The following is a 56,653-nucleotide window of genomic DNA, read 5'->3' as shown; positions in this document are numbered from 1 at the left end:
CGACCCACCACCCGATGCTGAGGTTGAGCAGCGTCAAGTGCAGCCCGCCGAGTAACGTCAGCCAGGCGGGTACGAGACACAGGTTCAGCAGCAGGGCGAGGGCGGGTGACAGCAGCAGAACGCTGAGCACCGTTGGTAGCCCGACCCAGATCATTCCCTGATCCGAACGGGGTGCCTCGATGGCGAAAAGAACCAGCGCGCCAATCAGCAGCAGATAGTCTGCCAGCGCGGGACGCAGGCGTCCGACCCACTGCAGCGGAATCGAGATGGCCAGCGCGATCGCCAGCAGCGACGGCGGAAGAATCAGGTCGTACTGACGCATCAGATAGTGCCAGGTCGCCAGCGTGGCGAAGAGGAGCAGCGTTAGAAGCTGGGCGGCGATCTTGTAGCGACTCAATGCCAAGACTGCGTCTCCTTGCCTTTCGCCGCGCTGCTGATACGGTCACCCCTGCCCCTGTCGGCGGTCGCCTGCAGCGGTGTCGACGACGTCAGGCGGTGGGGCGCGATGGCGTGCTGAAGCTGTTCACGGCGCTGCTGTGCGGCCTGGGCATCGGTAGTTACCAGCAAAACGGCAACGCCGAAGTCATTGAGCCGATAAGCGCGCTCGTAGAGCGCCAGATTGTCGTGCAGCAAGCGGCAGAGCTGCTCCATGTCCGCTGCCGTCGAGTGCGCACAGCCGAAAATCACCACTTCGCCATGCAGTGCCTCGCGCTCGCTGCGTTTGATCTCCTGCTGAATGTCCGTCTCCAGAAGCGTGGGCGGTAGCAGCCAGCGGGCCTCCTGCGGGGTCGGTCTGGTGGCGAGCAGGCTCTGACGATGCAGACTCAGTAGCCAGACGACACCCAGTGAGGCGCTGGCGATCAGCGCCGTCGGGGGCGAGTAGAACCCGAACAACGCGGCCACGCAGGCAGCGCCGAACAGGGCGCCGAGGCATCGCCCAAGGCGCTGGCGAGAGAGAACCTTGTCAAGGCCGAGTACGCACAGTGGTGCGACCCAGATCCAGAGTGATCCTGGCATACCGCCGTAGAAGAACATGACAGCTGTCAGCAGCACTGCGGCGGCCGGTACCCAGACGAGCCCTCGGCTGGGTCGCGCGAGCACCAGGACCAGCGCTGCGGCACCCGCCCACGACACCAGGCGCAGGCTATCGTCGGCCAGGATTCCGGCACTGATGGCCAGCACAATGCTTGCCGTGAGCAACGTCCGCTGGCCTGGGCTTTTGTACTTGCTTTGCATGGTGGCTTATATTGGACCCGTTACGATTCTTGTGCAGGTTCCCGGCATCACTATGGCATGCCTCTCACGGGGCCGTATAGCGCGAATCATGATCGGGGACAAGGTGTTATCGGCCGTCATGCGGTCTTCTCCCGCTCGACGATCGAGCTCGCCGACGCCATGACCTGTGCGGGTAGCGTCGCCGTAGACCAGCTCATGCCTCGGTCAAGTTCGGCTGGGCGGTGTTCGGTTGGACAATACTCGGCTGGACAACATTCGACTGAAGAGTGTTTGGCTGGAGAGTATTCGGCTGAATAACGACCGGCTGGCTGACGACGGAACGCCTTTACGGACGACCCCGCGTCCTCATGCAAAACGAAGAGACAGTACGCCATGCAGCAGACCGCGACCGACTCAGTCGGTGACATCACGCGCTACATGCGCGCGCTGGGCGAGAGCGCCCGTCAGGCGAGCGCCGCGCTGCGCCGTATCGATAGCGGGCGCAAGAACGCCGCCCTCGACGCCATCGTCGAGCGTATCGAGGCCGCTCGGCCGGCACTGGCAAAGGCCAATCAGCGCGATCTGGAAAACGGTCGCGCGCGAGGGCTGAGCGAGGCACTGCTGGATCGGCTGGCGCTGACGCCGGCCAGAATCGACGCCATGATCGCCGGCGTCCGGCAGGTGGCGAGTCTGCCGGATCCGGTCGGTGAAATCGACGGACTGCGCTATCAGCCCAGCGGTATCCAGGTCGGGCAGATGCGCGTGCCGCTCGGGGTGATCGGCATCATCTACGAGTCACGGCCCAACGTCACCATCGAGGCGGCGAGCCTGTGCCTGAAATCGGGCAATGCCTGCATCCTGCGTGGCGGGTCGGAAGCGGCAGCCACCAATGCTGCCATCGCCGAGTGTATCCGCGCCGGCCTCGAGGATGCGGCCGTCCCCGAGGCTGCCGTGCAGATCGTGGCGACGACCGATCGCGCCGCCGTCGGCGAGCTGATCACCATGCCGGAGTTCGTCGACGTCATCGTGCCACGCGGCGGAAAGTCGCTCATTGCCCGCATCGCGTCCGAAGCGACAGTGCCGGTGATCAAGCACCTGGACGGCGTATGCCACGTCTATCTCGACGCGCAGGCGGACCTCGACAAGGCGGTCGCCATTGCCGATAACGCCAAGACGCAGCGCTACTCGCCCTGCAATACCATGGAAACACTGCTGGTCCACGTCGACATCGCGGCCGTGGCACTGCCGCGCATCGCGTCGATCTATCGCGACAAGGGTGTCGAGATCCGCGGCTGCGACCGCACGCGAGGCATCATTGCCGATGCTCTGCCGGCCACCGAGGCGGACTGGGCGGCCGAGTATCTGGCGCCGATCATTGCCATTCGCGTCGTCGACGACTTCGATCAGGCGGTCGAGCATATCGGCCGTTACGGCTCGCAGCATACCGATGCCATCGTCACCGAGAACGTGACGATGGCGCGGCGATTCTTGACCGAGGTGGACTCCAGCTCGGTGATCGTCAACGCCTCGACCCGATTTGCCGACGGGTTCGAATTCGGCCTGGGCGCCGAGATCGGCATCTCGACCAACAAGCTTCACGCGCGCGGGCCTGTGGGGCTCGAAGGGCTGACGACGCGCAAGTATGTCGTGTTTGGCGACGGTCATGTCAGGCGCTGAGCGGGCGGCGGACGCGAGCGGGGCGGGGAGCTCGGCGCGGTCGCCGGACGGGCCGGCATGCGTGGCCATGCTCGGGGGCACGTTCGATCCTGTCCATCTCGGCCACCTGCGCAGCGCAGTGGAGCTCCGCGAAGTGCTGGGGCTCGACCGCGTTCACATGATTCCCGTCCATGTGCCGCCGCACCGGGAGGTGCCAGGCATCTCCGCCGAGCACCGTCTGGCCATGCTCGCGGCAGGGATCGGCGATACGCCGGGGCTGCTCGCCGACGATCGCGAGATTCGCCGCAGCGGGCACTCCTACTCGGTCGACACGCTGGCCTCGCTGCGAGAGGAGCTTGGCGAGCAGGCACGCCTGGTCATGGCGGTGGGCCATGACGCCTTTCTCGGCCTGCCCAGCTGGCACCGCAAGGAGGCGCTGCTCTCGCTGGCCCATATTGTCGTCATCGACAGGCCTGATCACGAAGCGCCGCTCGAGCCGGCGCTGGCCAGCCTGATCGAGGGGCGGGAGGTGGCCTCGGTGAGCGCGATGATGGCGGCTCCGTGCGGCAATCTGCTGAGGCTTCGTCTGCCCAGTCGCATGGCGATCGCCGCCACCGAAGTGCGTAACCGGCTGCAGGGCGGGCGCAGCGTTCGCTATCTGTTGCCGGAGGCCGTCGAGGCCTATATCGAGCGGCGCGGGCTGTATCGCCGTCACGGCGCCGTTGCAGCGGGCGCCGGTGCTGGCGTTCGCGATGGATCGGAGTAGAATGCGCGATTCCCGGATTCCGGGGGTGGCAATTTCCTCATGAGGAGCTATGCAGACAGATACTCTCAAATCGCTGGTCGTCGAAGCGCTCGACGAGCTCAAGGCGCAGGACGTGGTGGAACTCGACGTGGCCGAACTGACCAGCGTGACCGATGTCATGGTCGTGGCGAGCGGTACGTCCTCGCGCCACGTGACCGCCCTGGCCAACAACGTCATCGACAAGGCTAAAGAAGCGGGTTCCCGTCCTCTCGGCATTGAAGGGCAGCAGAGCGGCGAGTGGGTGCTGGTCGACCTGGGCGATGTGGTCGTCCACGTCATGATGCCGGAAACTCGCAAGCTCTATGATCTGGAGCGGCTGTGGGCTGATCTGCCGGTCGACGCGCAGCGCGCGGCCACGAGCGGAGAGCGTCAAGAGCTGCGCGGGTGAAAATCCGGCTGCTGGCGGTCGGTACCCGAATGCCGGCCTGGGTCGAGACGGGCGTGGACGAGTACCGCAAGCGAATGCCGCGCGAGATGCCGTTCGAAGTCGTCGAGATCCCGGCCGGCGCGCGTGGCAAGAACGCCGATATCGCCCGTGCCATCCAGGCGGAAGGCGATCGGATGCTCGAAAAGATTCGCGATCAGGAACTTGTGATTGCGCTGGAGGTCAGAGGCGCTGTCTGGTCGACCGAAACGCTCGCTGATCGGCTGGGTGATTGGCGTCAGAGCGGTCAGGACGTCGTCCTGGCGGTCGGTGGCCCGGACGGTCTCGATTCGCGAATCGTAAAGCGGGCGCAGGCACGCTGGTCACTCTCCGCGCTGACGCTGCCGCACCCGCTGGTGCGGGTGTTACTGGCGGAGCAGGTCTATCGCGCCTGGACGCTGCTGGTGGGCCACCCGTACCACCGCTGACCGCTGCACGTGCCGGCCGACAGCGTCGACGTCCGTGAGTCCGAGCCCCGGCGCGGTCGTTCCCTGTTTATCCAACGTCCCGCCGTCGGGGCGAGTCGTTCTCCAGTCAGAGAGTCAGTCGCTTGTTGCTACCCGACGCCCCAGCTCGACGCCACTCGGTCCTGCCGTACATTGCTTCCCGTAGCCCGGCGTCGCCTCGCCCGTTGTTTCTCGCTTGCCTGAGGCAGTGTCGCTCTCATGCGTAAGCGTCGCCCCACTGACAAGGATCACCTCCGGGAAAGCCGAGTCTTCCGCAATCGCTCGCTGCTCGCCGCCGCGCTGATCCTGCTGATGGCCGGCGGTCTCGTGGGGCGGCTGTTCTATCTCCAGGTCGTCAAGCACGATGTTTTCACCACCCGGTCCGACAATAACCGGATGCGGGTGGAGCCGCTACCGCCGCGGCGCGGGCTCATCTACGATCGCAATGGCAAACTGCTGGCCGAGAACCGGCCCACCTACAATCTCACCATCGTGCGTGAACGGGTCGATGATCTGGACGAGACGCTCGAACGCCTGGTGCAGATTCTCGGGTTGCCAGAGGACGAGGTCGCGACATTCAAGGAGCGGTCGAGGCAGCGTCAGCGCCCTTACCAGCCGGCGCTACTGATGAGCGACCTGACCCAGGACCAGATTGCACGGCTGGCCGTCAATCGGTATCTCCTGAGTGGCGTGGAGGTCGAGGCGCAGCTGGTGCGTTACTATCCCGACCCGATCGTGATGTCTCACGTGCTGGGGTATGTGGGTCGCATCAACGCCGACGAGCTGGCCGATCTCGATCCTGGCAACTACGCCGGCACGCACTTCATCGGCAAGACGGGTGTCGAGTACACCTACGAAGGCCAGCTACACGGCAAGGCAGGGTTGCGCAAGGTCGAGACCAATGCGCGAGGGCGCGTTCTGCGTGAGCTCGACCGTCAGCCGCCGGTCCCGGGCAAGGACGTGACGCTGACCATCGATAGCCGGCTCCAGCACATGGCCTACAATCTGCTCGACGGTCGCCGCGGCGCGATCGTGGCGATTCAACCCAAGACCGGAGACATCCTGGCGATGGTCTCGGCGCCCGGTTTCGACATCAACAAGTTCGTGACCGGTATCTCTTACGACGACTACCAGGGGCTGCAGCAGGACCCCGATTTGCCGCTCTACAATCGCGCCGCTCGCGGCCAGTATCCGCCGGGGTCCACGGTGAAGCCGTTCGAGGCGCTGGCGTCTCTGCAGAACGGTGTGGTCAAGCCGAACGACATCATCTACGACCCTGGCTACTTCAAACTGCCCAACGACGACCGCCGCTATCATAACTGGCTGCGCTGGGGGCATGGTCGCGTGGATCTCGAGCGCGCGCTCGAGGTCTCCAATAACACCTACTTCTATACCATGGCCTATCGGCTGGGCATCGACCGTCTCTCCTCGTTCATGCACGAGTTCGGTTTCGGCGAAGTGACTTCCCTGGACGTACAGGGCGCGTCAGCCGGTCTGATGCCGTCACGCGAGTGGAAGCGCGAGAAATACAACCAGGCCTGGTTTCCTGGCGAGACCCTTTCGGCGGGGATCGGTCAAGGTTACTTCATGGCCACGCCGTTGCAGCTCGCGGCCGCGACCGCAACGCTTGCCAATCACGGTCACTGGGTGCGGCCGCATCTCGCCGAGGATATCGGTGAAGAGGCGGTCAAGCCGCCGTTTGCCGACACCAAGCCGGACGTCAAGGTGGATCAGGATCGCTGGTGGCAGGATGTCTTCAAAGGCATGGAGGCGGTCATCAGCGGCCCCGAGGGAACGGCTCGCAAGGCGGGAGTCGGGCTTCAATACGACATGGCCGCGAAGACCGGCACGGCTCAGGTCTTCTCGCTGGGGCAGAACCAGAAGTACGACGCCGACGAGCTGGAGGAGCGGCTGCGCGATCATGCGCTCTTTATCGGCTTCGCGCCGGTGGAGGACCCGCAGATCGCCATCGCGATGATCGTGGAGAACGCCGGCGGCGGTATCTCCGAGCTGGGGCGTGAATTGACCGACGCCTGGGTCCTGCACGATGGCAAGCTCGACGACACCTTGCCGACGACCATCAACGAAGAGGTCGAGAGTCTCGATGGCGATTGATTTTCAACGCACCGCGCCGCGTCCGGCAGGTGCTCGCGTCGGTCGCAAGCGATCGATCTGGCTGCGCCTGCATCTCGATCCCTGGCTGCTGTCGATCCTGCTGCTGCTGGTTTCCTTCGGGCTGGTGGTGCTCTACAGCGCGAGTGGCATGTCGGAGTCGACTACGGTCGCCCAGGCTATTCGCATGGTGCTGGCCTTCGCCGGCGCGATCGTCATTGCCCAGCTGACGCCATCGACGCTGCGACGGCTGACGCCGCTTGCCTATGGCGTCGGCCTGCTGATGCTGATCGCCGTGGAGATCATGGGCGATATCGGCATGGGCGCGCAGCGCTGGCTCGAGATCGGCCCGTTACGGTTTCAGCCTTCGGAGCTGATGAAGATCGCGATGCCGATGATGCTGGCGGCGTATCTGCATCGGCGACCGTTGCCCCCCTCCTGGAGGGATCTGGTCGTCTGCGCGGTGATCATCGCGCTTCCCGTACTGCTGATCGCGCGGCAGCCAGACCTCGGCACATCCATGCTGGTTACCTGTGCGGCGGTCTTCGTCATTCTGCTGGCGGGGCTGTCATGGCGCTTCATTCTCGCGCTGGCGGTGATGGCCGGCGGTGCGGCGCCGCTTCTGTGGTTCAACATGCACGACTATCAGCGCCAGCGGGTGTTGACCTTTCTCAACCCCGAGAGTGATCCGCTGGGGGCGGGCTGGAACATCATTCAATCCGAAACCGCCATCGGCAGTGGTGGCCTCGAAGGTAAAGGCTGGGGGCTGGGCACCCAGTCGCAGCTCGAGTTTCTACCCGAGCGTCACACGGATTTCATCGTGGCGGTGCTGGGTGAGGAGTTCGGCCTCATCGGCATGGCGACCATTCTGGTGCTGTATCTACTGTTGATCTCTCGTGGTCTGGTCATGGCCAACAACGCTCAGGATACCTACGGTCGGCTGCTCGCTGGCAGCATCGTGCTCACCTTTTTCATCTATGTGTTCGTCAACATCGGCATGGTCACCGGGATTCTGCCGGTGGTCGGCGTGCCGCTGCCGTTGGTCAGCTATGGAGGGACCTCCAGCGTGACCTTGATGGCCGGCTTCGGTATTCTCATGTCGATTCATACGCACCGGCGGCTGCTCAAGCATTGAGATAGCGCGGGTCGCAGGCCACGGCGAACAGGTTGCAGCAGGGAGTCAGTCGCGCATGCCAAGGAAGTGGGCATTCAGAGCAGCATGTCGTTCGCGGTCGCCATCATCGGGGAAGCATGGACGTCCGGGCCTCATCGGGGTGAGCCTGCTGGCTTTGGCGATCTCCGCCGGGGCGGGCCAGTCTGTCGCCGCTGCGGACAGCGGTTTCGATCCCGATACACATCCTGACGTGCGCGAGATGCTCGACTCGCTGGCCCAGCAGGGGCTTCCGGCCGACAAGCTCGTGGCGACGATGCGCCAGGCGCAGCTCCGGCCTCAGGTGCTCGATGCCATGAGTCATGCCGCCGAGCGCCGCCTTCGATGGGACGAGTATCGCGATATCTTCATCCAACCGGCGCGTATTCGTCAGGGCGTCGCTTTCCTGCGTGCCCATCGTGAGGCGCTGGCTCGCGCACAGCGTGAATACGGTGTCGCACCCGAGGTGATCGTGGCGATCCTGGGTGTCGAGACGCAGTATGGTCGACACAAGGGAACGCACCGAGTCCTGGATTCGCTGTCGACGCTGGCGTTTCACCACCCGTCGCGTGGTGCCTTCTTTCGCGGCGAGCTGGAAGCGTTTCTCCAGATCACGCTGGGGCAGGGCGTCGATCCGACCACCGAAGTCGGCTCCTACGCCGGCGCCATGGGCTACCCGCAGTTCATTCCCACCAGCTACCAGGCCTATGCGGTCGACTTCGACGGCGATGGCATCAAGGATCTGTGGAACGATCCCGTCGATGCGATCGGCAGCGTCGCGAACTACTTTGCCAAGCATGGCTGGCAGCCCGATCGCGCGGTACTCGTCGAGGCCAGGGGGCCACATGAGCCGCCGTCGTCGATCGCCTTCAACCGTACCGAGCCGCCGGATACGTCGGTCCAGGCGTTGGCGGATGTCGGTATCGTGCCGACCGCAGGCGATCTCGAGCCGACAGATGACGTCACGCCGCTGGCGCTCGATTTTGCCGATGGCCACGTGCGCTACGTGCTGGGGCTTAAAAACTTCTACGTCATCACGCGGTATAACCACAGCCACCTGTACGCCATGGCGGTAGCGACGCTGGCTCAGCGTATCCAGACGGCGATGGAAGGAACGTCTTGATGCGTTTTCTCCATCATCGGCTGCTGATAGTGGCACTGCTTGCCGCGGTGCTAGCGGGTTGTGCGGGCGGCGGCGGGCCGGCGAGCAGCGGCCGCTATTCGATGGGGCAGGACGCCTATCCGGATTCGCCGGAAGACGTGTCGAACGTGCCGGATGCGGTGCCCAAGGTCGAGCCTCGCGCCAAGAGCGGCAATCGCTCCACCTACCAGGTCTGGGGCAAGACCTATCATGTGCTTTCGGACCCGACCGGCTACGTGGCGGAAGGCCGTGCTTCCTGGTATGGCGTTAAGTTTCAGGGTTACGACACCGCCAGTGGCGACACCTACGACATGTACAAGATGACCGCGGCGCACCGCTCGCTGCCGTTACCGACCTATGCCAGAGTGACCAATCTCGACAACGGGCGTCAGGTCATCGTCAAGGTCAACGACCGCGGCCCGTTTCATAGTGATCGCCTGATCGATCTCTCCTATGCCGCCGCGGCACGGTTGAACATCCTCAAGGGCGGTACGGGGCGGGTAAAGGTCGAGGCCATCGACCCGATCGTCTGGGCGCGGACCCACGGTCAGTCGATCGGTGGCCAGAGGTCGGGTGTCGCGGCGACGCGCTCTGCCGGCAGCGGCCGGGCCTCGGCGAGTAACACGAGTGGCGCCAACGGGGATTATGCCGCTCGCATCGATCCCGTTCTGGCTGCCGCTGATGACTCGCCGGCGGTGCAGCCCGGGCCAGTCACCACGGCGGAGGCTTCTCGCTCCTCTCCCGCAGCAGCGGGTTCCCGTTATCTGCAGGTTGCCGCGCTGGGCTCTGCCGCCAACGCTCAGGCCCTGAAAAATCGCCTGCAAGGGTTGCTGTCACAACCCGTCCGCATCGACAATGCAGCCTCTCTTTATCGTGTTCAGGTCGGTCCCATCGATGATCTGGCGTCGCTGGAGCGCGTTCGTACGACCTTGAATGACGCCGGCTATCACCAGACGTTTGTCGTATCGCCCACCCAGTAACCTCTGTTTTGTGAGAAATCGATTGCCATGAAAGCGTTGTTCACTTCGTCTTTTTCGCGCCTGGTCATCTCCGCGTCGCTATGCCTGGGGCTGCTTTCATCGCCGGTCAGCGCGCAGCAGCCGACGCCCGACAGCCAGATGCCGGCGGCAAATCCGCAGCCACAGCAGCTCATTCCGTCTCCGCCGGAACTGGCGGCTTCTTCCTGGGCGCTGATGGATGCCTCCACGGGCAAACTACTGGTCGCCCATGACGCGGACAAGCGCTTGCCGCCGGCCAGCCTGACCAAGATGATGACGGCCTATATCGTTGAACAGGAGATCGAGCGCGGCAGCATCTCCGATAGCGACAAGGTGACGATCAGCGAGAACGCCTGGCGTACCGGCGGGTCGCGCATGTTCGTGCGCGAAGGCACCCAGGTCACGGTCGAAAATCTGCTTCGCGGGCTGGTGGTGCAGTCCGGCAACGATGCCAGCGTGGCGCTCTCCGAGTACGTGGCAGGGAGCGAGTCGGCGTTCGCGGACCTGATGAACCAGCAGGCGCAGCGGCTGGGCATGAAGAACACCCACTACATGAACCCGACCGGGCTGCCGCACGATGATCATTACTCGACGGCGCACGATCTGGCGATTCTGGCGCGGCACATCATTCAGGACTATCCGGACCACTATAAGGTCTATTCCGAGAAGTACTTCACCTACAACGGCATTCGCCAACCTAACCGTAACCGCCTGCTGTGGCGTGATCCGGATGTCGACGGCCTCAAGACCGGCCATACCGATGCTGCCGGCTTCTGCCTGGTCGCTTCCGCCAAGAAGCAGGACACGCGATTGATCGCCGTGGTCATGGGCACCGAATCCGACGAAGCGCGCGCGGCCGAAACCCAGCGTCTGCTCAATTACGGCTTCCGCTTCTATCAGACGCGCAAGCTGTATGATGCCGGTTCCGTGCTCAATCAGGCGCGCGTCTGGGGTGGTGCCAGCGACACGGTGCGTCTCGGCGTGCAGAACGACGTCACCATGACCGTGCCGCGCGGTAGCGCCGATAATCTGACGGCGCGACTCAATCTGCCGGAAACCCTGCATGCGCCGATCCAGGCGGGCCAGCAGGTCGGCTCTCTCGAGATCAAGTCTGGTGACGAGGTTCTTGGTCAGGAGCCGCTGGTCGCGCTGGAAGGTGTCGAAGAGGGCAGTATTTTCAAACGCGTATGGGACAGCATCGTGCTCTTCGTGCAGGGGCTGTTCGACTGAGCGATGCTCGCATGACTCGCGGTAACACCAGACCGGCGCCTTGTGCGCCGGTTTTTTGATTTAGCGGATCGGTCAGCGAGCGTTGGCCGGCGAACCGGCTGATCGACAGTCGATCTGACGGCTTCGAGTTGGTGGCGCCGCTCATGTTGCGTAGAATGGTGGCAAATTGCCGCAATGTATCTTGCCATGACCCAGACACCCAATGACGTCGATCTGCCACGCCCCAAGATCGAGTTTCCCTGCGATTATTCGATTCGCATCGTCGGCGACGCAGCCGATGACTTCGTCGAGGCCGTCAGTGATGTCGTCGAACGACATGCGCCGGGCTTCGACCGCGCGTCGGTCAAGCTCTCCGATAGCCGTAATGGCCGCTTCCAGTCGCTTCGCGTCATGGTGCATGCCACGGGTGAAGCTCAGCTCGATGCGCTCTTTCAGGACTTGAAAGCCACCGGCCGCGTGCACATGGTGCTTTGAGCGACATGCTGCTCGAGTGCTATCGGCTGGGGCGCCGGGACTACCTGCCCATCTGGCAAGCCATGCGGGATTTCACCGACACGCGTGACAGCCAGACGCCGGATCAGCTCTGGTGGGTCGAGCACGAGCCGGTGTTCACACAAGGACGCGCGGGCAAGGCCGAACACGTGCTGATGCCGGGCGATATTCCGGTGGTGGCGAGTGATCGGGGAGGGCAGGTGACCTATCACGGCCCGGGGCAGATCGTCGTCTATCCCCTGCTCGACGTCCGCCGTGCCGGGCTCGGCGTGCGCGAGCTGGTGTCGCTGCTGGAGGAGAGCGTGATCGATGCGCTGTCGCAGCACGGCATCGAGGCACGGGCGCGGGCCGATGCGCCCGGGGTTTACGTCGGCGATGACAAGATCGCCTCGTTGGGATTGCGCATTCGCCGTGGCTGCAGTTTCCACGGTGTCGCGCTCAACGTGGATATGGACCTGGCGCCCTTCGCGAGAATCAATCCCTGCGGTTACGCGGGACTGAAGATGACGCAGCTGCGCGATTGGGTCGATGCTCCGCTGGCGCTCTCCCGGGAAGCCGACCGGCTGACGGCCTGCATTGCGCGACGTCTGGGCGCCGAGGCGCACATGCAATCCGAGCTACCTGCGGCGCTGATGCCGGTGGTGCCTGTCTGACAGTGCCTGCTGTCGGCACCAAACTTCAACGAAATATCAGGATGGTATCCATGACCGAGACGACCGTCGTGCAATCGCCCGAAATCAAGAAGCCGGGACGCGCCGAGCGCGGAGTGAAGCTGCGTGGCGCGGACAAGGTCTCGCGCATTCCGGTGAAGGTGATACCGACCGAAACGCTGCCGAAGAAGCCGGATTGGCTGCGGGTCAGAATGCCGGTGTCTCCTCAGGTAACACATATCAAGCAGACGCTCCGCAAGCATGGTCTACACACTGTCTGTGAGGAGGCGTCCTGTCCGAATCTTGGCGAGTGCTTCAGCGGCGGGACCGCAACCTTCATGATCATGGGGGATATCTGCACGCGGCGCTGCCCGTTCTGCGATGTCGCCCACGGGCGGCCCAATGCGCTGAACGAGAACGAACCGCGCGAGCTGGCCGAGGCGATCGCCGAGATGGGCTTGAACTACGTCGTGGTCACGTCGGTCGATCGTGACGATCTCCGTGACGGCGGGGCCGGACACTTCGCCAACTGCATTCGCGAGATCCGGCGAGACAGCCCCGATATCGAGATCGAGGTGCTGGTGCCCGATTTTCGCGGTCGAATGCAGGTCGCACTGGACATCCTGGAGGGCGAAGCGCCCGACGTGTTCAACCACAATCTCGAAACGGTGCCCTCGCTGTATCGCAAGGTGCGGCCCGGCGCCGATTACCAGTGGTCGCTCGATCTGTTGAAAGGGTACAAGGCTCGCCGCCCCGAAGTCATGACGAAATCGGGTCTGATGCTTGGCGTGGGCGAGACGGATGAGCAGGTGATCGAGGTGATGCGGGACCTCCGCGCGCATGACGTCGACATGCTGACGCTGGGTCAGTACATGCAGCCCTCGCGCAACCACCTGCCAGTCGATCGCTGGGTCCATCCGAGCACGTTCGACTGGTTCGCCGAGCAGGGCAGGGCAATGGGATTCAAGCACGTCGCTTCGGGGCCGCTGGTTCGTTCTTCCTATCACGCCGACAAGCAGGCACACGGTGTCGAGGTCAGGTGACGATGCCCGATCGTGAGCGGTGCGCGTGACATCGTTGAACCCAGCCAACGCGGGCCTGTCCGATGAGCCATCGGCGGGCCCGATCTGTTGCGTCTCGTAACAGAGAATCGTGACCAAACGTCAAATTGCTGCATCCGTTTCGCCGAGATCGTCGTATGGAAAGTCCGCGTTCGAGCGGATAATGGCGTCGGTAGCATGTTGTCTGGTTCTGGCTATGCCCGGTTGCGATGTCCTTCGATGCTGTATCGTCCTATCGAGAGTTCGCCATGATTGCACCCGATCTACCTCTGAATGAAGATTCCCGCCTCGCCACGCTCCGAGAGCTTCAGCTGCTTGATTCCGAGGCCGATGAAGGGCTTGATCGGCTAACCGAGCTGGCAACGCAGATATTCGATGTGCCCACCTCTCTGATCACGCTGATCGACGAGGATCGCCAGTGGTTCAAGTCGCGTCACGGACTGAGCATCTGCGAAACACCGCGGCGGATCTCGTTCTGCGGTCACGTCGTCGCGGATGGCCAACCCATGGTGGTGTGCAACGCGCTCAAGGATCCTCGTTTCGCCGACAATCCGCTGGTAACGGATGAGCCCTTCATCCGGTTCTACGCGGGCTACCCGCTATTCGTGAAGCCGGACATCTGCATCGGCACGATCTGTTTGATCGGCACGTTACCAAGGGCCTTCAAGGACGATGATCTCGAGCGGCTCGGTCTGCTCGCCTCGCAGGCCGAGGAGCTGATTCGCCTTCACGTGCATCGAGTGCAGGCGAGTCAGACGCTAGGCTGACGCGCCTCAGTCCTCCTCGGCCGGCAGGCATAGCAGCGTAGGCGTTTCGATCGGCGTCATCGGGGCGCGGAAGTGCGCGTTGAGCTCGGGGAGCAACTCACGCACGAACCGTAGAAAGAGCTCGGTGACCGGCGTGGGATAACGGTCCTTAGGGTAGACCGTGCACCAGGAGCGGCGCAATGGAAACCCAGGAATGCTCGGGCTTGCCAGCAGACCCGAAGCGATCTCCAGCTGAACGGCCAGGCGCGGCAGTACGGCAACGCCGAGATGTGCCATGACACCCTGCTTGATCGCTTCGTTGGTGCCGATCTCCAGCGTGTGATGCAGGGAGACGCGTTCGCGGGCGGCGAAATCCTCGAACGCGGTCCGAGCGCCGGATCCGGGCTCGCGCATCAGCAGATAGTGGCGCGCAAAATCCTCCAGGGTGGGCTTGGTCGCCGTCACCAGCGGGTGGCCCGGCCACACGACCGGAATCAGCTCGTTATCCAGAATCGGCATGAAGACCAGATTGGGGTCGTCCGGCACCATGCCCATGATCACCAGATCATCGCGTCGTTCTGCCAGTCTTTCCAGCGCCTGCACGCGGTTGCAGACCCGCAGCCGAATCTGCACTTCCGGATAGCGTGCGCGAAATCGCGCGAGAATATGGGGTACGACGTACTGCGCCGTCGACACCGCCGCGATGTTTAGCTCCCCACGAATCGTTCCGGCGAGCTCCGAAAGCTCCATCTGAAGACTCGATACCTGCCCGAAGATCGACTGCACCGAGGCGGCCAGCGCGTCCGCTGCCGGTAGCACGTGGAGAACCTTGCCGGCGTACTTGAACAATGGCTGACCCAGCGCCTGTTCCAGCTGTCGGATCTGGGCGCTCACCGCGGGCTGCGTCAATCCCAGCTGCTCCGCGGCCCGCGAATAGGACTGCTGCCGATGCACCGCCTGGAATACCTGAAGCTGACGAAATGTCAGTCGATTCAGTAGATTAGGTCGCGTCATCGGATCGCCCTCATGGTCGGCTATAAGGTATCCCTTATAGCTTGGCAAAGAAATATCAATTTTTCTATTGGTCCCCGGATGACTAGCGTAGGAGGCACGACAACGCGCCGAGCTAGATGCACGCCGGAGGGCAGACAATGTTCAAGAAATTGCTGATCGCCAATCGCGGTGAGATCGCCGTACGTATTGTACGGGCGTGCGCCGAGATGGGCATCCGTTCCGTGGCGATATATACCGAGCCGGATCGGTTCTCGCTGCATGTCAAACGAGCCGACGAAGCGCACTTCGTCGGTGATGACCCGCTGGCCGGCTATCTCGATCCACGGCGCCTGGTGAATCTGGCGCGCGAGACCGGCTGTGATGCGATTCATCCGGGCTACGGCTTTCTCTCGGAGAGCGCCGAGTTCGCCAGAGTCTGTGCCGAAGGGGGAATCGCGTTCGTCGGTCCGAGTGCTGGCGTCATCGCCAGAATGGGAGACAAGACCGCCGCGAGGAGCGCCATGCGTGACGCGGGCGTTCCAGTGACGCCCGGCTCGGACGGCAATCTCGCCGATATCGACGAGGCGCTGGTCGTGGCCGAGGAGATCGGGTATCCGGTCATGCTCAAGGCGACCTCCGGCGGTGGCGGGCGAGGCATTCGGCGCTGCGACACCGCCGATCAGCTCAAGCAGGCGTGGGATCGGGTCATCTCGGAGGCGACCAAAGCCTTCGGCAGCGCCGAAGTCTTCATGGAAAAATGCGTCGTCGACCCGCATCACATCGAAGTCCAGATACTGGCCGACGGGCACGGCAACGTGATCCATCTCTTCGAGCGCGATTGCTCCATTCAGCGCCGCAACCAGAAGCTGATCGAAATTGCCCCCAGTCCCCAGCTGACCCCGGAGCAGCGCAGCTACGTCGGCAAGATGGCGGTGCGTGCCGCGCGCGCCGTCGGTTACGAAAACGCGGGTACGGTGGAGTTCCTGGTCAAGGACAACGAAGTCTTTTTCATGGAGATGAACACCCGGGTTCAGGTCGAGCACACGATCACCGAAGCGATCACGGGGGTCGATATCGTGCGCGAGCAGATGCGCATCGCGGCCGGCGACCGCCTGGCCTATCGCCAGGAGGACATCGCGCATCAGGGCTACGCAATTCAGTTTCGCATCAACGCCGAAGATCCCAAGAACGATTTCCTGCCGAGTTTCGGACGCATCACCCGATACTACGCCCCTGGAGGGCCGGGCGTTCGCACCGACACCGCCATTTACACGGGTTACACCATCCCGCCCTATTTCGATTCGATGTGTCTGAAGCTGATCGTCTGGGGCATGACGTGGGAAGAGACGCTCGATCGCGGGATTCGCGCGCTCAATGACATGCGGCTTCAAGGCGTCAAGACGACAGCTCCCTATTATCAGGAAATTCTGCGTCATCCCGATTTTCGCGGCGGTCGTTTCGATACCGGTTTCGTGCCCGCGCATCCGGAGCTTCTGGAGTATTCCGTCAAGCGCAACCCGGAGCAGACAGCGCTGGCAATCGCCGCGGCCATTGCGGCACATGCTGGTCTTTGACAGCGGACCGGCGCACCGAACGTGATGACAATAGAATGTTTCGCTCAGGAGATGACTCATGAACGCCAACGCTGACGCCGTGAAAATCAGTGATGTGGTGCTACGCGACGGGCATCAGTCGCTCATCGCGACACGCATGCGAACCGAAGACATGCTGCCGATCTGCGCCAAACTGGATGCCATCGGCTTTCACTCTCTTGAGGTCTGGGGTGGGGCGACCTTCGATGCCTGCGTACGCTTTCTGAAGGAGGATCCCTGGGAGCGGCTGCAGTCGCTGCGCGAGGCACTGCCCAACACGCCTCTGCAGATGTTGCTGCGGGGTCAGAATCTCCTGGGCTATCGCCACTACGCCGACGATGTGGTCGAGCGCTTCGTCGCCCGCTCGGCGGACAACGGCATCGATATCTTCCGCGTCTTCGATGCTTTGAACGACCTGCGCAACCTCGAGACCGCCATGAAGGCGGTCAAGGCCAGCGGCAAGCATGCCCAGGGCACGATCTGCTATACCGTCAGTCCGGTTCACACGCTGGCAATGTATGTGGATCAGGCGAAGCGGCTGGTCGACATGGGGGCCGATTCCATCGCGATCAAGGACATGGCGGGGCTTCTGACGCCCTACGCGACGGGTGAACTGGTGGCCGCGCTGGTAGGTGCGGTCGATGTGCCGGTGCATCTGCACGCGCACGCGACTTCCGGGCTGGCCGCCCTGAGCCAGATGAAGGCAGTCGAGGCGGGGTGTCGTTACATCGACACCTGCAACTCCGCCTTCGCGGGCGGCACGAGTCATCCTTCCACTGAAGCGATGGTGGCGGCCTTCCAGGGCACGCCTCACGATACGGGGCTGGATCTGGTCGCGCTCAAGGAGATCGGTGACTACTTCCGCGAGGTGCGCAAAAAGTACGCGGCCTTCGAGAGCGAATACACGCGTGAGGACGTGAGCGTCCAGATCTGGCAGGTGCCGGGCGGCATGATGTCCAACCTGGCCAACCAGATGAAGGAACAGAATGCGCTGGGCCGGATACAGGATGTCTTCGATGAAATACCGCGGGTGCGTGCCGATCTCGGCTATCCCCCGCTGGTGACGCCGACCTCGCAGATTGTCGGCACTCAGGCAGCCATGAATGTGCTGACCGGCGAGCGCTACAAGTCGATCACCAACGAAGTGAAGCGCTATCTGCTGGGTGGCTATGGGCAGCCACCCGCGGCGGTCGACGAGGAAATTCGGCGCAAGGCGATCGGTAACGAGCCGGTGGACGAAGGGCGTCCGGCCGATCAATTGAAGCCGGAGATGCAGCGTCTCGCCAAAGAGATCGGCGATCTCGCCGAGAACGAAGAGGACGTGCTGACCTTTGCGATGTTCCCGGATCTGGGCCGCGACTATCTGAAAAACCGCCGCGACGGCAAGCTGGTGCCCGAGGCGATCCCTGCGCCGAGCAGTCCTTCCGCCGGGCGACCGGTCGCCGAAGGCGTGCCGACGGAATTCGTCATCGACGTGCACGGGGAATCCTACGAAGTGCAGATCACCGGCGTCGGTAGTGGCCAGGGCAGCAAGCGCCGAGTCTATCTGACGCTGGACGGCATGCCGGAAGAGGTCGTTTTCGAGGCCAAGGATGAATTCGTTAAGGAGACCAAGGGCGGCGGAGGACGCGCCAGTGCCAGCGAACCGGGTCATGTCTCCACCTCGATGCCGGGCAACATCGTCGAGGTACTGGTCGCCGAGGGAGACAGCGTGAAGGAAGGGCAGGCGGTACTGATCACCGAGGCGATGAAGATGGAGACCGAAGTGCAGGCGAGAGTCGGTGGCACGGTCAAGGCGGTCCACGTTGCCAAAGGCGACCGTGTGACGCCGGGGGAGGTGTTGATCGAGATCGCCTGACGGGCAGGCAATGATCGACGATCAATGAGAGAACGGGGCCGAATGGCCCCGTTCTACATCTGTGTTCGCGTCATCGATGCGGTCTCGCGTTGGATCGACCGAACGAGAACTCAGACGGGGTCTTCACCGTGACGTTGCCGGGCTTCCTCGATGGTTTCCTCGGCATCTTCCCGCTCCTCGGCGTTGGCCGCCTCGGGTTCGTTCTCGTCGGCCCGAGCCGGGTTGTGGCAGAGCGTGACGAGAATCGGAAAATGATCGGAGCCGACCTCCGAAAGCCTTTGCATGTTGACCAGCGTGAAGTGCTCGGTGACGAAGACGTGATCCAGCGGCCAGCGAAGCAGCGGATACTTGGCGTGGAAGGTGCTGTACTGCCCGCGGCCTCGTCTTAGGTCGAGCATGCCACTGACCTTGCAGAACAGCTTGCTGGTGCGCGACCAGGCGACGTCGTTGAGATCGCCGGCGACCACCGTAGGCAGGGCATGCCGGGCAATATCCTTGCCGACGAGCAATAGCTCGGCGTCGCGCCAGAGAGACTCTTCGCTTTCCGACGGCGCCGGCGGACGAGGGTGCACGGCGTGAAATCGGATGCGATCACCGCCTTTCAACCTGACCCAAGTGTGAATAGACGGGATGTCATCCTGTATCAGCCACTTGATCTCCGTCTCTTCCAAGGGCAGGCGCGAATAGAGGTGCATACCGTAAAGATTATCCAGCGGTATGCGCACCGCCTCCGGTAGTTGCTCGCCGATGGCAGCGTCGAGCTCATCTCCCCACCACTGATCGGATTCCAGCGTCAGCAGAATGTCGGGCTGATGTCGCCTGACGTGCGCGATCAACTTATCGGACTGATGGTTCGGCGTCAGCACATTGGATACGAGGATTTTCAGCTCCCGCTCGGGCTTGCGCTCGCGTGTCTTGACGACCATGCAACGGGAAAGCGGCGTCCAAGGATAGATGCGAACCCACTGGATGATCGCGGCGACCAGGCTCGACGCCACGCCAACCCAGTGCCACCAGGCCTCGGGTTCGCACATGAGCTGCAGCAGTGCGAGTGCGGTGGCGATGATGGCGATCTGCAGCAGCGGGAAGTCGAAGCTGCGCACGCTCCAGTGGCGAATTTTGAGATAAGGGATCAGCGTGATCAGGAGAACCAGCACGCCGAGCAGAGTAAAAAGGGACTGAAGCAAATGGTCGTTCCTCTTGACGGGAAAGGGCGCCGAGCGTGATCAGGTTAGCAGAGATAGGGACGATCACAGCCAACTGACGTGTCTCTCGGCGTACCTTTCTTTCAAGAGGTTGCGGCGGCTCTTTCAGGGGGTGGCGGCGGCGGGCTGCGCCGTGGCGAGGTCGGGGTGCGACTCGAGATAAGTCTCCAGTGCTTCCTGCTGGTCCTCGGTGAGACGCAGCCCCAGCTTGGTGCGCCGCCACAGAATATCCTGGCGCGTCCGAGCCCATTCATAAGCGATCAGGTAGTCGACCTCGGCGCGCGTCAGTCCGGCGCCGAAATGCTGCCCCAGCGACTCCTGACTCTGCTTGCCTTCCAGGAACTTGAGGCAGAGGGAGCCGTAGCTCGAAGCGAAGCGCTCGGCGCGCTCCGGGCCCAGGAAGGGGTAGTCGGCGAGCAGACGCTGGATGAACTGCTCTCGCGTGCCAATATCACCCCCCGGTAGTTTCGCCTCTGCGGTCCATGCCTGCCCCATGTTCGGCATCAGCGGCTGCAACTTATGCAGGGCCGCCTCGGCCAGCTTGCGATAGGTGGTGATCTTGCCACCGAAGATCGACAGCAGCGGGGCGCCATGACGGTCGAGATCGAGCGTGTAGTCGCGCGTCATCGCCGACGGGTTTTCCGACTCGTCGTCGCAGAGCGGGCGCACGCCAGAATAGGTCGAAATGATGTCATCGCGTCCCAGCTGCTTGACGAAGTGGCTGTTGAGCACGTCGAGCAGATAATCGATCTCCTCATCACCGATACCGACCTTGGACGGGTCACCCTGGTAACGACGGTCGGTTGTGCCGATGAGGCTGTACTGTTTCTGATACGGCAGCACGAAGACGATGCGCCCATCCTTGTTCTGCAGGATGTAGGCGCGGTCGTCGTCGTTCAGGCGCGGGACGATCAGGTGGCTGCCCTGAATCATGCGAATACCGTAGCGCGAGTCGCGCTTGGCGTTGCCCTTGACGAAGGATTCGACCCAAGGCCCGCTGGCGTTGACCAGTGCCTTGGCGCGTACCGTCTGGCTCTCGCCCGAAAGCTGGTCTTCCAGCGTGACGACCCACTCGCCGTTCTCTTCATGCGCGTCGGTACAGCGCGTGCGAATGCGAATGTCCGCGCCTTTCTCCTGTGCCTGAAGGGCATTGAGCACCACCAGCCGGGCATCGTCGACCCAGCAATCGGAATATTCGAATCCGCGCTTGATCTCGGGAACTAGCGGTCCATTGGCGTCGAACTTCAGTGCCTTGGCATTGGGCAGACTGTCGCGGTGACTGAGGTGGTCATAGAGAAACAGACCCGTGCGAATCATCCACGCCGGCCGCAGGTGTGGCTGGTGCGGCAGGATGAAACGCAGCGGCCAGACGATGTGCGGTGCCTTGCGAAGCATGACTTCCCGCTCCCGCAGCGCTTCCCTGACCAGTCGGAACTCGCGATGTTCGAGATAGCGCAATCCGCCGTGAATCAGCTTGCTGCTGGCCGACGAGGTCGCGCTGGCCAGATCCGACTGCTCGCAGAGCAGCACGGAAAGGCCACGGCCTGCAGCATCGTTGGCGATGCCGGTGCCGTTGATACCACCGCCCACCACGACGAGGTCGTAAGTCTGCTCTGTCGGTGCCATGTCAGCCTCCGTCGATTATGTTTTCGGATTCGAACATAGAGTAATCAAACCCGAACATCAATTCGAAAACGCTTCATGCCGATGAATTTTGTCGATCATCGTCATAGCCGCGTCAACCGGCGCTACTGCGATACCGTCATCTTCCGAACTGGAGATGTCATCGGAATCAGTGATTTCAGATCTTGGTGTCCGTGTCGGGCATGGCGACATGCAGCGCGACATCGTTTTCGCGCATCAGCTGCACCAGCGGCTCGGGGGGCGGTCTGTCGGTAAAGAAGGCATCGAGCTGCGCCAGGTTGCCTTGGCGAACGACTGCATTACGGCGGAACTTGGTGTGATCCGCCGCTAGAAATACCTGGCGTGAGTTGCGAATGATGGCCTGCGCGACCCGGACTTCCTGATAGTCGAACTCTAGAAGAGAGCCGTCGCGGTCGATGCCGCTGATGCCGATGATGCCGTAGTCGACCTTGAACTGGTTGATGAAGTCGATGGTCGCTTCGCCGATGATACCGCCATCACGAGAGCGAACCTGTCCGCCGGCAACGATCACGTTGAAGTCGGTTTTCTGCTGGAGGATAGCGGCAACGTTGAGGTTGTTGGTGATGACCTCCAGCCCGCTGTGGCGACACAGCGCCTCGGCGATGAATTCGTTGCTGGTACCGATGTTGATGAACAGAGAGGCCGAATCCGGAATGCGGCTAGCGAGGAGTTCGGCAATGCGCTGCTTGGCCTCCAGATTCAGCGTCTTGCGTGTGTGATACGCCGTGTTGACGGTGCTGGACTCGATACCCGCACCGCCGTGGACGCGCTTCAGGGCGCCGACTTCAGCCAGCAGGTTGAGGTCGCGGCGGGCGGTCTGGGGCGTCACGTCGAAGGTATTGGCAAGTTCCTCGATCGAGACATAGCCCTGTCGCCTGACCAGTTCGACGATGGCTTCATGGCGTTCCTGCTGGGTCATGGGTCTTCCTGTATCCAAGGGCGCTGGGTCGCGTCTTACCTTAGTGTGATGCACTCCGAACGAGTGTCGAATCTTCGATTCACAACCCGGCTCTTCCAAGGGGAACACCGAGAAGCCTTTGCGAACATATTACGCAAATCTTGTCGTCAATGGGGGGCTTATCGACTCGTGATAGATGTCTTCCGACCAAAGTATAAGATCTGTCTTTCTCTTTACGAATTAAAGGCTTATAAAGTCTAGCGCCCGAGGTTGCCGACAGGACGAACGATTTTCGGAAACGACGGTGGGATGTTCGAAAAAGAAATAGTATTTTCGCTAAGGAAATTAAGCCGGTGCCGGCCTTTCACGGCCTGATCCCATCAAGGATGTTCCATGACTCTTATCGAAACGATTCTGTTGCATGAAATCACGGGTACGGCTTGTCTGACGCTGCTGGGCTGCGGCGTCGTGGCCAACGTGTTGCTCAAGGGCACCAACGGTAACGGTAGTGACGGTATCGTCATCTTTTTCGGCTGGGGATTGGCCGTATTCTGCGGTGTCTACATCGCTTACAGCACCGGGGCACATCTCAACCCCGCGGTGACGCTGGCGCTGCTCGTCGGGCCGGCGACCGAGTACGCACCGGGGATTCCGATCACGCTGGCGACCACGCTTGCCTACTTCGTCGCGGAACTGGCCGGGGCCTTTCTCGGCGCCGTGCTCTGCTTTCTGGCCTACAAGCGACATTACGACGGCACTGACGATGCCGGTGCGATTCTGGCCACGTTCTCGACCATTCCCGCCATTCGCTCCCCGTTGTGGAATCTGGTGACCGAGATCATCGGTACGTTCGTGCTGATCTTCGTCATTCTGCTGTTCGGGCACACGCCTTCCGGACTGGGTCCGCTGGCGGTGGCACTGCTAGTGGTCTCGATCGGCGCCTCGCTCGGTGGCCCCACGGGCTACGCCATCAACCCGGCCCGGGATCTCGGGCCCCGAATCGCCCATGCGCTGTTGCCGATCGGCAACAAGGCCGGTAGTGACTGGTCCTATGCCTGGGTGCCCATTGTCGGTCCTGTCATCGGCAGCACGCTGGCGGCGCTGGTGGTCGGCTTTTATTGAAAACGGCGTTTATTGAAAACGGTAGTGGTCTGATTAAGCTACTTCATGACATGCGTTCACGCGGAGGTACCCATGAGTCAGAGTAAGAAATACGTTCTCGCCATTGATCAGGGCACGACAAGCTCCCGTTCGATGCTTTTCGATCACGAAGGTCGGGTCGCTGGCGTCGCGCAGCGCGAATTCGAACAGATTTTTCCGCGCTCCGGGTGGGTAGAGCATAACCCGCGCGAAATCATGACCAGCGTTCTCACCACCCTGACTGAGGTGATCAATAACAGCGGCGTCGATGTCGCGGAGATCGCCTCGATCGGGATCACCAACCAGCGCGAGACGACCGTGGTCTGGGACAAGAAGACCGGACAAGCCGTCTGCAACGCGCTTGTCTGGCAATCGCGTCACTCCGCCGAGATCTGCGACGAGATCCGCAAGGCCGGTCACGCCGACATGATCCGTGAGAAGACCGGATTGGTGGTCGATGCCTATTTCTCCGCGACCAAGCTGAAGTGGATCTTCGACAACGTGGACGGCGTCAAGGAAAAGGCCGAGCGCGGCGAGCTGTTGTTCGGCACGGTGGATACCTGGCTGGTCTGGAACCTGACCGGGGGCAAGGTCCACGTGACGGACGTCAGCAACGCGTCGCGCACGATGCTGTTCGACATTCGCAAGCGGCAGTGGGACCCGGAGCTGCTGGAGCTGTTCGGCGTACCCGAATCGATGCTCCCCGAAGTGAAATCGAACAGCGAAGTCTACGGCCATGTGCTGCCCAAGTTCCTGTTCGGTCAGGAGATCCCGCTGGCGGGGATGGCCGGCGACCAGAACGCCGCGCTATTCGGTCAGGCCTGTTTCGAGCCGGGAATGGCCAAGAATACCTACGGCACCGGCTGCTTCACGTTGATGAACACCGGCACCGAAGCCACGCCTTCGCAGAATGGTCTACTGACCACCGTGGCGTGGGAAATCGACGGTACGCTCGAGTATGCACTGGAGGGTAGCGTCTTCGTCGCGGGATCGGTCATTCAATGGCTGCGCGACGGCCTGCGCATGCTGGGCAAGTCTTCCGACTCGGAAGCCTACGCCGAGCGTGCCGGGTCCAGCGATGGAGTTTACCTGGTGCCGGCCTTCACCGGGTTAGGGGCGCCATACTGGAACTCCAATGTGCGCGGTGCCATGTTCGGACTGACCCGCGGCACGTCGAAGGAGCAGATGATCCGTGCCGCGATCGAATCCATGGCGTTCCAGAGCACCGACGTGCTCAAGGCGATGCAGGCAGACGCTGATATTGCGTTGACCGAACTGCGCACGGACGGCGGCGCCATCGCCAACAACTGTCTGGCGCAGTTCCAGGCGGATATTCTCGGCGTCGACGTGCTGCGCTGCGAAGTCAACGAGACGACCGCGCTCGGTGCTGCCTATCTCGCCGGTTTGGCGGTCGGTTTCTGGCACTCTCGAGACGAGATCGTCGAACGCTGGGCGCTGGAACGGCGTTTCGAACCGCAGATGGGTGAGTCCGACCGCGAACGGATCTACGCCGGCTGGAAAAAGGCGGTCAAGGCGACCATGGCGTTCGAGGTCGACTCCTGATTTCAGCTGTCGTCTCGAACGTGCGCTTCGAACCCCCAAGAGGACGTTGTGCAACCAACGACGAGGGCGTGAAATACGCTCGATAAAACTTGCACGGATGTGTTGCACAACGCTTGGAAATCAGTAGAATAGCGCAGCGTTGAGAGGGAGCAGGACCGTAGCTCAGTTGGTTAGAGCGCCACGTTGACATCGTGGAGGTCAGCGGTTCAAATCCGCTCGGTCCTACCATGACTGCTCCTTCGATACTTCAGGACCGTAGCTCAGTTGGTTAGAGCGCCACGTTGACATCGTGGAGGTCAGCGGTTCAAATCCGCTCGGTCCTACCAGTTTCGAAACCCCGAGACCTGACGGCTCGGGGTTTTTTGCGTTGGGCTGTTGAGGGGCGCCTTCCTCGGGCGACAGGTTGCCACGCCGCTGTTACCACGACATTTTGACCGTCGAGCGCTACCATGGTCGCCTCACGCAGGAGTCAATCATGTCCCTCGATTCGCTCTTTGAGCATATTCATAAACTGCCTAGTGTCCCCGCGGTCGTCGCCGAACTCATGGCCAGTCTCGAAAACGACAGAATCAGCGTTCACCGGGTTTCGGCCACCATCCGCAAGGATCCCAACCTGAGCTTGAAGCTGCTGCGCTCGGCGAACTCCGTGCGCTACGGCGTCGGGCGCAATGTCTCGTCCATCGACGACGCACTGCTGCTGCTCGGCTTCGATCGGGTTCGCACGCTGGTCATCGCGTCCGGCATGGTCGGCATGCTCAAGGATGTGCCCGGACTCGATCGCAAGACGTTCTGGCGCGAATCCTTCATGGTGGCGAGCATCAGCCGCACCATCGTCCGTCATAGCCGCCTTGAAGCACTGTCACCAGAAACCGCTTTCACCTGCGGCATTCTTCATCACGTCGGCTCGGCGTTGATGCATATCGGCGATCCGGCGCTGATGGGGCGCATCGATGCGCTGGTGGAGCAGGGCGCGCCAAGAGCGGAGCTGGAGGCCAACCAGTTCGGCTACACCTTCAGCGAGGTCGGCTCTGAGCTGGGGCGACGCTGGCGGTTTCCCGAGACGATCTGCGTCGCGCTCACGTATCAGGACAACCCCCTCGAGGCCGTGCCGTTCTCACCCTACGCGGCCGCGGTGCATCTGGCGATCGGCCTGTATCGCAACATCGCCAACGGGCGTCGCGAGGAGCATGCGCTGGGTGAAATGCCGAAGGAAATTCGAAGGCCGCTGGCGCTGGATCTACTCACGTTGTACGAGGAGATCCTGCAGGTGGTTCGCTCGGACGACGAACTCGATATCTTTCTATCCTGACGTGTGGACGTTGGCGCAGGCCGCTGCCCGGCTTTCTGGGTAGGCTTTTCGCGCCGAGCGTGAAGGTCGCGCATCCCGCCCGCTCCCGAGGGCGGGATGACCAGAGCAGTGGTGGGCGGTATCAGGAATTCCGCGCGAGCCAGGTGCCGCTGTCGATCACATCGGCCTGCACCGGGAAGACCTTCTCGGTCAGTACCCGATGAACCTCTTCGTCATGATCGAGGCAGGCATCGGCCAGCACGGTGAGTCGATAATCCAGATCGGCCGCCCAGCGCACCGTCGAGAGCACGACGCCGCTGGTCGATACGCCGGCCATCACGAGATGATCGGCGTCGACCGCGTTGAGCACACTGGCGAGATCCGTGGTCGAGGCCGCCCCGAATCGGCGCTTGACCACGACGACGTCTTCATCGGTGACCGCGAGGTCCGGGTGAAAGGCCGCCGTTTCGCTGCCCTCGATCAGCACGCCCATCTTTTTCAGACCGCTGAACGCCTTGTTGTTGTCGCCGACGCCGAGGTATCCCGGACGCTGACGCACGGCAACGAAGATGATCGGCACCTGCTTGTCGCGGGCGTCGGCGATCAGCGTATTGGCGCGCTCGATGAGACCGCGTTTCTGGGCTTCACTGTAACCGGCAAGGATGCCGTTCTGAAGGTCCATGATGAGTAGGGCGCTGCGTGACATACGGTGATTCCTTATCGATGGGACGGTGACAGATGACGGACGCTGCGCCGCAGATAACCGGTGACACCGGGTGGCGAACCGCCAGAACCGCTACAGATCGCTGGCATCGATGAAAATGCGGCACAGGCGCTCGATGCCCGCTTGATCCTCTGCGCTGAAGCGCGCCGGTCGCGGGCTGTCGATATCGAGCACGCCCCATACCTTACCATCGACGAGGACAGGAACCACCAGCTCGGACCGTGATGCGGCATCGCAGGCGATGTGGTCGGGCACGGCGTGGACGTCGTCGATGCGCTGAGTCTCTCGGGTGCGTGCGGCAGCGCCACAGACACCGCGCGAGAAGGGGATCGGATTGCAGGCTGGCTGGCCCTGGAAGGGACCCAGGATCAGGGTTTCCGGCTGCCGCTGCAGATAGAACCCGACCCAGTTGAGGTCTTCGAGCGTGTGCATGAGGAACGCGCTGGTCTGTGCGGCATTGGTCAACCAGTCGCGTGTATCGAGCAGCGCGCTCAGCTGGCGTTCGAGGCTAGCGTAATCGGTCATGATCGCGGATCCGTGTGAAATCGTTGGATAGAGATGATCCCGGCGGGCGATCACCAGGGCGTTATGCGGCTGTGAAACGACGAGACCAGCGCCGTGGCACTGGTCTCGTCATTGTCACAGCAGATGGGTTCAGGGTTCACTCCCAACCGGGAACGGCGCCGCCCTTGAACAGTTCCTGCGCCTTCTCGGCGACGGCATCGGACTGATAGGCCTTGACCAGTTCCTGAATCGGCTGGCTCTCCTGCTCCCCGTCGCGAACGACGATCAGGTTGACGTAGGGAGAGTCCGGGCCTTCCTTGATCAGTGCATCGTCCAGCGTCAGCCCCGCAGGCTGTGTAAAGGTGCTATTGATGAATGCCATGTCGACGTCCGGCAGGATGCGTGGCATCTGCGCGGCCTCGATCTCCTTGAACGAGAAATCGTGGGGATTGTCGACGATATCGATCGGGGTCGCCTCGAGATTGTCCGCGTCGTCGAGCTTGATCAGACCCTGCTTGTCGAGAAGGATCAGCGCCCGGCCTTCGTTGGTCGGGTCATTGGGCACGGCGATGGTGGCGCCGTCCGGCAGCTCGTCGATGCTGTCGTACTTCGAGGAGTAGGCGCCGATCGGGTAGACGAAGGTCTTGCCGGCGATCGCGAAGTCGTAGCCGCGATCCTTCATCATCGCGCGCAGGTAGGGTTCGTGCTGATAGGCATTGGCATCGAGACTGCCGTCGGCCAGCGCAGCGTTGGGGGTGACGTAGTCGGTGAACTCGACGATCTCGACATCCAGACCGTACTTCTCCTGCGCGACCTGCTTGGCGACTTTCATCACGTCGCTTTCCGGTCCCGCCATGGTACCGACCTTGATACTGTCTTCGGCGGCGTGGGCGATACCGGCGGTCAGCCCCAGTCCGAGGACGGCGGCTCCCAGCGCGCGGGTTAACGAAATGGACATTGGCGTGCTCTCCTTGATGATGGGCCTCGAGCTGCGACCGCGCCGGGTTCGTGGCGCGGTTTACGGCAGCTACGAGCTACGACTGCGCCGGGTTTGGGGCGCGTTGTACAGCAGCTACGAGCCGGCAGCCCTCGGCATGACGATGAACGCTGCAATATACGGTAATAAGCGCAGCCACGGTAATTCATTCTAGTTATTAATCTAGTGACCCTGAACGATCACTTGTGGTCGCTCTTGCGCACCAGATAATCGCCCAGGCTCTGGAACAGCTGCACCATGATCACCAATACCACGACGGTGATCAGCATCACCGTCGGGTTGAAACGGTTGTATCCGTAGCGGATGCCCAGATCACCGAGCCCCCCGCCGCCCACGGCGCCTGCCATGGCGGAGTAGCTGACGAGAGCCACGATGGTGATCGTCAGGCCATTGAGGATGCCGCCGCGGGCCTCCGGCAGCAGCACCTTCATGATGATCTGCATCGGCGTCGCGCCCATCGATTGGGCTGCTTCGATCAGCCCCGGGGGCACCTCGTTCAAGGCGCCTTCGACGAGCCGGGCGACGAATGGAATCGCGGCGATGGTCAGTGGCACGGCGGCGGCGTTGGTCCCGATCGAGCTGCCGACGATCATCCGCGTGAAGGGAATGATGGCGACCAGCAGAATGATGAACGGAATCGAGCGGCCGACATTGGTCACGATGCCGAGAATGCCGTTGACCACCGGCTGCGCCAGGATCTGGCGCGGACGCGTGACATACAGCAGCACGCCGAGCGGCACGCCGACGAGCGCCGAGATGATACCCGCGACCGCGACCATGTAGAGCGTTTCGAGTGTGGATTGCCAGACGAGATCAATCAGTGCGCTGGACATGGCCCAGTACCTCCACATGCAGGTCGAAAGATTTAAGCGTCGCGAGTGCCTGGCGAGTCTGTGTCTCGCTGCCGATCAGCTCGGCAATCATCAGGCCTAGCGTTCGCCCCTGGATCGACTCCACCTTGGCCTGGAGAATGCTGACATCGACGCCGTGTTCCCGGGCCAGCCGCGAAATCAATGGCGTGGAGACGCTATCCCCGGAGAAGGTCAGCCGGACGACCGGATGGGAGTTCTGGCCGGATTCGGCATCGAGTCGCTCGACCAGTTCCCGTGGCGCTTCCAGCTTGAGAAAGTCGTTCAGGAACTCCCGGCCGAGCTGAGTACCGGGGGCGGTGAAGAAATCACCGACATCGGCTTCCTCGACCAGTCGACCGCCCGAGATCAGGCCGACGCGATGACAGATGCTCTTCACCACCTCCATCTCGTGGGTGATCAACAGGATCGTCAGGCCCAGTTGCTGGTTGATCTCCTGCAACAAGGCCAGAATCGAGGTCGTCGTCTGCGGATCGAGCGCCGACGTCGCCTCGTCGCAGAGCAGCACTTTCGGGCGGCTCGCCAGTGCGCGGGCGATGGCGACGCGCTGCTTCTGGCCGCCGGAGAGCTGAGCCGGATACTGATGACGCTTGTCGGTCAGGCCCGTCATCTCCAGCAGCGGCATGACACGCTCGCGAATGGTGCGGCGGGATTCGCGCATCAGCTCCAGCGGTAGGGCGACATTGTCGAAGACCGTGCGATTGGTCAGCAGGTTGAAGTGCTGGAAGATCATGCCGCACTGGTGCCTCGCCTGGCGCAGATCGCTCGCGCTCATCGCGGTCAGCTCGGCGCCGTCGACGATGACGCGGCCTGTCGTCGGGCGCTCGAGAAGATTGACGCAGCGGATCAGCGTCGATTTACCAGCGCCGGAGAGACCGATCACGCCATGGATGGTGCCCTTGGGAACCTGCAGATCGATATCGGACAGCGCCTGCACGGCGCGGGGTCCAGTGCCGTAGGTCTTGGAAACCCGTTCGAGTGAAATCATGGGGTCGTGATGTCTGCCATACCAACGAAATGGGGTCTTCCGCGCCGCGCGGCTTGGTGCGCCGCCGGCCGGGGGGCATGGATTATACTGGTCGACCGCGTTTCCAGCGACCGTGGCACCGAAATCCGTGGCGCGTTACTGTTCTTATGGTCCGGATATCTTATGGTCCGGATAACCGGCCATTCAGTGACTCGGTTTTCCGCAATTCGTATTCCAACAAGTCATATTCGAACAAATCATATTCGAACAAGGAGAGAGTCGATGCTGCCGTCACTTGACGAACATGCGCTGGCGCAACTGTTTCTCGACGCGCGCACCCATAATGCGTGGCAGGACCAGGAGGTCAGCGAGCAGACGCTGCGCGAGCTTTACGACATGGTGAAGATGGGACCGACATCGGCCAACTGTTCGCCGGCGCGCTTCGTCTTCGTGCGCTCGACGGCCGGCAAGGACAAACTGCTGCCCTGCGTCTCTTCCGGTAACGCGGACAAGACCGCGACGGCGCCCTGCACGGTGATCGTCGCCTATGACAAACGCTTCTACGATCAGCTGCCGACGCTCTTTCCACACACCGATGCGCGCAGCTGGTTCACCGGCAGCGAGGCTTTCGCCGAGCAGACGGCGCTGCGTAACAGCTCGATGCAGGCCGGCTATCTGATTCTGGCAGCGCGGGCGATGGGACTGGATACCGGACCGATGTCCGGGTTTGATCCGAAAGCCGTTGACGAAGCCTTTTTTGCCGGTACGGACTGGACCGTGAACCTGCTGATCAATCTCGGCTACGGCGATACCGCCGGCGTCAAGCCACGCCTGCCGCGGCTGGATTTCGGCGATGCCTGCCAGCTGGCGTGAGCGAAGGCGACGCTCGGCTGCCCCGCCTGCAACTCGACGCGAAGGCGATCAGGCGGTCGGGCGTGGCAGCAAGCCGTTCAGCACGATCTGCTGAATCGTCGTGACCGTGGTCTCGAAGAACGCCGGGTCGTTAAGCCCGTTGCCGGAGACGGCCTCTATCTGCACCGCGAAGTCGGCGTAGTGCTGCGTGGTGCCCCAGAGCAGATAGATCAGGTGATGTGGGTCGACTGGCGCCAGGCGGCCGCTTTCGATCCAGTGCTCGATGACCCTCGACTTCTCCGCCACCAGCGCCTTGAGATCGCTCTCCAGCACCTCCCTCAGCAGCGGCGCGCCCTGAATCATCTCGAGACAGAAGAGCTTCGAGGCTTCGGCGCGGTCCCGCGATAGTGCCACCTTGATGCGTATGTACTGGCCGATCGCTTCCTGTGGCGACTGGTCGGCATCGATCGCTCGCATCGGTTCCAGCCAGTTATCGAGAATCTGCTGCAGCACCGCGACGTAGAGCGTCTCCTTGGAGGAGAAGTAGTAGAGCAGGTTGGTCTTGGAGACGCCGGCGCGATCGGCAATGGCATCGAGGCTGGCGCCTCGCAACCCGAATTGGGAAAACAGCGACAGGGCGGCATCGCGGATTCGCTGCTTGCGGGCTTCGCTGGTGGCGGCGCGTTTGCCGGTGGCGGCGGGGGGCGTCTCGTTCATATCGATCCTTGCAGTCGGTAACGCGGCGGGCTGTGACGTTGCGTTACATCGCCGGTTACTTTATCACGCCGCTCCGGCGGTCGGGGGGGATAACGGTCGCGCACTGAAAGCGCGCGAAAGACGCGTGGCCCGCGTCATTTTTGCGCAGGCTTCCGAGGGTGATTGGACCATTTGGTCTGATCGAATCGTCAAGGGAGGCGCCAAGCCACTGAAAACGGATAAAGATGTGTCGGTTGGCACGTGGGTTGTTAGAGGTTGCAAAGCGTTCGATGGCGATCTCGCGTCGGGTGCCATCGGCGACTTTACCTTCACCGAACAGGAGGTGACCCATGCAACTGGGCGTTTTCATTCCCATCGGCAACAACGGCTGGCTGATCTCCGAGAACTCGCCGCAGTACATGCCGACATTCGAGCTCAACAAGGCAGTGACGCAGAAGGCCGAGCAATACGGCTTCGAATTCGTGCTGTCGATGATCAAGCTGCGCGGGTTCGGCGGTAAGACCGAGTTCTGGGAGCACGCGCTGGAGTCGTTCACGCTGATGGCGGGGCTCGCGGCGGTCACCTCGAAGATCAACCTCTACGCCACGGCGGCGACGCTGGTCATGCCGCCGGCGATCGTCGCGCGCATGGCGGCGACGATCGACTCCATCGCTCCGGGGCGTTTCGGCATCAACCTCGTCACCGGCTGGCAGAAGCCGGAGTACAGCCAGATGGGGCTGTGGCCGGGAGACGAGTATTTCGGCAAACGCTATGCCTATCTCGATGAATACACGACGGTGATGCGCGAGCTGCTCGAGCGGGGTCATAGCGACTTCCGGGGCGAATTCTTCCAGATGGACGACTGCCGACTGAGCCCGCGCCCCGAACAGGGCGTGAAGATTGTCTGCGCCGGCCAGTCGAATGCGGGCATGGCGTTCACCGCCAAGCATGCCGACTACAGCTTCTGCTTCGGCAAGGGGCTGAATACGCCGACGGCCTTTGCTGCCACCGCCGAGCGACTGAACGCGGCTGGTCTTGAGAGCGGTCGCGAGATTGCCTGTTATGTGCTGTTCATGGTGATTGCCGACGAGACCGATGAAGCCGCCATCGCGCGCTGGGACCATTACAAGGCGGGCGCCGATCAGGAGGCGCTGGACTGGATGGCGGATCAAGGCAGCCAGGACAAGAGTTCGGGCAAGGACACCAACGTGCGTCAGATGACCGACCCGACTTCGGCCGTCAATTTCAATATGGGCACGCTGGTGGGCTCCTACGCCAATGTCGCGCGCATGCTCGACGAGATCGACACGGTCGAGGGTATCGGCGGCGTCATGCTGACCTTCGACGACTTCCTGGGCGGCCTGGACACTTTTGGCGAGAAGGTGCAGCCGCTGATGCGCACACGAGTCGATATTGTCGGATCGCCGGCGAAAACGGCGGAGGCGTTGTCATGAGAGAGCTGAAGACGCGTCCGATCGTACGCTGCGGCGGTGGCCAGGCGGCGAGAGAGGACGACGAGATCGTGCTGGCGGGGCGTCCGGAAGCGATTGCCATGTCGCGCTCTCAGGCCGCGCTGATCGTGGTCGACATGCAGAACGCCTACGCCTCGATCGGCGGCTATCTGGATCTCGCCGGCTTCGATGTCAGCACGACGGGACCCGTTATCGAGCGCATCGCCCGCGCCATCGAGATCGCCCGTGCCGCCGGCATTCAGGTGATCTTCTTTCAGAACGGGTGGGATGCGGACTACGTCGAGGCGGGCGGCCCCGGCTCGCCCAACTGGCACAAGTCGAACGCCCTGAAAACGATGCGCCAGCGACCCGAACTGGCCGGTCAACTGTTGGCCAAGGGCACCTGGGATTATGCGCTGGTCGATGCGTTGACGCCGCAGCCGGGGGATATCGTGCTGCCCAAACCGCGCTACAGCGGTTTCTTCAACACGCCGCTGGACAGCATCCTGCGAGCCCGCAGCATTCGCCATCTGCTGTTCAGCGGCATCGCCACCAACGTCTGCGTCGAGTCGACGCTGCGTGACGGCTTCTTTCTGGAGTATTTCGGCACCGTACTGGAAGACGCGACCTATCAAGCGGGGCCGCCTTCGGCTCAGGCCGCGGCGATCTTCAATATCGAAACCTTCTTCGGTTGGGTCTCGAGCGTCGATGCGTTTGCCGCTGCCTGCCAGCCCGCCGTTTCCCACCATCGGGAAACCGTTTAATCATTTGACCCAGGAGAGCAGAAAATGCCCAAGACAAGCGTCATACCTCCCGGTTCCGGCGCACCGCTCGCGCCCTTCGTACCTGGCAGTCAGGCCGACAATATTCTTTACGTTTCGGGAACGTTGCCCTTCGACGCGGAGAACAATGTCGTCCATGTCGGCGATGCCGCAGCCCAGACGCGCCACGTTCTCGAACTGATCCAGCGCGTGGTCGAAACCGCCGGCGGCAGCATGGAAGACATCACCTTCAACTCGATCTTTTTGCGCGATTGGGGAGATTACTCGGCCATTAACGCGGTCTATGCCGAGTTCTTTCCGGGCGAAAAGCCGGCACGTTACTGCATTCAATGTGGCCTGGTGAAGCCGGATGCGCTGATCGAGATCGCCGCGGTCGCTCATCTGCCGCGCTGATTTTGAATCCAGAGCTTCAACGCTGATCCAGCACACAACGGGAACCGTCGATGCACTACGAGATTCTGGGGCGGGAAGATGCGCAAGCCCCGACCATCCTGCTTTCTTCCGGGCTTGGCGGCGCCGGGCGGTTCTGGGAGCCGCAGCTCGAATCGCTCACCCGAACGCATCGCGTGGTGATTTACGATCATCTGGGGACCGGCGCCAGCCCCGCCGAGCTGCCACACGGGTACACTATCGCCGATATGGCGCAGGAGGCGCTGGCGCTGCTCGACCGGCTGGAAATTCGTCGCGTGGACTTCATGGGCCACGCGCTCGGCGGGCTGGTAGGCTTGCAGATGGCGCTGATCGACCCCGCGCGCCTGCAGCGTCTGATCGTGATCAATGCCTGGAGCCGGGTGGACGTGCAGAGCGAGCGCTGCTTTCGCGTTCGTCTTGCCCTGCTCGATGGCAGTGGTACGCAAGCCTACCTGCATGCCCAGCCGCTGTTCCTCTACCCGGCGGACTGGCTCTCGGCCCATCACGACCGGCTGCTATCCGAAGAGGCCCATGCGCTGGCGCACTTTCCGGGCGAGGCCAACGTGAAGGCGCGCATCGGTGCCCTGTGCGCCTTCGATATCGACGCGCAGCTCGGCGCGATCAAGACGCCGACGCTGGTGATCGCCACTCGAGACGATCTGCTGGTGCCTCATACGTGCTCGCGAAGGCTGGCGGATGGCTTGCCGAACGCCAATCTGGCCCTGTTCGATTACGGCGGTCACGGCCTCACCGTGACGGTTCCGGACACCTTCAACGCCGCTGTCGAGCAGTGGCTCGGCGACCCCCTTGCAGTTCCCGTGACAGCAGTTCCCGTGACAGGCGTTTCGACATGATGACCCAACCGCAGTACCGACAGACGGATGAAGGGACGCCGGGCATTTCGAGTGCCGCATCAGCCGGCGTGTGACAGTCGGGAGGCACGACGTCATGTTCTGCGAGATCGTCGCGATGTCGACCTGCGGTGAAAGCCAATGTCTGCTCTACTTCGATCGCCGCTACCATCAGTTACTCCGACAGGCGGACAACGGCTGAGTGCGGCGGTTGCGGCTGTCGATGATTTCCATCTTCTCACCTGAGGGCACAACAATGACAACGTCCCGTACTTCGTCTTCTTCGGCGTCTGTCTCTCGCGTGATCGAGCGGGAGGGCAGGGTCGAACTCGAGCTCGGCGCCGACGTTCGCGACAGCGCCTGTTTCAACGACGATATCGCCCCGACTCGCGCGAAGGAGCGCACCTGGACGAAGTGGCACATCGCCGCACTCTGGGTAGGTCTTTCGATCTGCGTGCCGACCTACACGCTCGGCGGCATTCTTACCGCCTACTTCGGTCTGAGCGTCGGCGAGGCGCTGATCACGATTCTGCTTGCCAACGTCATTCTGCTGATCCCGCTGACGCTCAACGCCTTTCCCGGTACGCGCTACGGCATTCCGTTCCCGGTCGTGCTGCGGTCCTCGTTCGGCATTCGAGGGTCGAACGTGCCGTGCCTGATTCGGGCGCTGGTCGGCTGCGGCTGGTTCGGCATCCAGACGATGTTCGGCGGGCTAGCGATCGATCTGCTGCTGTCGGCCATTGTTCCGCCGTGGCAGGCGCTCGGTGGTCTCGGCCAGGTCTTCGGCTTTTTCATCTTCGGTGCGATGAATCTCTGGGTGGTAATCCGCGGGGCCGAGTCGATCAAATGGCTGGAGACGTTCTCGGCGCCGCTCTTGCTGATCGTCGCCGTCGGGCTGCTGGTCTGGGCGCTACCGCATGTGTCGCTTGGTGAACTGCTCGCCCAGCCACCATCGCGGCCGCAGGGCGCATCGGTGACAACATATTTTCTGTCCGGCCTGACCGCGATGGTGGGATTCTGGGCCACGCTTTCGCTCAACATTCCCGATTTCAGTCGCTTCGCGCGCAGCCAGAAGGACCAGATCGTCGGTCAGATCGTCGGCCTGCCGCTGACGATGTTCCTGTTCGCGGCGCTGGGCGTGGTGATGACGGCGGCATCCGTCTCGCTGGTGGGGGAAACGGTCTCCGATCCGGTGACGCTTATCGGTCATATCGACAGCCCGATCTGGGTTGCCATCGCGATGATTCTCATCGTGATCGCGACGATTTCGACCAATACCGCCGGCAATATCGTCTCGCCGACCAACGATTTCCAGAACATCGCGCCGAAGGCCATCAATCGCACCGGCGGGGTACTGCTGACCGGGCTGGTCGGCACGCTGCTGATGGGTTACGACCTGCTGCAGAAGGCCGGGTTGATCGTCTCCGACGTGACGCTGGAGAGTCTCTATTCCAACTGGCTGCTGGGGTACTCGAGCCTGCTGGGGCCGATTGCCGGCATCATGGCGGTGGACTATTTCCTGATCAAGCGCCAGCAGCTCGACGTGATCAGTCTCTACCGTGACGACGGGCGTTATCCGGCGGTCAACGTGGCCGGCTTCATCGCGCTCGGCGTCCCCGTAGTGCTGACGCTGATCTCGATCACCACCGGCCTGTGGCGCTGGTTCTACGATTACGGCTGGTTCACGGGCTCGCTGCTCGGCGCCGGCGTCTACTACGTTGCGGGTCAATGTCTTGACGACAAACCTGGTGCGGACAAGCACGTCGCGGGCGAGGCGTCGGATGCTCGGGCAGAGGCGACGTCCATGGCACAAACGGATGACTCGACGGCAGGCAAGCCGATCGCGCGAAACTAGGCTGCGGGGGCGTCGGGTGGAACGTGTCGCGGCGAGATCGAAAAAAAGGCCACCCGTTCGGGTGGCCATCAACGCTGGACACACCCTTTTAGCGACATTGCCCGGAAGACCCGGCGCGCCCGCAATTCGGGAATAAATCGGCGCGTTTCATTGCCGGCAATCTTAGAGTCCGGTTCTCGAGGCGTCAATTTGCGAAAGCCGAAAGCCGAAAGCCGAAAGCGGTGCGCGGCGCCTGCCGAGCCGGTTCGGGCGTTCATGGCGCTAGCGACGTGGTAGCATGCAGCGCGCAAACGGCCCCTGTGAAGCGTGGGTCATCGGTCAGGCAGGAGAAGCGTTCATGTTCACCGGAATCGTGCAGGATGTCGGCACCGTCGTTGCCATCGAAGAGCGAGAGCAGCTCAACACTCATGTCGTGGCGATGTCGCCGGCCATGCGTGAAGGGCTCATACTTGGCGCCTCGGTTGCGCATAATGGCTGTTGCCTGACGGTGACCGCCATCGAGGGCGAGCACGTCAGCTTCGATCTGATGCGTGAAACGCTGCGCGTGACCAATCTCGGCGATGTGAAGGTCGGCAGTCGGGTCAATCTGGAGCGCGCCGCACGGTTTGGCGACGAGATTGGTGGCCACGCCATGTCGGGCCATATCATGGCAACGGCAACGCTTAGCGAGATCGACGAGGCGCCGAACAATCGCCGGCTCTGGTTTGCGTTGCCTGACAGCCTCGCCCGGTTCGTGATGGACAAGGGCTACATCGGCATCGACGGTATCAGCCTGACCGTCGGCGACGTGATCGGCGACCGCTTCTGCGTCAACCTGATCCCCGAGACACTCGCGCGCACGACCCTCGGCGAGCGTGCCATCGGCGACCGCGTCAATATCGAGATCGATCCGCAGACTCAAGCCATCGTCGAGACCGTGGAGCGGGTGCTGGCCTCGAGAGGTTGAGGTAGACGGGTCGCGCGGGCGCTTGTGCTTGGGTACCATAAGCGCCTTTGCGCCGAGATTTCCTGACCGGCGCGCCGTTTCGGGACCAGGGAGAGTTTCCTCGATGAGCAGTATCTACGGCGACTACATCAAGTCGGTCATTCGCACGGTTCCCGACTGGCCGCAGCCGGGCGTCAATTTTCGCGATATCACGCCGCTTTTGCAGAACAGTGCCGCGTTTCGCAAACTGGTCGACAGCTTCGTGCATCGCTACCAGGAGCTCGAAGTCGACGCGATCGCCGCGATCGATGCGCGCGGATTCATCGTCGGCGCGCCACTGGCTTACGAGCTTGGCTGCAGCTTCGTGCCGGTGCGCAAGAAGGGCAAGCTGCCGTTCAAGACCATCAGCGAGACCTATACGCTCGAATATGGCGAGTCGACGGTCGAGCTGCACTCCGATGCCTTCCGTGAGCATGACCGCATCGTGCTGATCGACGATCTGATCGCGACCGGCGGTACGATGCTGGCGGCGGCGTCGCTGATCACTCGTAGCGGCGGCCATATCGTCGAGCTGGCGTCGATTCTGGACCTGCCGGAACTCGGTGGTTCGAGCAAGATCCGCGACGCGGGATACAGCGTCTTCTCCGTTTGCAGCTTCAACGAAGACGAGTAATCTTCGAAGCACGCCTGTCGCCGTCTCGGATCGTCTATCGATGTTCCGTGACGGCCCCGCCAATGGGTTGGAGTTGCCATGACCGCCAGTCGCTACCACCAGCATTTCACCGTCTCCTGGGATCAGCTCCACCGCGATGTCCGGGCGCTTTGTCATCCGCTCATCGAGCGCGACTTCAAGGGGATTGTCGCTATCACCCGCGGTGGCCTGATCCCGGCCGCGTTGATCGCTCGCGAACTCAACGTGCGCTTGATCGATACGGTCTGCATCAAGAGCTACGACGATAAGGACCAGGGTGAGCTGAATGTCATGAAGGGCGTCGAGCACGACGGCGACGGGTGGCTACTGGTCGACGATCTCGTCGACACCGGCAAGACAGCCCGCGCGGTGCGCGAAATGCTGCCCAAGGCCCATTTCGTGACGGTCTATGCCAAGCCGGAAGGGCGGCCGCTGGTGGATCAGTGCCTGACCGAGGTTGCCCAGGACTGCTGGATCCAGTTTCCTTGGGATCTGGGTCACGCTTATGTCGAGCCTCTGGCCGATCAGCTGCGCCAGGACCCGTCCCGACGAGGCTCACCACGCTGAGGCCTGGCGAGTCAAGACTGGAGACGTCATGACTCGGCACGTCAGCCTCGGTCCTGACGACGCATCGTGCCGAGCCCGTCATTTCTTCCGATCATGGAGCGACCGAGCATGTCGCAGTCGCCGCTGCCCGAAAGCTGGAACCATCACCTTGGCGAAGAGTTCGATAGCGCCTACATGCGCGATCTGCGCGGCTTTCTCGCCGCGGAGAAAGCCGCACACAAGATCATCTACCCGCACTCCTCGAACTGGTTTCGAGCCTTCGAGCTGACGCCGCTGGACGAGGTGCGGGTGGTGATTCTCGGCCAGGACCCGTACCACGGACCGAACCAGGCTCATGGTCTCTGCTTTTCCGTTCGCCCTGGCGTGCCGACGCCGCCTTCGCTGCAGAACATCTACAAGGAGCTGGCGGTCGATGTCGGCACCACGCCGGTCGGTCACGGCTTTCTGGAGCAATGGGCTCGCCAGGGGGTGATGCTCCTCAACAGTGTACTGACGGTCGAGCAGGGTAACGCTGGCTCTCATCGCAATCGCGGCTGGGAGACTTTCACCGATCGTGCCATTCAGGTCATCAATGAGCAGTGCGAGGGTGTCGTGTTCCTGCTCTGGGGGAGCTACGCGCAGAAGAAGGCGAACTTCGTCGATCGTCAGAAGCACCTCGTTCTGCACGCGCCTCATCCTTCACCGCTCTCGGCCCATCGCGGCTTTTTCGGCCAGCGTCATTTTTCGCAGGCCAACGCGTTTCTCGCATCGCGAGAGCGGGGGGAGATCGACTGGCAACTGCCCGCCAGCGTCGCTTGAAGGGCTCGTTGTCGCGTACAATGGCGGCGTTCCGAACCACTATCGATGAAGGCGCCGACCATGAGTGTTCACCCCATTTCTCATCCCCTGGTCAAACACAAGCTCGGACTGATGCGCGCTGCCGACATCAGCACCAAAAGCTTTCGGGAGCTGGCCTGTGAAGTGGCCAAGCTGCTGACCTACGAGGCGACGCAAAATCTCGAACTCGAGCCGGCCACCATTGAGGGTTGGAATGGTACGCCGATCGAGATCGAGCAGATCAAGGGCAAGAAGGTCACGATCGTGCCGATTCTTCGCGCCGGGTTGGGCATGCTCGACGGCGTCACCGATCTGATTCCCAGCGCGCGCATCAGTGTCGTCGGCCTCTATCGGGACGAGGAAACGCTCGAGCCGGTCCCTTATTTCGAGAAATTCGTCAGCGCGCTCGATGAGCGCTTGGCGATCGTGATCGATCCCATGCTGGCGACCGGCGGCTCGATGGTCGCCACACTCGATATGCTGAAGGCGCGGGGCTGCCAGCAGATCAAGGTAATCGTGCTGGTCGCGGCACCTGAAGGCATCGAGCGCGTGCAGACGGCCTATCCCGATATCGAAATCTACACCGCAGCGATCGACGAGCGGCTCGACGAGAACGGCTACATCGTGCCGGGACTGGGCGATGCCGGCGACAAGATCTTCGGTACCCGGTGATCGAACCTGCCGACATCACCGGCGTCGTGCTCGCGGGCGGGCGCGGTCGTCGCCTTGGCGGCGTGGACAAGGGCTGGGTAGAGCTCGACGGCCGCCCTCTGATCGAGCATGCCCTGTCGCGACTCACGCCGATCGTCGGTAGCGTCGTGATCAGCGCCAATCGCCAACTCGATCGTTACCGGCGCCTGGGTTATCCGGTCGTTGAAGATCGCCTGCCGGATCACCCTGGGCCGTTGGTCGGGCTGCTATCGGCGATGCAGCAGGTCGAATCGCCCTGGACCTTGATGATGCCTGTCGACATGCCCTGGTTGCCGTCCGATCTGGTGGCGGTTCTGGCCGCCCAATGCGCCGATGACGTCGATATTCTGGTCGCGGATGATGGCGAGCGGCTGCAACCGCTGGTCGCGCTGTTGCGTACCTCGCTGCGTGACGATCTCGCGACCTGGCTGACCGGGGGAGAGGCGAAGGTGCTGAAATGGTATGAGCGGCATGCCTGGCAAGGCGTCGACTTCTCGGCCTCTGTAGATCGGTTCGTCAACGTCAATACGCCTGAGGAGTGCCGGGCTGCCGAAGCGCGTATGCGGATCGGGGCGCGCTCTGATGGGCGGTGACGTCGGGCCTCACGGATCAGCCGATCGATCATTCCGAATCCCCTCGGTCCCCGTGCTGGGGTTCGCCGCCTGGAGCGGCACCGGCAAGACGACACTGCTCGAGGCCGTGCTGCCGTGCCTCAAGGCTCGCGGCTGGCGGGTGGCCGTCATCAAGCATGCCCATCATGCCTTTGATGTGGATACGCCGGGCAAGGATAGCTACCGGCTACGCGAGGCCGGCGCCACACCGATGGTGGTGGCATCGGGCAAACGTTTTGCGCTGATGATGGAGACTCCCGGACAGGATGACCCGGACCTCGAGCAGTTGATCGATCAGGTCATGCTGTCGAGACCGACGCTGATTCTTGTCGAGGGATTCAAGCAGGCACCGATACCGAAGATCGAGCTGCAGCGCGGTGAGCTGCCGCATTTCGGCCCGCGCGATGGCAGACGCTCTGGCGGGTTGATGGCGCATCGAGATCCTTGGGTGCGAGCCGTCATTTGTGATTCGCCGCGAGACAAGCGTGCGGCGCTTGCCGAGCTCCCCGCTCGGATCGACTGGTTGGATCTTGATGATCTCGACGCGATCGTCGCCTGGATCGATGCTTGGGCGCGCCGGTTTCGCGTTGAATCTGACACTGATTGAGCCGCGCCTGGTGAGAAACGCCGACAGCACGCCGAGCACAGGTGAGCGTTGTCGGTACCGCCGGCTTCGAACGACTCCTCACGGGACAAGCGGTGTCTTCCTCGGCGTTCTATGCTTGAGGCTGGACGGCTGGAAGCAACGCCGTGCTCGGTAACATTCAAGGAGGCGGCGCTGAGCAATCGGGCGCTGCTTTCTCTGACTATAAGTTCTGACCATAAGCTCTGACCAGATTGGCAATGAGTATCGGTCAGATTGGCAATGAGGCGATTTTCGCATGACGCTGACGCACCTTAACGCACGCGGTGAAGCGCATATGGTCGACGTGGCCGACAAGGCAGAGTCACGGCGCGAGGCGCGGGCTCGCGGTACGGTTCGCATGTTGCCGGCGACACTCGCGCTGCTCGTCGAAGGGGGGCTCCCCAAAGGCGATGTGCTGGCCACGGCGAGGATCGCCGGTATTCAGGCCGCCAAGCGGACGCATGAGTTGATTCCCCTCTGTCACGCGCTGGCGCTGTCGAAAGTGACTGTCGAGTTCGAGATCGACGTCGACGATAGCTGCGTTCATGTGGAGTCATCGTGTCGACTCAACGGACGTACCGGCGTCGAGATGGAAGCCTTGACCGCGGTTTCGGTGGCCTGCCTGACGCTCTACGACATGTGCAAGGCCGTCGATAAAGGCATGACGATCGATGATGTCAGGCTCGAAGCCAAGAGCGGCGGGCGCTCGGGAGATTGGCGTCGAGAGGTGGATGCCAGGCCTGCCGGAATGATCGCATCGCATGCGCCGGCGGAAGGTGAGCTGAACGACGGGGCGGAGCCAGCCGGTCGACAGACAATCGCGAACGCCGATGGCTCCCCTGTCGGGGAAGACATGAGCCGCGCTATCGACGAGCCCCGCGGAAAGGCGGGCGGTGACTGCGAAGGCGTCATCACGGTTCGCTTTCTGGCAGAACTGCGCGAGCGGCTCGGATGCGAGACACTCACGCTGCCGCTCGGCGATCTGGGCACGCGCGACGTCGCGGGTGTGAAGCGGGCGCTCGCCGCGGCCGATGCCCGGTTCGAAGTGCTCGACGGCAAGCGCGTACTCGTGGCGCACAATCAGGTCATGGCAGGAGAAGGCACAGCGGTGAATGCCGCGGACGAGATCGCTTTCTTTCCGCCCGTCACCGGTGGCTAAGGCAGAGGATTCGATGACGATCCAGATCAAGATTCAGCCCGAACCTTTCGACGCTGGGGAGCGGCAACGCCAGCTGTTACGAAGTCGGACCGACACGGGTGCCGTGGTCAGCTTCACGGGGCTGGTCAGAGACTTCAACGAGCGCCCTGAGGTGCAGGCACTTTCTCTCGAACATTTTCCGGGCATGACTGAAACCGCGCTGAGACAGATTGCCGAAGAGGCCCGGCAGCGCTGGGCGCTGCAGGCGGTCACGATCATTCATCGCATCGGGCGACTCGCGCCGGGTGACGGAATCGTGCTCGTACAGGTCGCCAGCGCGCATCGCCGGGCGGCGTTCGAAGCATGCGATTTCATCATGGATATTTTGAAAACGCGCGCGCCTTTCTGGAAAAAAGAGCACACCTCGAGCGGCGACTACTGGGTTTCCGAACGACAAAGCGACCATGAAGATGCAGGTCGCTGGGAGTATCGATGACGGCATTGATCGACAAATTTTCGCGCGAGGTTCGTTACGTTCGTATCTCGGTAACGGACCGATGTGATTTTCGCTGCGTCTACTGCATGAGCGAGGAGATGACCTTCCTGCCGAGGGCACAGGTGCTGTCGCTGGAAGAGCTATATCAGGTTGCGCGAGCTTTTACTGAGCTCGGCGTAGAGAAAATTCGACTGACCGGTGGCGAACCGCTGGTACGCCAGGGGATCGACAAGCTGGTCGGTGATATCGGGCAGCTCGATGGTCTGCGTGACTTCGCCATGACCACCAACGGAGCCGGGTTGCGCAAGCACGCGCGCGCGCTCCGCGAAGGAGGGCTGACGCGACTGAACGTCAGCATCGATTCCCTGGACCCGGAGCGATTCCGTCAGCTGACGCGCACCGGGAGTCTCGAGAAGGTCGTCGATGGCATTCATGCCGCTCAGGACGCCGGCTTCGATAGAATCAAGCTCAATGCCGTGGTCCTCAAAGGCCGCAACGACGATGAAGTACTGGACTTGGTGGAGTTCGCGCGTCGCGAAAAGCTCGATATCAGTTTCATCGAAGAGATGCCGCTTGGCGACGTGTCGGATCATGTTCGCGGCGAAACCTTTTTTTCCAGCGACGACGTGCAGCAGGCGATTGAAAGTCGTTATCCGCTGCTCGCTTCAGCGGAGTCGACGCTCGGTCCCTCCCGCTATTTTCGAATGGCGGACAGCGACAGTCGGGTCGGTTTTATCTCGCCTCATAGCCACAATTTCTGCAGCACCTGCAACCGGGTTCGCGTTACCGTCGAAGGGCGTCTGCTGCTCTGCCTCGGTAACGAGCACTCCGTGGATCTGAGAGCGACGCTGCGTCGTTATCCCGGTGAGCTGGAGCCGCTGAAAGCCCAGATCATCGATGCCATGGACCTGAAGCCTGAGCGGCATCACTTCACCAACGACGGTGATGTTCAAGTCGTTCGGTTCATGAACATGACGGGTGGATGATCGCTTTCTTAAAGGTTGATCTTCACGGTATTCGTAAAAGACACGAGCCATGCTTGTGTCTTTTTTCATTTAAATTCTTGCCAAAATAAGTCCCGAGAATATACTTTCAGAAAAACATCCGGTGTCACGCCGATATTGGTATCTTGCAAGGAGAAGACGATGTCCACCGAGTCATTGGAACGCATCGCTCGAAACAAGAATGTGGCTCGTGCTGCGGCGCGGCAATTGAGCATGGAACAGTTGCACAAGTTGTCCGAAGTCATTGGCGAAGTGATCGAGCAGAAGCAGCAGGAAGATCACGTTCGGCAGAAGGAAGAAGCAGACAAGCAGAAGAAGCTTGCCGAGATCCGCGAGGCGATGAACAGTGCCGGTCTCTCGATGGATGATCTGGTCGGTGAGCAGCCACGCAAGCGCCGTGGTCGTCCGCCGAAGAATGCCAGCAAGGCGTGATCTGGCTCGTGAGCGGTCCAAGGTGAACGGTCCAAGCTTGCGCGACTGACATCTTCGATCAGTGCGTCTTGTTTATCGCTCGGCAGCCTCTCGAGAGAAAATTTCTCGACGAGAGTCGATATTTTCCACCGATGCGCGTTTCCATCACTGTCGATATCCGTAGTGCCGACAAGTCGTCAAAGCGCAGCTTATGGTAAGCAGTTTTTGGCAAGTCGCCTTGGGTAGGTCCCGTTGCCGAGGTCGCGTCGGCAAGGCCGCGTTGGGTAGGTCACTTCTGATAAGTCGCGTTGGGCAGATCGCCCAGCTCGCGATACGTTGTCCGGATCAGTGACGCCAGTTCGATGATGCCCGGTTGCGACTGACGCTCCGGCCAGAGTCGGCGACAAATCAGCGCGCCCGTCTCAGGACGGGCGCGTTTTTCGTTGTCTGGCGATGGCGACTGTCAGGTCCTGCAAGATAGCCCCGAAAGACAGTCGATGGGCATTAGCACCGCGTTGCTGCCGACAGCGCACGTTGCGCGGGCGCGCGGCGACGTAAATCCTAACGTGTCGAGACCGTTTTTACCTCGAACTCCGGTTGAGGATCCGCCGGCATCAGCTGGAGATGGAGCTCGGGCACGGCGGGCAGTCGCTCTTCGAGCCAGTCGCGCAGCGGCGCGAATATCTGCTGGCGTAATTGCAGCAGGGTTTCCGAGGGCGCGGCGTCGATCCGGGCATCGAGCCAGTCGCTCAGCGCATCTTCGTCCAGGGGTAGCGCGGTGTCACTGTCCCACAGCAGCCGTCCGATGCGTGTCCATCCCGTTTCCGTTGGCAGTACCGTGACCGCGATCGCGAGTGTCTTCGCGCGGTGACGTGCCGCGACGGGAGAACTCGACTGTCCCGGCCGGGTCCTTGAGGCGATCAGCTGCGGTCGCAAATGGTGCTGGTGGCGAGGGGTCAGCGAGCCGTTCTCGAGCGCCACGACGACACCATTCTTGGGCAAGGTCGGGACCTCGATGCCCAGCGATCTGGCGAGCTCGCCATGGGCTTCCTGATGAACGGATTCGCCGTGAACCGGCATCAGAAGCTTTGGCTGCAGCCAGCGGTAGAGCTTTCGCAACTCCTCTCGCGCGGGGTGGCCGGAGGCGTGCAGTGCAGGGTCGCTTCTTTCGTCATGGACATTGACGTGAAGGCGTTTGAAGCCAGCCTTCAGTCGCTCGATGAGCCGCTCATTGCCGGGAATCGCTCTGGCCGAGAAGATCACGTCGTCACCTGGCTCGAGATCAATGGCGGGATGCCGTCCTTGCGCCAGACGCGACAGCGCGGAACGCGGTTCGCCCTGGCTGCCGGTTGCAATGATCAGCACCTCCTCAGGGGGCAGATAGCCGAGATCATGGGTTGGCACGCGCGGCGGCAGTTCATCGAGATAGCCGAGCTGCGTGGCGATCGCGACCATACGTTCCATCGAACGTCCCAGCAGGGCGACGCGCCGGCCGCTGCGCTCGGCGATCTGGCCGAGCGCCTTGATGCGGGCGATATTGCTCGCGAAACAGCTGACGATGACCCGGCCCCGACACTCGCGGACGACGCCCTCGAGGGCCGAGGCTGCCTCGGCTTCGCTGCGGGAATGTCCTTCGACGTCGGCATTGGTCGAATCGGCGACCACCAGGTCGACCGGCGCCATCGCCTGAAATGGCTTCGGCGAGAAGGGCGCGCCGACGACCGGTGCGGGATCGAGCTTCCAGTCGCCGGTGTGGAGAACCCGATGGGCAGGCGTCATGATGGACAATGCACAGCTTTCGGGAATGGAGTGCGTGACCGGGAGAAATTCGACCCCGAAACCGCAGACCTCCACGCGAGCGCCAGGTTTGACCGCGATCAACGCCTCCGTCTTGAGGCCCTGCTCGAGGAATTTTGCACGCAGCATCTCGATGGCCAGGGGCGTTGCGTAGACCGGGCAGTTCCAACGTGGCCAGATCCAGGCCAGCGCACCGAGATGGTCTTCGTGACCGTGCGTGATGAACACGGCGCTCGGCACCATGTGGTGAGCGGCAAGATGATCGGTATCGGGAATCTGTAGCGGCTGGTCGGGAAGATCCTGGCGAATCATCATGCCGCAATCGATAGCGATCCAGTGATCGTCGTACCCGTATAGCGACAGATTCATGCCGATCTCGCCGCAGCCGCCCAGCGGGTGAAAGAGCAGCGGGGGATAGGTTCGCTGGCGAACCTGAATGCGCGGACGAATCATCGTCATCCTTGGGTTGAAGAAATCTGTTTTCACTATAAGTCATCGATCTTCACGCGCTCAAACCGAGCATGCTGTCGAAAGGCGGCGAGCGCGCTTAGCTCAGGCCCGGCTTTAGCGGTACAATGCGCGGTCCGAATCGATGAATTTACCGCCGATGACGCGCCGCCGGGCGCGCTCCCGGCCAACGGCCTGTCGAGAATGATGTCGTATAAGTACCGCTTGATCGTTTCCTGTCCCGACCGCGTGGGTATCGTGGCGCGCGTATCCAGCTTCATCGCGAGCCAGCAGGGCTCGATCGTCGAAGCCAATCAGCACTCCGATCTGGAGGCCGGGCGCTTTTTCATGCGCTACGACATTCAGTCGGGTGCGATGAGCGCGGCGGCATTCAGCGCCGCTTTCGGTCCCATCGCCGAAGAGTTCTCGATGACGTGGCGACTCAGCGACGCGAGCCGGCGTCAGCGGGTCGCGATCATGGTCTCGCGGGATTCCCACTGCCTGGTCGATCTACTCTACCGCTGGTCGGCGGGAGAGCTCGACTGCGATATACCGTGCGTCATCTCCAATCACGAGGATCTGCGCGAGATCGTCGGCTGGTACGGTATACCGTTTCATCATGTGCCGGTCGATGCTCAAGACAAGCTCGCGGCGTTTGCCGAGGTGGAGCGCTTGATCGATACCGCGGAGGCCCATTGCGTGGTTCTTGCCCGCTATATGCAGATCCTGCCACCGGCACTGTGTCAGCGCTATGCCGGTCGGGTGATCAATATTCACCACAGCTTTCTGCCGTCCTTTGCCGGCGCGAAGCCCTACCATCAGGCCTTCGAACGCGGCGTGAAGCTGATTGGCGCGACCTGCCACTATGTGACCGAAGAGCTGGATGCGGGCCCGATCATCGAGCAGGACATCCAGCGTGTCTCTCACTGCCACGGCACACAGGATCTGGTCCGGCTGGGCAGAGACGTGGAGAAGGCGGTGCTGGCGAGAGGGTTGCGCTGGCATCTGCAGGACCGCGTCCTGATTCACGGCAACAAGACGGTCGTCTTTTCCTGAGCGAGGGAGCGTACGCTCTTCAGGGCGCCTCACTCGCTGCATCGAACAGGCCAAGCTGACGCTGCTCCAGGGCCGGTAACAACCTCACGCCGACGCCGAGTAGCCGAACGGGCCGGCTGCCGCGCTGCCAGGCGCTGTCCAGAAGCTCGTGGAAGCGTGCGTGGATGATACCGCGAGCGCCGGTTTCCTGTGTCGTGCTGGTGAAGTCGTTGAAGCGCACCTTGATGAACTGCTTGCCGATGGCGGGATTGCCATGGCGCGCCATGCGCTCGTCCAGATTCTCGATCAGCACAGCGAGCGCCTCGTGACAGCTCGCGAGATCCGGCAAGTCGTGATGGTAGGTGTTTTCGACGCTGACCGATTTGCGCTCGCGCGAGACGGCAACCGGGCGCTCGTCGATGCCATGCGCCAGCTCGTGCAGTCGGCGCCCGAACTTGCCGAAATGATCCAGCAGCCGCTCCAGGGGTTGGATGCGCAGATCGGCGCATGTCTCGATACTCAACTCCTCGAGCCTGCGGGCCGTCGCCGGTCCGACCCCGTGCAATTTCTTGACCGGGAGGTCGGTGATGAACGACTCGGTATCCCCCGGCACAATGACGAACAGGCCGTCCGGCTTGTCCCAGTCGCTGGCAATCTTGGCCAGAAACTTGTTTGGCGCGACGCCCACGGAGACCACGATACCGGTGCGCTTGAGCGCCTCCTCCTTGATCCAACGAGCCATCCAGGTGGCGCTGCCGCGAAAGGCCGTGATCTCGCTGACGTCGAGATAGGCCTCGTCCAGTGAGAGTGGCTCGACGAGCGGAGTCAGCTCGTGAAAGATGGCCTGAATTTGCTGTGAAACAGCGCGGTATTTGGCGAAGTCCGGTGGGACGATCCGGAGTTCCGGGCAGAGCCGCAGCGCTCGCGCCGATGGCATCGCCGAATGCACGCCGAAGCGTCTTGCGGGATAGTTACAGGTGGCGATGACCCCTCGCCGTTCGGGGCTTCCGCCGACGGCGAGGGGTCTATCTCGCAGCGATGGGGTGTCGCGCATCTCCACGGCCGCATAGAAGCAGTCGCAGTCGGCATGCAGAATCTTGCGCGCCGTCGTCATCGCGCGCGAGTCAGTGAAGGCCGCTGCCGCCGCCACCGCGAATCACGCCGACGCCCAGTCCCTCGATCTCCAGATGTTCGTGCGCTAGATCGATTTCGATCGGCTCGAACTCGGGATTTTCCGCCAGGAGCGTGACGCGATTGCCACGGCGCTGGAAGCGCTTCACCGTCACGTTGTCCTCGAGCCGTGCGACCACGATCTGGCCTTCACGGACATCCTGGGTTCGGTGAACGGCCAGCAAATCGCCATCGAGAATGCCGATGTCCTTCATCGATTCCCCGCGAACTCGGAGTAGATAATCGGCGCGGGGAGAAAAATAGTCGGCGGGCAGCGGACAGTATCGATCGATGTGCTCGGCGGCGAGAATGGGGCTGCCTGCCGCCACGCTGCCGATGATCGGGAGCCCGGCTTCTGTCGGAGCTTCCGCGGGCTCCGGTTCGCTGCTGGCAGGCAGCCGTATGCCGCGGGAGGTGCCTGGAATCATGCGAATGACGCCCTTGCGATCGAGCGCGCGCAGATGCTCCTCGGCGGCGTTGGGCGAGCGGAACCCGAGTGCGCGGGCGATCTCCGCTCGGGTTGGCGGGTAGCCGAACTCGTTCATGGTCTTGACGATAAAGTCATAGACGGTCTGTTGCCGAGCAGTGAGGGGGCGCGCCATCGGTCTCTCCCGAACCTGAGCCTTGTTGAAGGGCAATTCCAGGCCTGATCAAGAAAACAGGCGTGTGCATGCATACAGCCTGTGATTGTATCCAGTCCCGCTGCGAGTGAAAAGGCGTGCGCTCGATCGCGACATGAGCCAGGGCGCCAGGGAAATGGATGACGTGCCCGCTGATCGAGCCTGAATTCCGGGCCGTCTGTCCGGCGGGCGATAGGGATTGAAGGACACGGCATCGGTGATCCAACCAAGTTTGGCGCTTTCCCTCAGAATGATTAGAATCAAAAGCGTTTTAAACAGACGTTCTTAGGCATCACATCAGTCGGTGAGTGACTCTATGTCCCAACCCAGCACGGTGGCACGAATACTCGATACCGCCGAAATTCTGTTCGCGGAAAAAGGTTTTGCCGAGACGTCGCTCAGAAACATCACGACCCGAGCGAAGGTCAACCTGGCGGCCGTCAACTACCACTTCGGTTCGAAGAAAGCGCTGATTCAGGCCGTGTTCGCACGCTACCTCGACCCGTTCTCCGAGCGCCTGAACCTGGCGCTGGATGCGCTCGAACAGCGCTATCGCGATCGTCCCATTCCGCTGGAAGTCCTGCTGGAACAGCTCGCTACCAGCGTCCTCGAGGTGCCGGCCGAGCGCAACAGTCTCAAGATCTTCATGAAACTGCTTGGTCTTGCCTATACCCAGGCGCAGGGCCACCTGCGGCGTTATATCCAGGAGCATTACGGCGAGACTTTTCACCGCTTTGTCGTCTGTCTGCGCCTTGCGACGCCGGATCTACCCGACGTCGAGCGCTTCTGGCGGCTGCACTTCATGCTCGGCACGGTGGTGTTCACGCTGTCGGGGCTGGATGCGCTGCGTGACATCGCCGACGACGAGTATCACGAACACATGTCGGTGCGGGACCTGATTCAGCGGTTGCGGCCGGTCGTGGTGGCAGGCATGCAGGCGCCGCTGCCCGCATCGCTCGGCGCTGACGAGCCGCAGTGAGTCCGTCGATGATATCGCCTGGTGAATCGCCGGGGCCGGCCGTGCCATCGCTGGCCTATTAACAGGTTTTGGCGCTTCGTCTAGAATCGGGCGCTTCACGGTTTCAGGTTGAATGTCATGACGCAGTCTCTCGGTCCGGTGATGCTGGATGTCGAAGGTATCCGGCTTCGCGACGAAGAGCGGCACCTGCTGAAGCAAACCGCCGTCGGTGGCGTGATTCTTTTTGCGCGCAATACCCCCGATGCGGCAACGACCCAGGCTCTGGTGCGAGAAATTCGAGATGTGCGTCCCGATGTGCTGATTGCCATCGACCAGGAAGGCGGCAGGGTACAGCGTCTAAAGGAGGGCGTGACGCGGATTCCGCCGATGGCGAGCTTCGGTAGACAGTTCGCCGAAACGCCGGAAGAGGCGGTGATGCTGGCTCAGGATACCGGCTGGCTGCTGGGCATGGAGATGGCGGCGTGCGGATTCGATCTCACGTTCGCGCCCGTGCTCGACCTGGACGATGACCGCTCGCCGGCCATTGGCTCGCGCAGCTTCTCGCCCGACCCGGAAGTCGTCACGGCATTGGCCGGCGCGCTAATCGAGGGGCTTCACGAAGCCGGCATGGTGGCGGTCGGCAAGCATTTTCCGGGACATGGCGGTGCGCGTGAGGACTCTCACTTCGACGTGGCGCAAGACCCGCGGACGCTGGCCGAGCTCCGAGAGCGGGATCTGGTACCGTTTGCGCGTCTGGCCGGCAAGCTGGACGCCGTGATGCCGGCGCATGTGGTCTACCCGGCGTTCGACGATCGACCGGCGGGCTTCTCTCCAAGCTGGCTGGGTATGCTGCGCGAGGAGTTCGGTTTCAAGGGCACGATCTTCTCCGATGATCTGACCATGGCTGCGGCGCACGCTGCGGGCACGCCCGCCGAACGAGCCAGTGCGGCGCTCGAGGCCGGCTGCGACATGGCCGTCATCTGCAACGCCCCCGATGACGCACGCCAGGTGGTGGCGGCCTGCGATGGCCTGCAGGCCTCACGTATCGCCAAGCTGCGCTTCGCGCGTGCGCGCCCCAGCCTCGAATCGCTCGCGGCGATTTCCCGGTGGCGGCGCACCCACGCACGACTGCAGGCGCTCGCCGAGACGGCATGAGCGGCGCCAGTCGCTCTCCGGTGGCTTCTTTGCGTGAAAACTCCCAACTCTTACCGATACGGAACACGATGACCCATTCTTCTTCGGCCGACGCCTTGAACTCGATGCAGGACGTCATGGACAACGCGGACTGCCTGATCAGCCAGGCTCAGGTCGAACAGGCGCTGGATCGCATGGCGGCAGACATCACTCGCGACCTTGGCGACAAGATGCCGGTGTTCTACTGCGTGATGAACGGTGGCTTGATCACGACCGGCCATCTGCTGACGCGGCTCGGCTTTCCGCTGGAAGTCGACTACATCCACGCGACCCGCTATCGCGGTGGCATTCGGGGTGGTGAGCTTTTCTGGCGTGTGTCGCCGGAGGTGCCGATGGCCGACCGCCATGTCGTCATCGTCGACGACATTCTCGATGAAGGCGCCACGCTTGCGGCCATTCTCGACTACTGCCGTCAGGCCGGGGCGGCCAGCGTTTCCACTGCGGTGCTGGTCGATAAGGTACACGACCGCAAGGCAGTGCCGGGCCTGAAGGCAGACTACTGCGGACTCGATGTGGTCGATCGCTACGTGTTCGGCTTCGGTATGGATTACCAGGGATATTGGCGCAACGCGCCGGGGATATTCGCGCCGAAGAATCTGTGATTCCACGCGTTCGAGCGCTCCTTTTTCAAGCGGTCCTTTTTCAAACAGTCTTTGCGGGCGCGTGCTTAGCCCGCACAAGACGTTCAGCCCGCGTCAGGTGCCGGATCTGAGTCAACGCGGGCTGAAGCGTCTCTGCAGGCCAGTTTCGTTCATCATCCGCGTGGAGATTTCCTCGATCGAAAACCGTGTGGTGTCGATGTAGGAGATATTGAAGCGCCGGTAGAGCGCCTGGGCCTGTTCGACTTCCTGCATGCACTGGTCCAGTGAGCAGTAGCGGCTGTTGGGGCGGCGTTCGGTGCGAATCGCGGACAGACGACGCGCATCGATAGTCAGTCCGAACAGCTTGTGACGGTGTCTGGCCAGCGAAGCCGGCAGGGTCAGAATGCCGTTGTCGTCGAGATCATCTTCGGTCAGCGGATAGTTGGCGGCGCGAATGCCAAACTGCAGCGCCAGGTAGAGCGACGTGGGAGTCTTGCCGCAGCGCGAGACACCGATCAGGATGACATCGGCCTCCTCGTACTGATGGGTGCGCGCGCCGTCGTCGTTATCGAGCGCGAAATTCACCGCTTCGATGCGGTGCATGTAGACCTCGTCCTGCCCGATGGCGTGGGTGCGGCCTACCGTATAGGTGGAGTGAGCGCCGAGTTCCACCTCGAGTGGTGCCAGAAAGGTCGAGAAGATATCGATCTGGAAAGCCGGCGCCTCGGCGACGATGGCGCGAATGGTCTGATCGACGATCGTATCAATCACGATAGGCTGAACGCCGTCACGTTCGGCGGTCGCCTCGATGATACCGACCAGAGAACGGGCTTTGTCGAGGGTGTCGATGTAGGGCTTGGTGATCTGATTGAATTCGGCGTTCTCGAACTGCGAAAGCAGGCTCCGGCCCAATGTCTCGGCGGTGATGCCGGTGCCGTCGGAGATGAAAAAAGCGGTGCGAGTCATGAGGCGTTTCCTGAGCTGGCAAGTCATCATTCTCGGCCGAAAAAAACCGTGGCCGCAACTTTTCTGTCGCCGATGCGCCCGTCACTACAAAACCGCTCGAAAAGACACTTTTTGTGTAGAAATACTTCAAACTCTACGCCCTTAAACTTCTGGCTAAGGCGCGGGACCGCTGTTAGCTTCTGGCTCCATCTGCCGTGCAGGATGCACGTCCTTTTGCCGATCAGGCCCGTCCAGAGACGATCAGGAGAGAGCCGTGGAACCGTTCATCATCACTTTCGATCAGCTGGGAATGTCAGACGTCGAGCGAGTCGGGGGCAAGAATGCCTCTCTCGGCGAGATGATCTCCAACCTTGCCGACGCCGGCGTCACGGTGCCCGGCGGCTTCGCCACCACGGCCCACGCCTATCGTCAGTTTCTGGCTCACGAGGGCTTGAACGACCGCATCAACGACGAACTGGCCAAGCTCGACGTGGATGACACCGAAGAGCTGGCCCGGGTCGGCGAGCGGGTGCGCCAGTGGGTGATCGACACGCCGCTGCCGCCCGATTTCGAACATGCGCTGGCCGATGCCTACCAGACGCTGCAAGCCAAGCATTCTAATCTGAAGGTGGCGGTACGTTCGTCCGCCACGGCCGAGGATCTCCCCGACGCCTCCTTTGCCGGTCAGCAGGAGACCTTCCTCAATATTGACGGCTTCGACAACGTCAAACGGGCCGTTCACGAGGTCTTCGCCTCGCTTTTCAACGATCGCGCGATCTCCTATCGCGTGCATCGTGGCTACCCCCACGAGAATGTGGCGCTTTCCGCCGGCGTACAGAAAATGGTGCGCTCCGAGACGGCGGCCAGCGGCGTCATGTTCACGCTCGATACCGAGTCCGGGTACCGTGATGCTGTCTTCGTGACCGGCGCCTGGGGGCTGGGCGAAACCGTGGTGCAAGGGGCGGTCAACCCGGACGAGTTCTACGTCCACAAACCGACACTTGCCAGCGGCAGGCCGGCGGTACTGCGGCGTACATTGGGTTCCAAGCGGATCAAGATGATCTATACCGAGGACGCGGCAGCGGGGCGCTCGGTCAAGACAGTCGATGTGCCGCGGGCCGATCGCCAGCGCTTCTGCTTGAGCGATGACGATGTCATGGCGCTGGCCCGTCAGGCCGTGATCATCGAAGCGCATTACGGCCGGCCGATGGATATCGAGTGGGCGCGAGACGGCAATGACGGCAAGCTCTACATCGTGCAGGCGCGGCCGGAGACGGTGGTCTCCAATCAGGAGGGTGGCACGCTGGAGCGCTTCACGCTCAAGGAGAAGGGGCGGGTGCTGGTCAATGGTCGGGCGATCGGCCAGCGCATCGGTCAAGGCAAGGTCAAGCTGGTCGAGTCGCCAGAGCAGATGCACAAGGTGCAATCGGGAGACGTGCTGGTCACTGACATGACCGACCCGGACTGGGAGCCGATCATGAAACGCGCCTCGGCGATCGTGACCAATCGCGGCGGGCGTACCTGCCACGCCGCGATCATTGCGCGCGAGCTCGGCATCCCGGCGGTCGTCGGCTGCGGCGATGCGACCGAGCTGCTCGAGGACGATGTCGAGGTGACGGTATCGTGTGCCGAGGGCGATACGGGACATGTCTATCAGGGCAAGCTCGAGTTCGACTGCCAGGCGACCAGCATCGATGGCATGCCTGAAGTGCCGTTCAAGATCATGATGAACGTCGGCAACCCGGATCGCGCTTTCGCCTTCGCCGGCCTGCCCAACGACGGCATCGGGCTGGCGCGTCTCGAGTTCATCATCAACCGCATGATCGGCGTGCATCCCCGGGCGCTGATGGAGTACGACAAGCTCTCGGATGACCTGCAACAGACCATCGATCTGCGTACCGCCGGCTACGACGATCCCGTCTCGTTCTATGTCGATCGCCTCGTCGAGGGAATCTCCACGCTGGCCGCGGCATTCCACCCGAAGCGGGTGATCGTGCGGCTGTCGGACTTCAAATCGAACGAGTACGAGAACTTGATCGGCGGCAAGCTCTACGAGCCGGGCGAAGAGAACCCGATGCTCGGTTTTCGTGGCGCCTCGCGCTATCTCTCCGACGATTTTCGTGCCTGCTTCGAACTCGAGTGCCGCGCACTCAAGCGGGTGCGTGACGAGATGGGGCTGGACAACGTCGAGGTCATGGTGCCGTTCGTGCGCACCCCGGCTGAGGGCAAGGCGGTGGTGGAGCTGCTCGAAGCCAATGGGCTCAAGCGGGGTGAGCGCGGGCTCAAGGTCATCATGATGTGTGAACTGCCCGCCAACGCGCTACTGGCCGACGAGTTTCTCGAGCACTTCGACGGCTTCTCGATCGGTTCCAACGATCTCACGCAGTTGACGCTGGGACTCGATCGCGACTCCGGCATCATTGCGCATCTATTCGACGAGCGTGACCCCGCGGTCAAGAAACTGCTCGCCATGGCGATCCAGGCCTGCAAGGCGCAGGGCAAGTATGTCGGTATCTGCGGTCAGGGGCCGTCGGATCATCCCGAGCTTGCGAAATGGCTCATGGAGCAGGGAATCGACTCGGTGTCGCTCAACCCGGATGCGGTGATCGAGACCTGGCTGATGCTGGCAGGCGAGACGGTCGCCT

Annotated in this window: 56 protein-coding genes, 2 tRNA genes and 1 pseudogene (1 of these 59 running past the window's edge); 43 read left to right on the top strand and 16 right to left on the bottom strand. The window is 62.2% G+C overall.

Annotation, left to right across the window (positions count from 1 at the left end; translation table 11 throughout):
* Both IE125_RS02985 and IE125_RS02980 read right to left on the bottom strand, forming a co-directional pair.
* Positions 1-403, bottom strand: the start of a protein-coding gene (locus IE125_RS02985) for a diguanylate cyclase domain-containing protein (RefSeq protein ID WP_189443078.1). 521 nt of this gene lie to the left of the window's left edge; only the first 403 of its 924 coding nucleotides appear in the window; its start codon is at positions 401-403; its stop codon lies off the left edge, out of view.
* Positions 394-1,182: a hypothetical protein gene (locus IE125_RS02980; protein WP_189443077.1), complete on the bottom strand. Its 789-nt coding sequence runs from the start codon at positions 1,180-1,182 to the stop codon at positions 394-396. The genes IE125_RS02985 and IE125_RS02980 overlap by 10 nt, the downstream gene beginning before the upstream one ends.
* Positions 1,183-1,608: 426 nt before the next feature.
* Here IE125_RS02980 and IE125_RS02975 point away from each other — a divergent pair, with 426 nt between their 5' ends.
* The 13 genes from IE125_RS02975 (at position 1,609) to IE125_RS02915 (ending at position 14,147) form a co-directional block, all read left to right on the top strand.
* Positions 1,609-2,892 carry a glutamate-5-semialdehyde dehydrogenase gene (locus tag IE125_RS02975; RefSeq protein WP_229808885.1) on the top strand — a complete coding sequence of 428 codons (1,284 nt, stop codon included), beginning with the start codon at positions 1,609-1,611 and terminating at the stop codon, positions 2,890-2,892.
* 67 nt (positions 2,893-2,959) lie between these two features.
* A complete protein-coding gene (nadD, locus tag IE125_RS02970; RefSeq protein ID WP_229808901.1) occupies positions 2,960-3,637 on the top strand; it encodes a nicotinate-nucleotide adenylyltransferase in 678 nt (225 codons plus the stop codon).
* Between the two features lie 49 nt (positions 3,638-3,686).
* Positions 3,687-4,064, top strand: coding sequence for a ribosome silencing factor (gene rsfS, locus IE125_RS02965; RefSeq protein ID WP_189443075.1), 378 nt, complete (start codon positions 3,687-3,689; stop codon positions 4,062-4,064).
* Complete coding sequence (rlmH, locus tag IE125_RS02960) at positions 4,061-4,528, top strand: 23S rRNA (pseudouridine(1915)-N(3))-methyltransferase RlmH (RefSeq protein WP_189443074.1); 468 nt, start codon at positions 4,061-4,063, stop codon at positions 4,526-4,528. The genes rsfS and rlmH overlap by 4 nt, the downstream gene beginning before the upstream one ends.
* 237 nt (positions 4,529-4,765) lie before the next feature.
* Positions 4,766-6,661, top strand: a complete 1,896-nt coding sequence (gene mrdA / locus IE125_RS02955; RefSeq protein WP_189443073.1) for a penicillin-binding protein 2 — start codon at positions 4,766-4,768, stop codon at positions 6,659-6,661.
* Entirely contained in the window at positions 6,651-7,793 is a 1,143-nt protein-coding gene (gene rodA / locus IE125_RS02950; protein WP_189443072.1) for a rod shape-determining protein RodA, read from the top strand. Before mrdA ends, rodA begins: the two co-directional genes overlap by 11 nt.
* 139 nt (positions 7,794-7,932) lie before the next feature.
* A complete protein-coding gene (gene mltB, locus IE125_RS02945) occupies positions 7,933-8,931 on the top strand; it encodes a lytic murein transglycosylase B (RefSeq protein ID WP_229808884.1) in 999 nt (332 codons plus the stop codon).
* A complete protein-coding gene (locus tag IE125_RS02940; RefSeq protein WP_189443070.1) occupies positions 8,931-9,929 on the top strand; it encodes a septal ring lytic transglycosylase RlpA family protein in 999 nt (332 codons plus the stop codon). Before mltB ends, IE125_RS02940 begins: the two co-directional genes overlap by 1 nt.
* Positions 9,930-9,956: 27 nt before the next feature.
* Positions 9,957-11,177 (top strand): D-alanyl-D-alanine carboxypeptidase family protein, encoded by a 1,221-nt coding sequence (locus IE125_RS02935; protein ID WP_189443069.1) that lies wholly within the window; start codon positions 9,957-9,959, stop codon positions 11,175-11,177.
* Between the two features lie 186 nt (positions 11,178-11,363).
* Entirely contained in the window at positions 11,364-11,651 is a 288-nt protein-coding gene (locus IE125_RS02930) for an HP0495 family protein (RefSeq protein WP_189443068.1), read from the top strand.
* Between the two features lie 5 nt (positions 11,652-11,656).
* The gene (lipB, locus tag IE125_RS02925; protein ID WP_189443197.1) at positions 11,657-12,322 is read left to right on the top strand and encodes a lipoyl(octanoyl) transferase LipB; all 666 of its coding nucleotides are present in this window, start codon (positions 11,657-11,659) and stop codon (positions 12,320-12,322) included.
* A gap of 50 nt (positions 12,323-12,372) precedes the next feature.
* Positions 12,373-13,362: a lipoyl synthase gene (lipA, locus tag IE125_RS02920; protein ID WP_229808883.1), complete on the top strand. Its 990-nt coding sequence runs from the start codon at positions 12,373-12,375 to the stop codon at positions 13,360-13,362.
* A 266-nt stretch (positions 13,363-13,628) separates the two neighbouring features.
* Complete coding sequence (locus IE125_RS02915; RefSeq protein ID WP_189443066.1) at positions 13,629-14,147, top strand: GAF domain-containing protein; 519 nt, start codon at positions 13,629-13,631, stop codon at positions 14,145-14,147.
* A gap of 6 nt (positions 14,148-14,153) precedes the next feature.
* Here the strand turns inward: IE125_RS02915 and IE125_RS02910 are convergent, their stop codons facing one another.
* Positions 14,154-15,140, bottom strand: a complete 987-nt coding sequence (locus IE125_RS02910) for a LysR family transcriptional regulator (RefSeq protein ID WP_189443065.1) — start codon at positions 15,138-15,140, stop codon at positions 14,154-14,156.
* Between the two features lie 137 nt (positions 15,141-15,277).
* Between IE125_RS02910 and IE125_RS02905 the strand changes: the two genes are divergently transcribed.
* Entirely contained in the window at positions 15,278-16,693 is a 1,416-nt protein-coding gene (locus IE125_RS02905) for an acetyl-CoA carboxylase biotin carboxylase subunit (RefSeq protein ID WP_189443064.1), read from the top strand.
* A 58-nt stretch (positions 16,694-16,751) separates the two neighbouring features.
* Entirely contained in the window at positions 16,752-18,569 is a 1,818-nt protein-coding gene (gene oadA / locus IE125_RS02900; RefSeq protein WP_189443063.1) for a sodium-extruding oxaloacetate decarboxylase subunit alpha, read from the top strand.
* 110 nt (positions 18,570-18,679) lie between these two features.
* Here the strand turns inward: oadA and IE125_RS02895 are convergent, their stop codons facing one another.
* The 3 genes from IE125_RS02895 to IE125_RS02885 all read right to left on the bottom strand — a co-directional run bounded on the left by IE125_RS02895 (position 18,680) and on the right by IE125_RS02885 (position 22,358).
* Positions 18,680-19,756: an endonuclease/exonuclease/phosphatase family protein gene (locus IE125_RS02895; RefSeq protein ID WP_189443062.1), complete on the bottom strand. Its 1,077-nt coding sequence runs from the start codon at positions 19,754-19,756 to the stop codon at positions 18,680-18,682.
* Between the two features lie 123 nt (positions 19,757-19,879).
* Entirely contained in the window at positions 19,880-21,400 is a 1,521-nt protein-coding gene (glpD, locus tag IE125_RS02890) for a glycerol-3-phosphate dehydrogenase (protein WP_189443061.1), read from the bottom strand.
* 175 nt (positions 21,401-21,575) lie between these two features.
* Complete coding sequence (locus tag IE125_RS02885; RefSeq protein WP_189443060.1) at positions 21,576-22,358, bottom strand: DeoR/GlpR family transcriptional regulator; 783 nt, start codon at positions 22,356-22,358, stop codon at positions 21,576-21,578.
* A gap of 372 nt (positions 22,359-22,730) precedes the next feature.
* Here IE125_RS02885 and IE125_RS02880 point away from each other — a divergent pair, with 372 nt between their 5' ends.
* From IE125_RS02880 to IE125_RS02860, 5 genes are all read left to right on the top strand, one after another.
* Complete coding sequence (locus tag IE125_RS02880) at positions 22,731-23,459, top strand: MIP/aquaporin family protein (RefSeq protein ID WP_229808882.1); 729 nt, start codon at positions 22,731-22,733, stop codon at positions 23,457-23,459.
* A 72-nt stretch (positions 23,460-23,531) separates the two neighbouring features.
* Entirely contained in the window at positions 23,532-25,040 is a 1,509-nt protein-coding gene (gene glpK / locus IE125_RS02875; RefSeq protein WP_189443059.1) for a glycerol kinase GlpK, read from the top strand.
* A gap of 151 nt (positions 25,041-25,191) precedes the next feature.
* Positions 25,192-25,268 (top strand) — tRNA-Val (locus IE125_RS02870).
* A gap of 21 nt (positions 25,269-25,289) precedes the next feature.
* Positions 25,290-25,366: transfer RNA gene (locus tag IE125_RS02865), tRNA-Val, on the top strand.
* Between the two features lie 149 nt (positions 25,367-25,515).
* A complete protein-coding gene (locus tag IE125_RS02860) occupies positions 25,516-26,349 on the top strand; it encodes an HDOD domain-containing protein (RefSeq protein ID WP_189443058.1) in 834 nt (277 codons plus the stop codon).
* A gap of 121 nt (positions 26,350-26,470) precedes the next feature.
* Here IE125_RS02860 and IE125_RS02855 read toward each other — a convergent pair whose 3' ends face one another.
* From IE125_RS02855 to IE125_RS02835, 5 genes are all read right to left on the bottom strand, one after another.
* Positions 26,471-27,034 carry a cysteine hydrolase family protein gene (locus tag IE125_RS02855; protein WP_189443057.1) on the bottom strand — a complete coding sequence of 188 codons (564 nt, stop codon included), beginning with the start codon at positions 27,032-27,034 and terminating at the stop codon, positions 26,471-26,473.
* 90 nt (positions 27,035-27,124) lie between these two features.
* Positions 27,125-27,577 carry a free L-methionine (R)-S-oxide reductase MsrC gene (msrC, locus tag IE125_RS02850; RefSeq protein ID WP_189443056.1) on the bottom strand — a complete coding sequence of 151 codons (453 nt, stop codon included), beginning with the start codon at positions 27,575-27,577 and terminating at the stop codon, positions 27,125-27,127.
* Positions 27,578-27,713: 136 nt separating this feature from the next.
* On the bottom strand, positions 27,714-28,514 hold the full coding sequence (locus IE125_RS02845; RefSeq protein ID WP_189443055.1) for a MetQ/NlpA family ABC transporter substrate-binding protein: 801 nt from the start codon (positions 28,512-28,514) through the stop codon (positions 27,714-27,716).
* Between the two features lie 218 nt (positions 28,515-28,732).
* Complete coding sequence (locus IE125_RS02840) at positions 28,733-29,386, bottom strand: methionine ABC transporter permease (RefSeq protein ID WP_189443054.1); 654 nt, start codon at positions 29,384-29,386, stop codon at positions 28,733-28,735.
* Complete coding sequence (locus IE125_RS02835) at positions 29,367-30,410, bottom strand: methionine ABC transporter ATP-binding protein (protein ID WP_189443053.1); 1,044 nt, start codon at positions 30,408-30,410, stop codon at positions 29,367-29,369. The genes IE125_RS02840 and IE125_RS02835 overlap by 20 nt, the downstream gene beginning before the upstream one ends.
* Before the next feature lie 261 nt (positions 30,411-30,671).
* Between IE125_RS02835 and IE125_RS02830 the strand changes: the two genes are divergently transcribed.
* Entirely contained in the window at positions 30,672-31,262 is a 591-nt protein-coding gene (locus tag IE125_RS02830; protein WP_189443052.1) for a malonic semialdehyde reductase, read from the top strand.
* 48 nt (positions 31,263-31,310) lie between these two features.
* On the opposite strand, the gene rutR is transcribed toward IE125_RS02830, so the two are convergent.
* Positions 31,311-31,958, bottom strand: a complete 648-nt coding sequence (gene rutR, locus IE125_RS02825; RefSeq protein WP_189443051.1) for an HTH-type transcriptional regulator RutR — start codon at positions 31,956-31,958, stop codon at positions 31,311-31,313.
* Positions 31,959-32,287: 329 nt separating this feature from the next.
* Between rutR and rutA the strand changes: the two genes are divergently transcribed.
* From rutA to IE125_RS02740, 17 genes and pseudogenes are all read left to right on the top strand, one after another.
* Complete coding sequence (gene rutA, locus IE125_RS02820) at positions 32,288-33,391, top strand: pyrimidine utilization protein A (protein WP_189443050.1); 1,104 nt, start codon at positions 32,288-32,290, stop codon at positions 33,389-33,391.
* Positions 33,388-34,152: a pyrimidine utilization protein B gene (rutB, locus tag IE125_RS02815; RefSeq protein WP_189443049.1), complete on the top strand. Its 765-nt coding sequence runs from the start codon at positions 33,388-33,390 to the stop codon at positions 34,150-34,152. The genes rutA and rutB overlap by 4 nt, the downstream gene beginning before the upstream one ends.
* Before the next feature lie 24 nt (positions 34,153-34,176).
* Positions 34,177-34,563 carry a pyrimidine utilization protein C gene (gene rutC, locus IE125_RS02810; RefSeq protein WP_189443048.1) on the top strand — a complete coding sequence of 129 codons (387 nt, stop codon included), beginning with the start codon at positions 34,177-34,179 and terminating at the stop codon, positions 34,561-34,563.
* A 50-nt stretch (positions 34,564-34,613) separates the two neighbouring features.
* Positions 34,614-35,435 (top strand): pyrimidine utilization protein D, encoded by an 822-nt coding sequence (rutD, locus tag IE125_RS02805; RefSeq protein ID WP_189443047.1) that lies wholly within the window; start codon positions 34,614-34,616, stop codon positions 35,433-35,435.
* A gap of 52 nt (positions 35,436-35,487) precedes the next feature.
* Positions 35,488-35,634 (top strand): annotated as a pseudogene (locus IE125_RS02800) (flavin reductase family protein); the annotation flags it as partial.
* A gap of 54 nt (positions 35,635-35,688) precedes the next feature.
* The gene (locus tag IE125_RS02795) at positions 35,689-37,287 is read left to right on the top strand and encodes an NCS1 family nucleobase:cation symporter-1 (protein WP_189443045.1); all 1,599 of its coding nucleotides are present in this window, start codon (positions 35,689-35,691) and stop codon (positions 37,285-37,287) included.
* Positions 37,288-37,624: 337 nt separating this feature from the next.
* Entirely contained in the window at positions 37,625-38,233 is a 609-nt protein-coding gene (locus tag IE125_RS02790) for a riboflavin synthase subunit alpha (protein ID WP_189443044.1), read from the top strand.
* Positions 38,234-38,336: 103 nt separating this feature from the next.
* Positions 38,337-38,885 (top strand): adenine phosphoribosyltransferase, encoded by a 549-nt coding sequence (locus tag IE125_RS02785; protein WP_189443043.1) that lies wholly within the window; start codon positions 38,337-38,339, stop codon positions 38,883-38,885.
* Positions 38,886-38,963: 78 nt separating this feature from the next.
* Complete coding sequence (gpt, locus tag IE125_RS02780; RefSeq protein ID WP_189443042.1) at positions 38,964-39,470, top strand: xanthine phosphoribosyltransferase; 507 nt, start codon at positions 38,964-38,966, stop codon at positions 39,468-39,470.
* A 108-nt stretch (positions 39,471-39,578) separates the two neighbouring features.
* Entirely contained in the window at positions 39,579-40,268 is a 690-nt protein-coding gene (gene ung / locus IE125_RS02775; RefSeq protein WP_189443041.1) for a uracil-DNA glycosylase, read from the top strand.
* A gap of 60 nt (positions 40,269-40,328) precedes the next feature.
* Positions 40,329-40,958, top strand: coding sequence for a uracil phosphoribosyltransferase (upp, locus tag IE125_RS02770; protein ID WP_189443040.1), 630 nt, complete (start codon positions 40,329-40,331; stop codon positions 40,956-40,958).
* The gene (gene mobA / locus IE125_RS02765; RefSeq protein ID WP_229808880.1) at positions 40,955-41,569 is read left to right on the top strand and encodes a molybdenum cofactor guanylyltransferase MobA; all 615 of its coding nucleotides are present in this window, start codon (positions 40,955-40,957) and stop codon (positions 41,567-41,569) included. The genes upp and mobA overlap by 4 nt, the downstream gene beginning before the upstream one ends.
* A 52-nt stretch (positions 41,570-41,621) precedes the next feature.
* The gene (mobB, locus tag IE125_RS02760) at positions 41,622-42,194 is read left to right on the top strand and encodes a molybdopterin-guanine dinucleotide biosynthesis protein B (RefSeq protein ID WP_308430116.1); all 573 of its coding nucleotides are present in this window, start codon (positions 41,622-41,624) and stop codon (positions 42,192-42,194) included.
* A 274-nt stretch (positions 42,195-42,468) separates the two neighbouring features.
* Positions 42,469-43,371: a cyclic pyranopterin monophosphate synthase MoaC gene (gene moaC, locus IE125_RS02755; RefSeq protein WP_189443038.1), complete on the top strand. Its 903-nt coding sequence runs from the start codon at positions 42,469-42,471 to the stop codon at positions 43,369-43,371.
* A gap of 13 nt (positions 43,372-43,384) precedes the next feature.
* Positions 43,385-43,846, top strand: coding sequence for a molybdopterin synthase catalytic subunit MoaE (moaE, locus tag IE125_RS02750; protein WP_189443037.1), 462 nt, complete (start codon positions 43,385-43,387; stop codon positions 43,844-43,846).
* Entirely contained in the window at positions 43,843-44,832 is a 990-nt protein-coding gene (gene moaA, locus IE125_RS02745) for a GTP 3',8-cyclase MoaA (RefSeq protein ID WP_189443036.1), read from the top strand. Before moaE ends, moaA begins: the two co-directional genes overlap by 4 nt.
* Before the next feature lie 159 nt (positions 44,833-44,991).
* A complete protein-coding gene (locus IE125_RS02740) occupies positions 44,992-45,282 on the top strand; it encodes an H-NS family histone-like protein (protein ID WP_189443035.1) in 291 nt (96 codons plus the stop codon).
* A 540-nt stretch (positions 45,283-45,822) separates the two neighbouring features.
* Here IE125_RS02740 and IE125_RS02735 read toward each other — a convergent pair.
* Positions 45,823-47,511, bottom strand: coding sequence for a ribonuclease J (locus tag IE125_RS02735; RefSeq protein WP_308430115.1), 1,689 nt, complete (start codon positions 47,509-47,511; stop codon positions 45,823-45,825).
* Positions 47,512-47,712: 201 nt separating this feature from the next.
* Here IE125_RS02735 and purU point away from each other — a divergent pair, with 201 nt between their 5' ends.
* Positions 47,713-48,561, top strand: a complete 849-nt coding sequence (gene purU / locus IE125_RS02730; protein ID WP_189443034.1) for a formyltetrahydrofolate deformylase — start codon at positions 47,713-47,715, stop codon at positions 48,559-48,561.
* A gap of 19 nt (positions 48,562-48,580) precedes the next feature.
* Here purU and dinB read toward each other — a convergent pair whose 3' ends face one another.
* Positions 48,581-49,654 carry a DNA polymerase IV gene (gene dinB, locus IE125_RS02725; RefSeq protein WP_189443033.1) on the bottom strand — a complete coding sequence of 358 codons (1,074 nt, stop codon included), beginning with the start codon at positions 49,652-49,654 and terminating at the stop codon, positions 48,581-48,583.
* A gap of 10 nt (positions 49,655-49,664) precedes the next feature.
* Positions 49,665-50,312, bottom strand: coding sequence for a transcriptional repressor LexA (gene lexA, locus IE125_RS02720; RefSeq protein WP_189443032.1), 648 nt, complete (start codon positions 50,310-50,312; stop codon positions 49,665-49,667).
* A gap of 334 nt (positions 50,313-50,646) precedes the next feature.
* On the opposite strand from lexA, the gene IE125_RS02715 reads away from it, so the two are divergent.
* The 3 genes from IE125_RS02715 to IE125_RS02705 all read left to right on the top strand — a co-directional run bounded on the left by IE125_RS02715 (position 50,647) and on the right by IE125_RS02705 (position 53,084).
* Positions 50,647-51,309: a TetR/AcrR family transcriptional regulator gene (locus IE125_RS02715; protein WP_189443031.1), complete on the top strand. Its 663-nt coding sequence runs from the start codon at positions 50,647-50,649 to the stop codon at positions 51,307-51,309.
* A 117-nt stretch (positions 51,310-51,426) separates the two neighbouring features.
* The gene (nagZ, locus tag IE125_RS02710; RefSeq protein ID WP_189443030.1) at positions 51,427-52,443 is read left to right on the top strand and encodes a beta-N-acetylhexosaminidase; all 1,017 of its coding nucleotides are present in this window, start codon (positions 51,427-51,429) and stop codon (positions 52,441-52,443) included.
* 68 nt (positions 52,444-52,511) lie between these two features.
* Positions 52,512-53,084: a hypoxanthine-guanine phosphoribosyltransferase gene (locus IE125_RS02705; protein ID WP_189443029.1), complete on the top strand. Its 573-nt coding sequence runs from the start codon at positions 52,512-52,514 to the stop codon at positions 53,082-53,084.
* A gap of 111 nt (positions 53,085-53,195) precedes the next feature.
* On the opposite strand, the gene ppsR is transcribed toward IE125_RS02705, so the two are convergent.
* Positions 53,196-54,029 (bottom strand): posphoenolpyruvate synthetase regulatory kinase/phosphorylase PpsR, encoded by an 834-nt coding sequence (ppsR, locus tag IE125_RS02700; protein ID WP_189443028.1) that lies wholly within the window; start codon positions 54,027-54,029, stop codon positions 53,196-53,198.
* A gap of 289 nt (positions 54,030-54,318) precedes the next feature.
* Here ppsR and ppsA point away from each other — a divergent pair.
* Positions 54,319-56,653 (top strand): phosphoenolpyruvate synthase (gene ppsA / locus IE125_RS02695; protein ID WP_373297359.1); only part of this gene is annotated, 2,335 nt, incomplete at its 3' end.

The organism is Salinicola rhizosphaerae, assembly GCF_014652715.1.
Taxonomy (GTDB): domain Bacteria; phylum Pseudomonadota; class Gammaproteobacteria; order Pseudomonadales; family Halomonadaceae; genus Salinicola; species Salinicola rhizosphaerae.
This window is presented reverse-complemented; position numbering and strand designations above follow the sequence as displayed.

Bases quoted from the DNA above. Each gene is read 5' to 3' on its own strand.
- IE125_RS02975 (WP_229808885.1), top strand. From the start codon at position 1,609: ATGCAGCAGACCGCGACCGACTCAGTCGGTGACATCACGCGCTACATG.
- nadD (WP_229808901.1), top strand. From the start codon at position 2,960: ATGCTCGGGGGCACGTTCGATCCTGTCCATCTCGGCCACCTGCGCAGC.
- rsfS (WP_189443075.1), top strand. From the start codon at position 3,687: ATGCAGACAGATACTCTCAAATCGCTGGTCGTCGAAGCGCTCGACGAG.
- mrdA (WP_189443073.1), top strand. From the start codon at position 4,766: ATGCGTAAGCGTCGCCCCACTGACAAGGATCACCTCCGGGAAAGCCGA.
- rodA (WP_189443072.1), top strand. From the start codon at position 6,651: ATGGCGATTGATTTTCAACGCACCGCGCCGCGTCCGGCAGGTGCTCGC.
- IE125_RS02940 (WP_189443070.1), top strand. From the start codon at position 8,931: ATGCGTTTTCTCCATCATCGGCTGCTGATAGTGGCACTGCTTGCCGCG.
- IE125_RS02935 (WP_189443069.1), top strand. From the start codon at position 9,957: ATGAAAGCGTTGTTCACTTCGTCTTTTTCGCGCCTGGTCATCTCCGCG.
- IE125_RS02930 (WP_189443068.1), top strand. From the start codon at position 11,364: ATGACCCAGACACCCAATGACGTCGATCTGCCACGCCCCAAGATCGAG.
- lipB (WP_189443197.1), top strand. From the start codon at position 11,657: ATGCTGCTCGAGTGCTATCGGCTGGGGCGCCGGGACTACCTGCCCATC.
- lipA (WP_229808883.1), top strand. From the start codon at position 12,373: ATGACCGAGACGACCGTCGTGCAATCGCCCGAAATCAAGAAGCCGGGA.
- IE125_RS02915 (WP_189443066.1), top strand. From the start codon at position 13,629: ATGATTGCACCCGATCTACCTCTGAATGAAGATTCCCGCCTCGCCACG.
- IE125_RS02910 (WP_189443065.1), bottom strand. From the start codon at position 15,140: ATGACGCGACCTAATCTACTGAATCGACTGACATTTCGTCAGCTTCAG.
- IE125_RS02905 (WP_189443064.1), top strand. From the start codon at position 15,278: ATGTTCAAGAAATTGCTGATCGCCAATCGCGGTGAGATCGCCGTACGT.
- oadA (WP_189443063.1), top strand. From the start codon at position 16,752: ATGAACGCCAACGCTGACGCCGTGAAAATCAGTGATGTGGTGCTACGC.
- glpD (WP_189443061.1), bottom strand. From the start codon at position 21,400: ATGGCACCGACAGAGCAGACTTACGACCTCGTCGTGGTGGGCGGTGGT.
- IE125_RS02885 (WP_189443060.1), bottom strand. From the start codon at position 22,358: ATGACCCAGCAGGAACGCCATGAAGCCATCGTCGAACTGGTCAGGCGA.
- IE125_RS02880 (WP_229808882.1), top strand. From the start codon at position 22,731: ATGACTCTTATCGAAACGATTCTGTTGCATGAAATCACGGGTACGGCT.
- glpK (WP_189443059.1), top strand. From the start codon at position 23,532: ATGAGTCAGAGTAAGAAATACGTTCTCGCCATTGATCAGGGCACGACA.
- IE125_RS02860 (WP_189443058.1), top strand. From the start codon at position 25,516: ATGTCCCTCGATTCGCTCTTTGAGCATATTCATAAACTGCCTAGTGTC.
- IE125_RS02855 (WP_189443057.1), bottom strand. From the start codon at position 27,034: ATGTCACGCAGCGCCCTACTCATCATGGACCTTCAGAACGGCATCCTT.
- msrC (WP_189443056.1), bottom strand. From the start codon at position 27,577: ATGACCGATTACGCTAGCCTCGAACGCCAGCTGAGCGCGCTGCTCGAT.
- IE125_RS02845 (WP_189443055.1), bottom strand. From the start codon at position 28,514: ATGTCCATTTCGTTAACCCGCGCGCTGGGAGCCGCCGTCCTCGGACTG.
- IE125_RS02840 (WP_189443054.1), bottom strand. From the start codon at position 29,386: ATGTCCAGCGCACTGATTGATCTCGTCTGGCAATCCACACTCGAAACG.
- IE125_RS02835 (WP_189443053.1), bottom strand. From the start codon at position 30,410: ATGATTTCACTCGAACGGGTTTCCAAGACCTACGGCACTGGACCCCGC.
- IE125_RS02830 (WP_189443052.1), top strand. From the start codon at position 30,672: ATGCTGCCGTCACTTGACGAACATGCGCTGGCGCAACTGTTTCTCGAC.
- rutR (WP_189443051.1), bottom strand. From the start codon at position 31,958: ATGAACGAGACGCCCCCCGCCGCCACCGGCAAACGCGCCGCCACCAGC.
- rutA (WP_189443050.1), top strand. From the start codon at position 32,288: ATGCAACTGGGCGTTTTCATTCCCATCGGCAACAACGGCTGGCTGATC.
- rutB (WP_189443049.1), top strand. From the start codon at position 33,388: ATGAGAGAGCTGAAGACGCGTCCGATCGTACGCTGCGGCGGTGGCCAG.
- rutC (WP_189443048.1), top strand. From the start codon at position 34,177: ATGCCCAAGACAAGCGTCATACCTCCCGGTTCCGGCGCACCGCTCGCG.
- rutD (WP_189443047.1), top strand. From the start codon at position 34,614: ATGCACTACGAGATTCTGGGGCGGGAAGATGCGCAAGCCCCGACCATC.
- IE125_RS02795 (WP_189443045.1), top strand. From the start codon at position 35,689: ATGACAACGTCCCGTACTTCGTCTTCTTCGGCGTCTGTCTCTCGCGTG.
- IE125_RS02790 (WP_189443044.1), top strand. From the start codon at position 37,625: ATGTTCACCGGAATCGTGCAGGATGTCGGCACCGTCGTTGCCATCGAA.
- IE125_RS02785 (WP_189443043.1), top strand. From the start codon at position 38,337: ATGAGCAGTATCTACGGCGACTACATCAAGTCGGTCATTCGCACGGTT.
- gpt (WP_189443042.1), top strand. From the start codon at position 38,964: ATGACCGCCAGTCGCTACCACCAGCATTTCACCGTCTCCTGGGATCAG.
- ung (WP_189443041.1), top strand. From the start codon at position 39,579: ATGTCGCAGTCGCCGCTGCCCGAAAGCTGGAACCATCACCTTGGCGAA.
- upp (WP_189443040.1), top strand. From the start codon at position 40,329: ATGAGTGTTCACCCCATTTCTCATCCCCTGGTCAAACACAAGCTCGGA.
- moaC (WP_189443038.1), top strand. From the start codon at position 42,469: ATGACGCTGACGCACCTTAACGCACGCGGTGAAGCGCATATGGTCGAC.
- moaE (WP_189443037.1), top strand. From the start codon at position 43,385: ATGACGATCCAGATCAAGATTCAGCCCGAACCTTTCGACGCTGGGGAG.
- moaA (WP_189443036.1), top strand. From the start codon at position 43,843: ATGACGGCATTGATCGACAAATTTTCGCGCGAGGTTCGTTACGTTCGT.
- IE125_RS02740 (WP_189443035.1), top strand. From the start codon at position 44,992: ATGTCCACCGAGTCATTGGAACGCATCGCTCGAAACAAGAATGTGGCT.
- IE125_RS02735 (WP_308430115.1), bottom strand. From the start codon at position 47,511: ATGATTCGTCCGCGCATTCAGGTTCGCCAGCGAACCTATCCCCCGCTG.
- purU (WP_189443034.1), top strand. From the start codon at position 47,713: ATGTCGTATAAGTACCGCTTGATCGTTTCCTGTCCCGACCGCGTGGGT.
- dinB (WP_189443033.1), bottom strand. From the start codon at position 49,654: ATGACGACGGCGCGCAAGATTCTGCATGCCGACTGCGACTGCTTCTAT.
- lexA (WP_189443032.1), bottom strand. From the start codon at position 50,312: ATGGCGCGCCCCCTCACTGCTCGGCAACAGACCGTCTATGACTTTATC.
- IE125_RS02715 (WP_189443031.1), top strand. From the start codon at position 50,647: ATGTCCCAACCCAGCACGGTGGCACGAATACTCGATACCGCCGAAATT.
- nagZ (WP_189443030.1), top strand. From the start codon at position 51,427: ATGACGCAGTCTCTCGGTCCGGTGATGCTGGATGTCGAAGGTATCCGG.
- IE125_RS02705 (WP_189443029.1), top strand. From the start codon at position 52,512: ATGACCCATTCTTCTTCGGCCGACGCCTTGAACTCGATGCAGGACGTC.
- ppsR (WP_189443028.1), bottom strand. From the start codon at position 54,029: ATGACTCGCACCGCTTTTTTCATCTCCGACGGCACCGGCATCACCGCC.